At 63.1% G+C, this 56,816-nt stretch carries 52 protein-coding genes; 29 read left to right on the top strand and 23 right to left on the bottom strand.

What is annotated here, in order from left to right:
* Positions 1–187 precede the first annotated feature (187 nt).
* From AC0L3I_RS31340 to AC0L3I_RS31350, 3 genes are read right to left on the bottom strand one after another with little or no spacing between them, the layout of a single operon-like run.
* Positions 188–1,693, bottom strand: coding sequence for an ABC transporter substrate-binding protein (locus tag AC0L3I_RS31340; RefSeq protein WP_473529492.1), 1,506 nt, complete (start codon positions 1,691–1,693; stop codon positions 188–190).
* Positions 1,694–1,752: 59 nt separating this feature from the next.
* Positions 1,753–2,625: a carbohydrate ABC transporter permease gene (locus AC0L3I_RS31345; RefSeq protein ID WP_473529493.1), complete on the bottom strand. Its 873-nt coding sequence runs from the start codon at positions 2,623–2,625 to the stop codon at positions 1,753–1,755.
* A 1-nt stretch (position 2,626) separates the two neighbouring features.
* Entirely contained in the window at positions 2,627–3,514 is an 888-nt protein-coding gene (locus AC0L3I_RS31350) for a carbohydrate ABC transporter permease (RefSeq protein ID WP_473529494.1), read from the bottom strand.
* A gap of 155 nt (positions 3,515–3,669) precedes the next feature.
* Here AC0L3I_RS31350 and AC0L3I_RS31355 point away from each other — a divergent pair, with 155 nt between their 5' ends.
* The gene (locus AC0L3I_RS31355; RefSeq protein ID WP_473529495.1) at positions 3,670–4,590 is read left to right on the top strand and encodes a sugar-binding transcriptional regulator; all 921 of its coding nucleotides are present in this window, start codon (positions 3,670–3,672) and stop codon (positions 4,588–4,590) included.
* A gap of 173 nt (positions 4,591–4,763) precedes the next feature.
* On the opposite strand, the gene AC0L3I_RS31360 is transcribed toward AC0L3I_RS31355, so the two are convergent.
* Both AC0L3I_RS31360 and AC0L3I_RS31365 read right to left on the bottom strand, forming a co-directional pair.
* Positions 4,764–5,573 carry an HAD-IIB family hydrolase gene (locus tag AC0L3I_RS31360; RefSeq protein WP_473529496.1) on the bottom strand — a complete coding sequence of 270 codons (810 nt, stop codon included), beginning with the start codon at positions 5,571–5,573 and terminating at the stop codon, positions 4,764–4,766.
* Positions 5,574–5,577: 4 nt separating this feature from the next.
* Positions 5,578–6,906: a sn-glycerol-1-phosphate dehydrogenase gene (locus AC0L3I_RS31365; protein ID WP_473529497.1), complete on the bottom strand. Its 1,329-nt coding sequence runs from the start codon at positions 6,904–6,906 to the stop codon at positions 5,578–5,580.
* 138 nt (positions 6,907–7,044) lie between these two features.
* Between AC0L3I_RS31365 and AC0L3I_RS31370 the strand changes: the two genes are divergently transcribed.
* Complete coding sequence (locus AC0L3I_RS31370) at positions 7,045–8,028, top strand: sugar-binding transcriptional regulator (RefSeq protein WP_473529498.1); 984 nt, start codon at positions 7,045–7,047, stop codon at positions 8,026–8,028.
* 40 nt (positions 8,029–8,068) lie between these two features.
* On the top strand, positions 8,069–9,571 hold the full coding sequence (locus AC0L3I_RS31375) for a xylulokinase (protein ID WP_473529499.1): 1,503 nt from the start codon (positions 8,069–8,071) through the stop codon (positions 9,569–9,571).
* Between the two features lie 15 nt (positions 9,572–9,586).
* Here AC0L3I_RS31375 and AC0L3I_RS31380 read toward each other — a convergent pair whose 3' ends face one another.
* Positions 9,587–9,943, bottom strand: coding sequence for an ArsC family reductase (locus AC0L3I_RS31380; RefSeq protein ID WP_473529500.1), 357 nt, complete (start codon positions 9,941–9,943; stop codon positions 9,587–9,589).
* A gap of 159 nt (positions 9,944–10,102) precedes the next feature.
* Here AC0L3I_RS31380 and AC0L3I_RS31385 point away from each other — a divergent pair, with 159 nt between their 5' ends.
* The 4 genes from AC0L3I_RS31385 to AC0L3I_RS31400 all read left to right on the top strand — a co-directional run bounded on the left by AC0L3I_RS31385 (position 10,103) and on the right by AC0L3I_RS31400 (position 11,816).
* Positions 10,103–10,462 (top strand): ArsR/SmtB family transcription factor, encoded by a 360-nt coding sequence (locus tag AC0L3I_RS31385; protein ID WP_473529501.1) that lies wholly within the window; start codon positions 10,103–10,105, stop codon positions 10,460–10,462.
* A 2-nt stretch (positions 10,463–10,464) separates the two neighbouring features.
* Positions 10,465–10,944 carry an SRPBCC family protein gene (locus tag AC0L3I_RS31390; protein WP_473529544.1) on the top strand — a complete coding sequence of 160 codons (480 nt, stop codon included), beginning with the start codon at positions 10,465–10,467 and terminating at the stop codon, positions 10,942–10,944.
* A gap of 201 nt (positions 10,945–11,145) precedes the next feature.
* Entirely contained in the window at positions 11,146–11,412 is a 267-nt protein-coding gene (locus AC0L3I_RS31395) for an AbrB/MazE/SpoVT family DNA-binding domain-containing protein (protein WP_473529502.1), read from the top strand.
* Positions 11,409–11,816, top strand: a complete 408-nt coding sequence (locus AC0L3I_RS31400) for a type II toxin-antitoxin system VapC family toxin (RefSeq protein WP_473529503.1) — start codon at positions 11,409–11,411, stop codon at positions 11,814–11,816. Before AC0L3I_RS31395 ends, AC0L3I_RS31400 begins: the two co-directional genes overlap by 4 nt.
* 11 nt (positions 11,817–11,827) lie before the next feature.
* Here AC0L3I_RS31400 and AC0L3I_RS31405 read toward each other — a convergent pair whose 3' ends face one another.
* The 7 genes from AC0L3I_RS31405 to AC0L3I_RS31435 are packed head-to-tail and all read right to left on the bottom strand — an operon-like array spanning position 11,828 to position 18,445.
* Positions 11,828–12,811 carry a 2-dehydropantoate 2-reductase gene (locus tag AC0L3I_RS31405; protein WP_473529504.1) on the bottom strand — a complete coding sequence of 328 codons (984 nt, stop codon included), beginning with the start codon at positions 12,809–12,811 and terminating at the stop codon, positions 11,828–11,830.
* Positions 12,811–14,376: an acyl--CoA ligase gene (locus tag AC0L3I_RS31410; protein ID WP_473529505.1), complete on the bottom strand. Its 1,566-nt coding sequence runs from the start codon at positions 14,374–14,376 to the stop codon at positions 12,811–12,813. The genes AC0L3I_RS31405 and AC0L3I_RS31410 overlap by 1 nt, the downstream gene beginning before the upstream one ends.
* A complete protein-coding gene (locus tag AC0L3I_RS31415) occupies positions 14,342–15,040 on the bottom strand; it encodes a fumarylacetoacetate hydrolase family protein (RefSeq protein ID WP_473488307.1) in 699 nt (232 codons plus the stop codon). The genes AC0L3I_RS31410 and AC0L3I_RS31415 overlap by 35 nt, the downstream gene beginning before the upstream one ends.
* 2 nt (positions 15,041–15,042) lie before the next feature.
* Complete coding sequence (locus AC0L3I_RS31420; RefSeq protein WP_473488259.1) at positions 15,043–15,798, bottom strand: ABC transporter permease; 756 nt, start codon at positions 15,796–15,798, stop codon at positions 15,043–15,045.
* A gap of 6 nt (positions 15,799–15,804) precedes the next feature.
* Positions 15,805–16,608, bottom strand: a complete 804-nt coding sequence (locus AC0L3I_RS31425) for an ABC transporter ATP-binding protein (protein WP_473529506.1) — start codon at positions 16,606–16,608, stop codon at positions 15,805–15,807.
* A 1-nt stretch (position 16,609) separates the two neighbouring features.
* Positions 16,610–17,437 carry an ABC transporter permease gene (locus tag AC0L3I_RS31430; protein ID WP_473529507.1) on the bottom strand — a complete coding sequence of 276 codons (828 nt, stop codon included), beginning with the start codon at positions 17,435–17,437 and terminating at the stop codon, positions 16,610–16,612.
* A 12-nt stretch (positions 17,438–17,449) separates the two neighbouring features.
* Entirely contained in the window at positions 17,450–18,445 is a 996-nt protein-coding gene (locus AC0L3I_RS31435; RefSeq protein WP_473529508.1) for an ABC transporter substrate-binding protein, read from the bottom strand.
* Between the two features lie 178 nt (positions 18,446–18,623).
* Here AC0L3I_RS31435 and AC0L3I_RS31440 point away from each other — a divergent pair, with 178 nt between their 5' ends.
* Positions 18,624–19,316, top strand: a complete 693-nt coding sequence (locus AC0L3I_RS31440; RefSeq protein ID WP_352952949.1) for a FadR/GntR family transcriptional regulator — start codon at positions 18,624–18,626, stop codon at positions 19,314–19,316.
* Between the two features lie 65 nt (positions 19,317–19,381).
* Here the strand turns inward: AC0L3I_RS31440 and AC0L3I_RS31445 are convergent, their stop codons facing one another.
* The 7 genes from AC0L3I_RS31445 to AC0L3I_RS31475 all read right to left on the bottom strand — a co-directional run bounded on the left by AC0L3I_RS31445 (position 19,382) and on the right by AC0L3I_RS31475 (position 26,806).
* Complete coding sequence (locus AC0L3I_RS31445; RefSeq protein WP_473529509.1) at positions 19,382–20,809, bottom strand: aldehyde dehydrogenase family protein; 1,428 nt, start codon at positions 20,807–20,809, stop codon at positions 19,382–19,384.
* A 39-nt stretch (positions 20,810–20,848) separates the two neighbouring features.
* Entirely contained in the window at positions 20,849–21,934 is a 1,086-nt protein-coding gene (locus AC0L3I_RS31450) for an ABC transporter ATP-binding protein (RefSeq protein WP_473529510.1), read from the bottom strand.
* Positions 21,924–22,532: a cupin domain-containing protein gene (locus AC0L3I_RS31455; RefSeq protein ID WP_473529511.1), complete on the bottom strand. Its 609-nt coding sequence runs from the start codon at positions 22,530–22,532 to the stop codon at positions 21,924–21,926. The genes AC0L3I_RS31450 and AC0L3I_RS31455 overlap by 11 nt, the downstream gene beginning before the upstream one ends.
* Before the next feature lie 87 nt (positions 22,533–22,619).
* The gene (locus tag AC0L3I_RS31460; RefSeq protein WP_473529512.1) at positions 22,620–23,690 is read right to left on the bottom strand and encodes an ABC transporter substrate-binding protein; all 1,071 of its coding nucleotides are present in this window, start codon (positions 23,688–23,690) and stop codon (positions 22,620–22,622) included.
* Positions 23,675–24,553, bottom strand: coding sequence for an ABC transporter permease (locus AC0L3I_RS31465; RefSeq protein ID WP_473529513.1), 879 nt, complete (start codon positions 24,551–24,553; stop codon positions 23,675–23,677). The genes AC0L3I_RS31460 and AC0L3I_RS31465 overlap by 16 nt, the downstream gene beginning before the upstream one ends.
* Positions 24,550–25,437 (bottom strand): ABC transporter permease, encoded by an 888-nt coding sequence (locus tag AC0L3I_RS31470; RefSeq protein WP_123146976.1) that lies wholly within the window; start codon positions 25,435–25,437, stop codon positions 24,550–24,552. Before AC0L3I_RS31470 ends, AC0L3I_RS31465 begins: the two co-directional genes overlap by 4 nt.
* An 85-nt stretch (positions 25,438–25,522) precedes the next feature.
* Complete coding sequence (locus tag AC0L3I_RS31475; protein ID WP_473529514.1) at positions 25,523–26,806, bottom strand: NAD(P)/FAD-dependent oxidoreductase; 1,284 nt, start codon at positions 26,804–26,806, stop codon at positions 25,523–25,525.
* 265 nt (positions 26,807–27,071) lie between these two features.
* Between AC0L3I_RS31475 and AC0L3I_RS31480 the strand changes: the two genes are divergently transcribed.
* The 5 genes from AC0L3I_RS31480 to AC0L3I_RS31500 all read left to right on the top strand — a co-directional run bounded on the left by AC0L3I_RS31480 (position 27,072) and on the right by AC0L3I_RS31500 (position 32,434).
* A complete protein-coding gene (locus tag AC0L3I_RS31480; protein ID WP_473529515.1) occupies positions 27,072–28,229 on the top strand; it encodes a fumarylacetoacetate hydrolase family protein in 1,158 nt (385 codons plus the stop codon).
* A 275-nt stretch (positions 28,230–28,504) separates the two neighbouring features.
* Positions 28,505–29,437, top strand: a complete 933-nt coding sequence (locus AC0L3I_RS31485; protein WP_473529516.1) for a substrate-binding domain-containing protein — start codon at positions 28,505–28,507, stop codon at positions 29,435–29,437.
* Between the two features lie 119 nt (positions 29,438–29,556).
* A complete protein-coding gene (locus tag AC0L3I_RS31490; protein WP_473529517.1) occupies positions 29,557–30,543 on the top strand; it encodes an ABC transporter permease in 987 nt (328 codons plus the stop codon).
* 3 nt (positions 30,544–30,546) lie between these two features.
* Positions 30,547–31,341: an ATP-binding cassette domain-containing protein gene (locus AC0L3I_RS31495; protein ID WP_123146973.1), complete on the top strand. Its 795-nt coding sequence runs from the start codon at positions 30,547–30,549 to the stop codon at positions 31,339–31,341.
* Between the two features lie 70 nt (positions 31,342–31,411).
* Positions 31,412–32,434, top strand: coding sequence for a LacI family DNA-binding transcriptional regulator (locus AC0L3I_RS31500; protein ID WP_473529518.1), 1,023 nt, complete (start codon positions 31,412–31,414; stop codon positions 32,432–32,434).
* Between the two features lie 539 nt (positions 32,435–32,973).
* Here the strand turns inward: AC0L3I_RS31500 and AC0L3I_RS31505 are convergent.
* The gene (locus AC0L3I_RS31505; protein WP_473529519.1) at positions 32,974–33,555 is read right to left on the bottom strand and encodes a TetR/AcrR family transcriptional regulator; all 582 of its coding nucleotides are present in this window, start codon (positions 33,553–33,555) and stop codon (positions 32,974–32,976) included.
* A gap of 259 nt (positions 33,556–33,814) precedes the next feature.
* Here AC0L3I_RS31505 and AC0L3I_RS31510 point away from each other — a divergent pair, with 259 nt between their 5' ends.
* From AC0L3I_RS31510 to AC0L3I_RS31520, 3 genes are read left to right on the top strand one after another with little or no spacing between them, the layout of a single operon-like run.
* Entirely contained in the window at positions 33,815–34,072 is a 258-nt protein-coding gene (locus AC0L3I_RS31510) for a hypothetical protein (protein WP_473529520.1), read from the top strand.
* Positions 34,066–37,242 (top strand): efflux RND transporter permease subunit, encoded by a 3,177-nt coding sequence (locus AC0L3I_RS31515; RefSeq protein ID WP_473529521.1) that lies wholly within the window; start codon positions 34,066–34,068, stop codon positions 37,240–37,242. Before AC0L3I_RS31510 ends, AC0L3I_RS31515 begins: the two co-directional genes overlap by 7 nt.
* A 16-nt stretch (positions 37,243–37,258) precedes the next feature.
* Positions 37,259–38,428 carry an efflux RND transporter periplasmic adaptor subunit gene (locus tag AC0L3I_RS31520; protein ID WP_473529522.1) on the top strand — a complete coding sequence of 390 codons (1,170 nt, stop codon included), beginning with the start codon at positions 37,259–37,261 and terminating at the stop codon, positions 38,426–38,428.
* 36 nt (positions 38,429–38,464) lie between these two features.
* On the opposite strand, the gene AC0L3I_RS31525 is transcribed toward AC0L3I_RS31520, so the two are convergent.
* Complete coding sequence (locus AC0L3I_RS31525) at positions 38,465–39,373, bottom strand: LysR substrate-binding domain-containing protein (RefSeq protein ID WP_473529523.1); 909 nt, start codon at positions 39,371–39,373, stop codon at positions 38,465–38,467.
* A gap of 102 nt (positions 39,374–39,475) precedes the next feature.
* On the opposite strand from AC0L3I_RS31525, the gene AC0L3I_RS31530 reads away from it, so the two are divergent.
* The 5 genes from AC0L3I_RS31530 (at position 39,476) to AC0L3I_RS31550 (ending at position 45,471) form a co-directional block, all read left to right on the top strand.
* A complete protein-coding gene (locus AC0L3I_RS31530) occupies positions 39,476–40,264 on the top strand; it encodes a HalD/BesD family halogenase (RefSeq protein ID WP_473529524.1) in 789 nt (262 codons plus the stop codon).
* Between the two features lie 105 nt (positions 40,265–40,369).
* Positions 40,370–41,107 (top strand): GntR family transcriptional regulator, encoded by a 738-nt coding sequence (locus AC0L3I_RS31535; protein WP_473529525.1) that lies wholly within the window; start codon positions 40,370–40,372, stop codon positions 41,105–41,107.
* Between the two features lie 60 nt (positions 41,108–41,167).
* Positions 41,168–42,274, top strand: a complete 1,107-nt coding sequence (locus AC0L3I_RS31540; protein WP_473529526.1) for a mandelate racemase/muconate lactonizing enzyme family protein — start codon at positions 41,168–41,170, stop codon at positions 42,272–42,274.
* Positions 42,275–42,631: 357 nt separating this feature from the next.
* Positions 42,632–43,954: an NAD(P)H-dependent oxidoreductase gene (locus AC0L3I_RS31545; protein ID WP_473529527.1), complete on the top strand. Its 1,323-nt coding sequence runs from the start codon at positions 42,632–42,634 to the stop codon at positions 43,952–43,954.
* A gap of 20 nt (positions 43,955–43,974) precedes the next feature.
* Positions 43,975–45,471: a xylulokinase gene (locus tag AC0L3I_RS31550; protein ID WP_473529528.1), complete on the top strand. Its 1,497-nt coding sequence runs from the start codon at positions 43,975–43,977 to the stop codon at positions 45,469–45,471.
* On the opposite strand, the gene AC0L3I_RS31555 is transcribed toward AC0L3I_RS31550, so the two are convergent.
* Positions 45,468–46,424, bottom strand: a complete 957-nt coding sequence (locus AC0L3I_RS31555) for a sugar-binding transcriptional regulator (protein ID WP_473529529.1) — start codon at positions 46,422–46,424, stop codon at positions 45,468–45,470. The two genes, AC0L3I_RS31550 and AC0L3I_RS31555, sit on opposite strands and share 4 nt — an antisense overlap.
* Positions 46,425–46,864: 440 nt before the next feature.
* On the opposite strand from AC0L3I_RS31555, the gene AC0L3I_RS31560 reads away from it, so the two are divergent.
* From AC0L3I_RS31560 to AC0L3I_RS31595, 8 genes are all read left to right on the top strand, one after another.
* Positions 46,865–47,875, top strand: a complete 1,011-nt coding sequence (locus tag AC0L3I_RS31560; RefSeq protein WP_473529530.1) for an ABC transporter permease — start codon at positions 46,865–46,867, stop codon at positions 47,873–47,875.
* A 148-nt stretch (positions 47,876–48,023) separates the two neighbouring features.
* The gene (locus tag AC0L3I_RS31565; RefSeq protein WP_292191281.1) at positions 48,024–48,962 is read left to right on the top strand and encodes a sugar ABC transporter substrate-binding protein; all 939 of its coding nucleotides are present in this window, start codon (positions 48,024–48,026) and stop codon (positions 48,960–48,962) included.
* Positions 48,963–48,995: 33 nt separating this feature from the next.
* Complete coding sequence (locus AC0L3I_RS31570; protein ID WP_473529531.1) at positions 48,996–50,504, top strand: sugar ABC transporter ATP-binding protein; 1,509 nt, start codon at positions 48,996–48,998, stop codon at positions 50,502–50,504.
* Positions 50,505–50,635: 131 nt separating this feature from the next.
* Positions 50,636–51,400 (top strand): SDR family oxidoreductase, encoded by a 765-nt coding sequence (locus AC0L3I_RS31575; RefSeq protein WP_473529532.1) that lies wholly within the window; start codon positions 50,636–50,638, stop codon positions 51,398–51,400.
* Positions 51,401–51,408: 8 nt separating this feature from the next.
* Positions 51,409–52,194, top strand: a complete 786-nt coding sequence (locus tag AC0L3I_RS31580) for an SDR family oxidoreductase (protein ID WP_473529533.1) — start codon at positions 51,409–51,411, stop codon at positions 52,192–52,194.
* 439 nt (positions 52,195–52,633) lie between these two features.
* Complete coding sequence (locus tag AC0L3I_RS31585; RefSeq protein ID WP_473529534.1) at positions 52,634–53,608, top strand: ABC transporter substrate-binding protein; 975 nt, start codon at positions 52,634–52,636, stop codon at positions 53,606–53,608.
* A 75-nt stretch (positions 53,609–53,683) separates the two neighbouring features.
* Positions 53,684–54,769: a quaternary amine ABC transporter ATP-binding protein gene (locus tag AC0L3I_RS31590; protein WP_473529535.1), complete on the top strand. Its 1,086-nt coding sequence runs from the start codon at positions 53,684–53,686 to the stop codon at positions 54,767–54,769.
* Positions 54,766–56,748, top strand: a complete 1,983-nt coding sequence (locus AC0L3I_RS31595) for an ABC transporter permease (RefSeq protein WP_473529536.1) — start codon at positions 54,766–54,768, stop codon at positions 56,746–56,748. The genes AC0L3I_RS31590 and AC0L3I_RS31595 overlap by 4 nt, the downstream gene beginning before the upstream one ends.
* Positions 56,749–56,816 lie beyond the last annotated feature (68 nt).

A 56,816-nucleotide genomic window follows, 5' to 3' on the forward strand; every position in this document is an offset into this window, starting at 1 on the left:
CCCCCCCCCCCCCCCCCCCCCCCCCCCCCCCCCCCCCCCCCCCCCCCCCCCCCCCCCCCCCCCCCCCCCCCCCACACCCCCCCCCCCCCCCCCCCCCCCCCCCCCCCCCCACCCCCCTCCTTTTCTTCCGCCTGGGCCCCCCCCCCCCCCGCGCCCCCCCCCCCCCCCCCCCCCACCCCGGGAACATTCAGCCCTTGGCGACGAGATCGTCGACCTGGGTTTTCAGGGCGTCGAGCGACTCCTTGGCCGAGCCAGACTGGCCGGCGAAGTATTTGCCCAGTGCAACCGGGATCATGTCGCTCGAGAGTTCTGCCCACGCCGGCAAGTCGGGCTCGGATCCCATGTAGTTGGCGATGGTGTCGCGCACGACCGGCAAATGGCGGGTCGTGCCGGCGCCGACACGCGCATTGGCCAGCACGCGCGGATCGTCATAGACGCTGGTGCGCGTTGGCCCCGTACCGCCGCCCAGAACGGTTATCAGCGCCTGGGTATCGGCTGAGGTCGCCCACTGCATGAAAATCCAGGCGGCGTCCGGGCTCTTCGAGTATTTCGACACCGCGAGCGAAGAACCGCCCTGGTGACCAACGCCCGGAATTTCGCCGAATCCGGTCTGCTCGACGGTGCGCAGCGTGGCGGCAGGTTTCGGCGGAACCATCGCTTCCATCAGACCGGAGACCTTGGAGGCCTTGGGATCGTCGAAGAACGGGAAGAATTCGCCCCAGGACAGCATCGAGGCGGCGACGCCCTGGCCGACCGACTGGCCCTCGCCATCCCATGTCCAGCCGTCGACCCCGGGCGGCATCGTCGCCTTGAGCTTGTCCCAGTAGGCCATGGCGGCCAAGCCGGCTTCGTCATTGCCGGTGAACTTGCCGTCGGGGCCGAAAATCGAACCGCCATGGCCCCAAAGCCACGCCGTCCAATCGCATTCGAGGCTGTAATGGCCCGATTTCATCTGGCCGCTGGTGCCGTACATGTTCGGGCCCTTGGCGTCGGTGATCGCCGCAGACGCCTTCAGCAAATCGTCCAGCGTGGCCGGAGGCGGCAGCTTGAGCTCGTCCCAGACGTCCTTGCGGTATTGCATGATGAAGATCGGGATGTCGTAGGGCACGCCGACCATGCGGTCCTCGTACATGGCGATACCGTCGACGAGCGGCTTCAGGAAATCGTCGATGTTGTAGTTCGGCATTGCCAGGTCGGCGTTCTTGAGCTGCTCGCGCGGATCGAAGACGTCCTGGCTGAAGCTCGCCGCCCAGCTCTGGTCGATATAGTAGAGGTCGTAAGTGCCGAGGCTCGATGCAACGTCGAGCGTCAGCTTCTGCAGCACCTGCTCGAGCGGCAGCACTTCGATCTCGACCTTGATGCCGGTCGCCTCCTCGAAATACTGCTTGAGCTGCGTGGCGATGGCATTCGACGGCGGCGTCGATTCGGTGGCGAGACGAAGGGTCGTTCCGGCAAAGGGCTTGCCGACGTCCGAGAGCCACTTGGTGACTTCGGCGCTGGGCTTTAGTTCCTGTTCCTGAGCCGATGCCTGGCTGATGCCGTAGAACGGACGTCGTCCAAAGCCCATGCCGAGCGCGCCGGCGCCGAGGCCGAGGATGCTTGCTGCGCGAAGAAACGAGCGCCGGTCCATCTGTCCGCGAACGAAGCGGTCGGTGACAGAGGCAAGATGCGCCTTTCTGATGCTGTCTTTCATTGTCTACTCCTCCGGTTTAATTCGCGATTTTCACAAGGCTGCGAATTCGAGCCTCCCATCTATTGTTTCAACGACCCCATCGTGAGACCGCGCACGAGGTGCTTTTGAACCAACAGAATGAAGATGAAAGCGGGAATGATGGATGCGGCGCCAAGCGCGGCCATGTTGCCCCAGGCGGTGCCGATCGAGGTGACGAAGGTCGACGAGACGACAGGCACGGTCTTGAGCGACGTCGTGGTCAGGGTCAGCGCAAAGAGGAATTCGGTCCAGCTGAAGATGAAGCAGAGCACCGCCGTGGCGGCGATGCCGCCCTTGGCCATCGGCAGCACGATCCGCCGGAAGATCATGAAGCGGCTGGCGCCATCGACGATCGCGCTCTCGTCGATCTCGGAGGGAATGTCGTCGAAGAAGCTCTTCATCAGGAGGACGGCGAGCGGCAGGTTCATCAGCGCGTGGATCAGCACCATGCCGGTATAGGTGTCGATGAGCCCGAAATTCTTGTAGATGAAGAACATCGGAACCGCGACCGCGACGGGCGGCATCATGCGCGTCGACAACACCCATCCGACGAAAGTGTGCCGGCCGCGGAAGTTCATGCGCGACAGGGCATAGGCAGCAAGCGTGGCGATGACGACGGCGAGCACGGTCGACAGCGTCGCGATCACGATCGAATCCCAGACGCGGGGCGCCATGTAGAAATTGCCGCCGCCCGGCGTCACGGTGATGCCGCCGCTGCCGAGCGAGATCCCGAACACCTTCTGGAAATTGTCGAAGGTCGGGGTGAAGGCGAACAGTTTTGGCGGGCGGTTGAAGATGTCATTGCCGTGTTTGAACGCCACCGACGTCCAGTAGTAGATCGGAAAGAAGAAGATTGCGACCACGACCCAGGCGGCGATGGTTCGAAGCATGCGCGTCGAGAAGGAGCCGTTCATTCTACCATCTCACCTTCGCGATACGGATGAAGAGGTTGGCAATGACGAGGATGATCACCAGGGTGACGAGGCTGAGCGTGGCTCCATAGCCCCATTTTACGAAGCTGAACGTCTGCTGCCATGCATAGAGGGAAAGCGAATAGGTCGACGCTCCCGGTCCGCCGGAGGTCATGACGAAGACGTAGTCGAAGACCCGGAAGAGATCGATGCCGCGGACCAGGACGGCGATCGCGATCACCTTCGACATCATCGGCAAGGTGATGCGCCGGAAAATCTGGAAAGACGACGCGCCGTCGATCATCGCGGCCTCGTAAGGCTCCGGCGGCAGCGCCCTGAGACCGGCAAGGAAGATGAGGACCATGAACGGCGTCCACTGCCAGATTTCCGCGACGAGAACGCCGGCAAGCGCGGTCGACGCCGTGGCGAGGATGGGGTTGTTTGGATTGAGCAGCCCGATCGACTGCAGGAGATAGCTGATCACCCCGAACTGCGGATCCTCCATCAGCAGATACATCATGCCGACGATGGCCGGCGGGATGACGAGCGTCATCGTCAGGACGCCGCGCAGGAATCCGAAACCGAAGCCGTCGCTGTCGAGGAGCAGCGCGATCGCCATGCCGAGCACCAGTTCGAAGACCAGGGCGATGGCGAAATAGGTGAAGGTGATGACGAGCGACTGCCAGAACCGCGCGTCGTTCCAGAGCTGCACCCAGTTTTCCGTTCCGACGAATTCGAGCGCCCGCCTGCGCGGGACGAACTCGTGGAAGCTCAGCCAGATGTTGTAGATCAGGGGGTAGACGGTGAAGACAAGCAGGATCGCCACCAGCGGCAGCAGCCAGGGCAGTGGGTGGTCCGAAATGACGAAACGTCTGGCTTGGGCAACCCGCACGCGTTCCTCCCGAACCGCTTCGTTTTGCGATGCACAAATGTTCATATCTTGTGCATTTGTTCAAATGCTATATCTTCACCATGTCCGTGGCAAGCACTTGTTGGCCAGCGACAGCGGCATTCAGACGGGTGCGCCACCAGCATCGGAGAACCCTCATGACGTCGATCGGTCTGCTGGCTCGGGTTGCCCATCAATATTTCGTGCTGGGCGAAACGCAGCAGGCCATCGCCGAGCGGCTGCAGATCAACCGCACCAAGATCCATAGGCTGCTGGCCGAGGCGAAGGAGCGCGGCATCGTCTCGATCCGCATCAACGCCGGGACGTCCCAGGCGCTCGAAATGGAAGAACAGCTCAGGCGGAAGTACCGGCTCGACATATGCAGCGTCACGCCTGATGACACCGGGTCGGAGCTCGGGCTCTCCGAAGTGATCGGCATCTATGCCGCGCAGACCGTCGAGACGCTGCTCAGGGACGACATGACGGTCGCCATGGCATGGGGCCGAACCATGAGATGGCTCGCCTCCAACATCGAACCGGTGGCGCTCAGGAACGTGACCGTCGTGCCGCTTCTCGGCTCTCTGTCGCGCCGGTCGTCGATCGACAAATACGACGCCGCCGCCGTCTTTGCCCAGCGCACGCAGGCCGAATCCTATTATCTCCCCGGACCCATCATCTGCGACAGCCGCGAAAGCCGCGAGACGATCCTGCAGCAACCGAGCGCGCGCGAGGTTATCCAGAAGGCGCTGAACGCCGACCTTGCGCTGATGAGCGTCGGCGGCACAACCAGCTCGACGCTTCGGAGCGTCGGTTACATGACGGACGAGGAATTCGACGACATCCTGAGAATGAAGCCGATAGGGAACTTTCTCGGCTATTTCTTCGACCGCAACGCCGAACTCGTCGACCATCCCGTCAACGAACGCATTGTCGGGGTTTATCCTCTCGACACGCTGAACATTCCCAAACGCATCCTTGTTTCCGGCGGAAAGAACAAGGTCGGCATCATGGCCAAGCTCCTGGAAAAAGGGTTCTTCACCGGCCTCATCACCGACCAGGAGACGGGCAGCTCGCTGTGACATCCCCCGGCCGGCATCGCGCTGGCAGCCGAAGGTGCTGTGCGGTTTTGCCTGGAGCGTTGCGCTCGCTTTCATCTGAAAGCAGACTGGCATCGAATCTTCCGTCCCTGGTTCTGTTGCGCCTGCAGAACATCCTTTGCGTCTTTGCGGGCGGCATATTTCGCGCCGGCCGATCAGACCACCCCCGACCTCCGGTTTGCCAGGATCACATCGGCAATCTCGACGAAGCCGCGGCCACCTCGCGACCTGGCGACGTAAGCGGGTTCGGCGTCGATCTGTCCCTGGAAATCCACCACATTCGCGACCCCGAACGAGTTCGGAAAGAACCCGAACATCGGGGCGTCGTTCGGGCTGTCTCCGACGAATGCATAGGCCTGCCTTTCAGCATCGAGATCGGTTCCCAGCCTCTCGCTCGCAAAGCGGCGCGTCATCGACAGCTTGTCGTATTGGCCAAACCAGCCGTTCACATGGATCGACGAAATCTTGGCGACAGCGCCGGCCTGCTCGAAAAGCTGCTTGATGCGCCTGGCATCGGACAGCGGCAGCGCCGGAACATCCTCGCAAAAGTCGATGGCCAGATCGGCTTCGCGATATCGCTGGTCCGCGGATACCGCCGAACCCGGCACTTCCTCGACAATGCGCTTTTCCAGTTCGGCGAGCCTGCGCCTGTTTTCCCGGCGTTCCTCGGCGCTCGCCGCGAAAACCCGGATCATCTTTCGCGTTGCCTGATCATAAGCGAAGTAAAAGGCGCCATTTTCGCCGACCACGCCGGTCACCGGCCAGAACCGGGCAATCATGTCGCACCAGCCTGCCGGTCTCCCGGTAATGGGAGCAACGACAAGGCCCGCCTGGTGCAGGCGTTCGAGCGCACGGTAGGCGTCGGCCGGAAGACGACCCTCGGTCGTCAGCGTGTCGTCGATATCGCAGAAGACGCCGCGCATGCGCGACGCAGTTTCGGGTGCGAATTCGGCGAGGTCGCGCATCCGGTCAGGCTTCCCCGCGCGCAAAATCCTCCAGCATTCCTGCATCCGCAGCAATGTCGAGGAACGAGAAGCGATTGCGCATCTCCCGGCAATGAACGACAGCTTCGCGATAAAGGTCAGCCGGCGTGCCCAGTTCGGCGGCTGAAATCGGGCCGCCGGTAGATTTCAGCAGGCGCTGCATCTCGTCGACAGGCACCATGAATTGCTTGAGCTCCTGCCTGAGTGTCGGCCAGACCTCCTGCAGCCGCTCGTTGAACGCGGCGGCGGCATTCTCGTCGAAGGCCTTCTTCTTCAGTTCGTCGAGACATTGTGCGGCGACAGCCGGCCCCATGCGGCGGACCATGTCGTCAGGATCGATCCTCGTCGCCATCACCACCGGCGGCTTGTCGCTTGCAAGCAATGCTTGCTGCAATCGCGCCATGGTGAGTGAAGCGACACCTACCTGGGTGCCGTGGAGCGTACCGGGGTGACGCTCGCCGGCGAAGCAGTCGATGTAGTGCGATATCTGATGCTCGCCCATCGAACCGTGATTGGAGACGCCGGTGAAGGAAATGCCGAGGCCGCAGAGCGTCAGCACGCGGTAGAGATAGCCATTGGCCTCGATGTCGCGTTCGGCAAGCTTTGCCGCACGCTCGTTAAGCGCCGCCTCATCCTTTTCCTGGATCAGAAACGGAACCTGATGGTAGGCAGTGCCAAGCAGACGGTGCGACATCCACCAGTCGATCTGGGCGACCGAGCGGCAAAGGCAGTCACCGAACCCCGCCGCCGACAGATAGGTCGGGGCGGCAGCGGAGACGCCAAGATCGACGAAAAAGCCTGATGGCGCGTGGGAAGGGAGCGATACCTTCAGGCCGCTTTCAAGTGTGATGGATGCGGTCGTCGATGTGTAGCCGTTCATCGAACCGGCCGTCCCGAACACGCAGTAGCGCCGTCCATTCCTTCCGGTGACGAACTTGCAGAGATCGTTGATCGTGCCGGAACCGACCGCGATCACGGCATCCGCATCCGCGAGTTTGACGGCCAGGCTTTCGACGTTGGCCATGTCGGCATGCGGGTGATCCAATATCACGACATCGACGGGGCCAAGCGTCTTCAGTTCGCGCGCAACGCGTTCGCCAAGCGCATCATAGGTCGCGGCATCCGCAACGACCGTGAACCGCTCACCCAGGTCGAGCTCAGAAACGAGATCGGCCGCCCGCCCTTCGAGGCTTCCTTCGATGACGATCCGCTCATATGGCACGACGGCCTTTATCCCGGTCTCCGGGTTGGTCCAGCGCCCGTCCAAAATGTCGTCGATTAAAGTCGTCCAGGATCCGGCTGCCGGATTGGTCATGGCGTCCTCTTGTGGGGCAACTCTCTAATCGAGACGCAGGCGCGCTGCGCATCGAACAATAGTCACCTATCGCTGTCTTTTGTCAAGCATTTCCCCGCGACGCTTGACTTCGTTCCGCAAACCTGCGGAAAAAGGGACATGAATGCCAACGCCGACATCGACGTGGTCCGACCATCTGGGCTCTCGGCACTGCCGCCCGAATTCGACAGCGCGGTGGCGTGGGCTGCCTGGCTCTACTATGTCGACCAGCTCAACCAGAGCGATGTGGCCAAGGTCATGAACGTCTCCAGGGCGAGCGTGGTACACTATCTGCAGGAGGCGCGAGAAAGCGGACTTGTCGCCGTGCAGGTCGACCACGACGCTTTTGCCCGCACCTTGACCTCGCGGCGTCTCATGGAAAAATACGGGCTTCGCGGCGCGGCGGTTATCCCCGACCTCGATCCCAACGATGCCGACCGCCGCATCGGCGAAGCGGCAGGACGGTTGCTGGCGTCGATGGTCGATCCGGGGGACACGATCGGCGTTGCCTGGGGGAAAACGGTGCTCGCTGCCGCCCGCTCGATCCCACGACTACGGCATGATCGGAACCTCACCGTCGTCCAGCTCTCGGGAAGCTCGATCGGCACCAGCGATTTCTCGCCGGAATTCTGCACCTCGCTGATGGCCAACCGGCTCGGCGCCCGCTGCATAAACCTGCTTGCCCCGGCGATCGTCTCCACCGACGACCTGCACGACCAACTCATGCAGGAGCCGATGCTCGTCAACCAGTTCCGCATGATCCGTGCCGCCGGCAAAGTCATCTTCGGGATCGGCGATATCGGGCCGGAGAGCACCTATGCCCGAGCCGGGATATCGGATGCCGCCGCACTTGCCGGCATGATCGAGCAGGGAGCTCTCGGCGTTATCATCGGGCGGTTCATCGACGCTCAAGGAGCCCCTTTCGCAACGCCGCTCGACGGACGCACCGTCGGCATCACGCTCGACGAACTGAAAGCGGTGCCCGTCCGCATCTGCGCCGCCGGCGGCGCCCGCAAGATGGGGGCGATCAGGGCTGGGCTCGGCGGCGGATATGCGACACATTTTGTCACCGACATGGCCACCGCAAACATTCTCTTGGAATAACCAGCACTCGGTGGAACCCATCGTCTCGGGAGGACAAATCATGGGCAGCAGCGACGGACCTCTTGTCGTCGGCCTCGACAGTTCCACGCAATCCTGCAAGGCGATTGCCTGGAGCCGGGACGGACAAGCCGTGGCGGAAGGCCGCGCGCCGCTCGATCTGATGAGGCCGAGGCCGGATTATGTCGAGCAGGAGGTCACTGACTGGTGGCGGGCCGCAACAGCAGCGCTGCGACAGCTTGTCGGCACGGTCGACCCGAAACGCATCGCCGGGATCGCGATCTCCAACCAGCGCGAGACCGTTGCCCTCATCGACGGCGCCGGCGAGCCGATCGGACCCGCGAGCCTCTGGCTCGACGAACGTGCCGCCGGGCTGGTCGACCGTTTCGCGGCGGAGATCGGCCGTGAGCGGCTGCACGCGATCACCGGTAAACCGATCGATGTGACGCCGGTCGTCTACCGCCTGAAATGGCTGCGCGAGAACGAGCCGGAACGGTTGGACAATGCGAAGAAAATCCTCGACGTGCACGGCTATCTGACGCTGAAACTGACGGGAACACCAAGTGCGAGCTGGACGAGCGCCGATCCGTTCGGTCTCTTCGACATCTCGCGTAAGGCATGGTCGCAGCCGGTCCTCGATCATCTCGGCATCAAGCCGTCGCAACTTCCCAATGCGGTGCGGTCCGGCACGTGGGTCGGGACGGTTGATGCCGCGGCCGCCGCAGCAACGGGCCTCTCCGAAGGAACGCCAGTGATTGCCGCCGGCGGCGATGGGCAATGCGCCGGGCTCGGCGTTAATGCCATGCGCGACGGCGTCGTCTATCTCAATCTCGGAACTGCGATCATAGCGGGAATCTGGTCGCGGGAACCGGTGGTCGGCGATTTCTGGCGTACCATGACCTCGCCGACAGGCGATGGCTATTTCCTCGAAGCAGTGCAGCGGGCGGGTGTCTATTTCGTCAACTGGTTCGTCGACAATTTTGCCGGCGGGCGCTCCGATCCGGCGATCTTCGACCGCCTGGAAAGGGAAGCGGCGGCCGTCCCGATCGGCTCCGACGGACTTCTCGCCGGCACCACCCTGGTCGGTTGCATGGACCCGCATTGGGATCCGAGCGCACGCGCGAGCTTCATCGGCATGCACCCCTCGCACACGCTCGGTCACTTCTATCGTGCAGGGCTCGAGGCGATGACGCTGCAAACCGCCCGGGCTCTCGAAGAGATGCGCAGCCATGGTCTTTCGCCGGCGCAAATGGTGGCGATCGGCGGCGGCGCCAACAGCAAGCTTTGGACAAAGATGATCGCGGACGCAACCGGGATCTCGATCCATAAGGGGCACAATGCCGAAGCCTCCTCCCTCGGCGCAGCGATCAGCGCGGCGGTCGGCGTCGGATGGTTCGAAAGTTTTTCTGAGGCGGCGGATGCCATGACCAGCATCGCCGAGACGATCGAACCGGACCCCAGCTGCCGCGCAGCATGGGACGCGCTCTCGGCCAGGCAGGCCAAGGTCTTCCCCGCGACCCAATTCGCCTGGCGAACTGGAGCGTGAAAGCATCCCGTCCGGCTACTTCAACCCGCCCACCGCCTGCTGATAGACATCAGGCTTGAAGCCGACGAGGATACGATCACCAAGATCGAGGACCGGCCGCTTGATCATCGTCGGCTTGGCCAGCATCAGCGCCTTGGCCTTGTTCTCGTCGAGGCTCAGCCTGTCCGTGTCCGACAGTTCGCGAAATGTCGTGCTCGCCTTGTTGAGCAGGATTTCCCAGCCGACCTTGCCGAACCAGCCGTCGAGCCGATCCGCCTCCAGTCCTTCGACCCTGTAATCGTGGAACCGATAGGCGACATCATGGCTCTCCAGCCAGACACGCGCCTTCTTGATCGTGTCGCAATTGGTGACGCCGTACATCGTGATCGTCAAATTTTTGGCCCTCGGACTAATCGCTCATCGAATCTGGCGCACCGTAAACCACCCTTCAGACATTGCCAGCGGCGACCCCGCAGGCATCCTCAGAATTTTTGCGCTTGCCAATACTGAGGTTTTTACCTAAGTAACAATGTGCAGTGACGCGAGGACGACATGACCGTGGCAACAAGCCTGCACTCCGCCAGCCAGCCGCCGATCGACGGCATCTTCCGGGCGCTTGCCGATCCAACGCGCCGCCGAGTTGTCGAGCGGCTGAACAGAAGCCCGGCCTCGGTCAGCGAGCTAGCCCAGCCATTCGACATGGCCCTGCCCTCCTTCGTCGAGCATCTCAGGGTTTTGGAAGGCTGCGGGCTGGTGCGGTCCGAAAAAGCCGGCCGTGTCAGGACCTACCGGCTTGCGCCTGAGCCACTGAAGCTTGCGGAAAACTGGCTGGTCGAGCAGCGCGCGCTGTGGGAACGCCGCCTCGACCAGTTCGACGACTACATCATGGCACTCAAGGAGAAAGACAAATGAGCATGGCTCCGCTGTTCAAACCCGACCCGAAACTCGACCTCGTCCTCGAGCGCGTCGTCGACGCGCCGCGCGAGCTTTTGTGGATAGCCTGGACGACGCCCGAGCATGTTCGGCAATGGTTCACACCGAAGCCGTGGATCGTCACTGATTGCGAGATCGACCTCAGACCTGGCGGGCTGTTCAGGACCCGCATGCAGTCGCCTGATGGCAAGGAGGTCAATGACCGCCACTGCTGCTACCTCGACATCGTGCCGAACGAGCGGCTGGTGTGGACCGATGCGTTGCTGCCCGGCTATCGGCCGTCAGGGGACCCATTCATCACAGCGGTCATAGCATTGCAGCCGGAAGGCAAGGCGACGCGCTACACCGCGACAGCCATACACCGGGATGAAGCGACACGAAAGAACCACGAGGAGATGGGCTTTTTCGACGGCTGGGGAACCGTGGCCGACCAGCTTGCGGCGTATGTCAGGACGATTTGAGGCTGCGGCCTCGCTTTGCGCTTACATAGCCGGCAAAAAATCGTCGTGGCCGTTTAGATGCCAGCGTCCGAGCTCTTTATAGGGGCTTAGATGTAGGCGTTCCGCCCGAATCGGCTGCCGCCTGATGGCCGGGGAAGGCCGGCGCTTGAACGTAATGCACTTTTGCATTATATTTCAGGTTACCAATTAGGAGATTCTGCCATGACGACACTGACCGTAACGGCACGGGGGCAGGTCACTTTTCGGAAAGATGTGCTCCAACACCTCGGCATTAAGCCGGGAGAAAAAATCGAACTGGATTTGCTACCGGGTGGCCGGGCAGAGCTAAAGGCATCGCAGCCGAAGGGATCGTTTCGGGACCTTCATGGCTTCCTGAAAGGGAAGACGAATGGCCAAGTTCTCACTATTGAGGAAATCAATGAGGCAATTGCCGAGGCTGGTGCGGCCGCCGGGGCCGGCAAAGAATGAAGATCACGGCTGATACGAATGTTCTGCTGCGCGCCTATGTGGCTGACGATGCCAAGCAGGCGAGTGCCGCTGTCGAGTTGCTGGCAACCGCGGATATCGTGGCTGTAAGCTTACAATCCCTCTGTGAATTCACTTGGGTCTTGGCCCGCCAATATAAGACTGCCTGTGAGGACATTTCCGCCGCGATCCGTGCCCTGCTGAATACGGAGAATGTCGTGGTCAATCGGCCCGCAGTTGAAGCTGGTCTATCGGTCCTTGATGCTGGTGGTGATTTTGCTGATGGTGTGATTGCCTATGATGGTAGCTGGCTGGGCGGGGAAGTCTTCGTTTCCTTTGACAAAGAGGCTGTGAAGCTTCTTTCTTCACAAGGGCGTTCCACCCACCTCCTTAAGGCGAGCGCCTGATAGCTCGTGTCTCATATCAGATAGCAGCCGCGCTCGATGGCGAGGCGGCGCACCAGCGCCAGAACGCTGTCGATGGTGGGCGTCGGCTGGCCGGTCAGCCGGCCAAGCTCCTGGACCGCCGTTACCAGTGCGTCGATCTCCATTGGCCGGCCGCGTTCCAGATCCTGCAGCATCGACGTCTTGTGCTCGCCGACGTCGCCGGCCCCCTTGATGCGACGGTCGACCGATATCGGGAAACGGACGCCGAGGCTTTCGCCGATCGCCTGCGCCTCCAGCATCATGGCGCGGGCAAGCGTGCGGGTTGCCTCGTCGGCAGCGATTGCCGCAAGCGTGCTGCCGGTCAGCGCGGATATCGGGTTGAAGGAGAGATTGCCCCACAGCTTCACCCAGATTTCGCTTCGGATGTCGTCGCGAACCGGCACCTGCAGCCCCGCCGCAACCATCTCCTCGGCAAGCCGCGTGACACGTTCACTCTTCTCGCCCGAGGGCTCACCAAGCGAGAAGCGTTTTCCCTCGATATGGCGGACCAGGCCGGGCGCATCCACCTCGGCCGCGGGATAAACGACCGAGCCGATGACGCGATCCGGCCCAAGCCGGTCCCAGATCACTCCACTGTTATCCACCGCTTGCAACCGCGTGCCTTCGAGCGAACCGCCGATCTTGTGGAAGTACCACCACGGCACGCCATTCTGCATGGTGACGACAGCCGTCCCCTCGCCCAGCAGCGGCGCGATCTGGTCGAGCGCTGGTGCGACGGAATGGGCCTTGAGGGCCAGCACGACGTAGTCCTGGACACCTAGCTCTTGCGCCTGCGCGGCGGCCCTGACAGAGGCGACGGATTCATGACCGTCTTCGATCAGGCAAAGCCCGGCCGTCCTGATCGCTTCGAGATGAGCGCCCCGCGCCACGATCGACAGATCGACGCGGCCGGCCATGGCAAGTTTGGCCGCGAGATAGCCGCCGATCGCGCCGGCGCCAAAAATGGTGATCCGCATCATCCCAGCCCGGGTTTCGCAAGTCCGAGTTTGGTCGCGAGACCGATGCGCTGCAGCTTGCCCGTCGCGCCCTTCGGGATTTCGTTCAGGATCAGGACAATGCGCGGCACCTTGAAGTCGGCAAGCCGGAGCGCGGCAAAGCTGCGGATGTCGCCTTCGGTGGCGGCCATGCCCTCGCGCAGCACGATCGCAGCCGCGACCTCCTCGCCGAGCTTGTCGTGTGGCGTGGCGAAGGTGACGACCTGGGCCACCGCCGGATGATCCATCAGCACGTCGTCGACCTCGAGCGGCGAGATCTTCTCGCCGCCACGGTTGATGATCTCCTTGAGCCGGCCGGTGACGCGCAGATAACCGTCATCGTCGAGCATGCCCTGGTCGCCGGTATGAAACCAGCCATGCGCGAAGGCGGTGGCATTGGCGTCCAGATTGTTCTCGTAGCCGGCGGTGACATTGGGCCCGCGAATGACGATCTCGCCGGTCTCACCGGGCTGCAGCAATTGCCCGTCCAGCGCCATCACCGCCACTTCCGGTCCGGCGGCGGCGCCGACGCTGCCCGGCTTGCGCAGGCCCGGCGGCAACCGGTTCGAGGCCATCTGGTGCGCGGCCTCGGTCATGCCGTAGGATTCGATCACCGGACAGCCGAAGGTCGCCTCAAGCTCCGCCATCACTTGCGGCGGGAGCGATGCCGAGGACGAGCGGATGAAGCGAAGAGGCGCGGCGGCCAATGCATCGGCATTGCGCGCCGCCCGCGGCAGGATGGCCTGATGCATGGTCGGCACGGCCGTGTACCAGCTCGGCCGCGCCTCGCTAAGCCAATGGAAGAAGCGCAGCGCGTTGAAGCCCGGCGTGCAGAAGACGCTGCCGCCGGCCGCGAGCGAGGACAACACCGCCGCGATCAGCCCATGAATGTGGAACAGCGGCATGACGTTGAGGCAGCGATCACCGGCCGTCAGGCCGAGCGTCGCGCCGATATGGGCGGCCGAGGCGGCGAGATTGGCATGGCTGAGCGGCACCAGCTTGGGTCGTGACGTGGTGCCGGACGTGTGCAGCAACAGCGCGATGTCGCCGTCCTCAGCCAATTCGGGCGCAGCCGGCGGGCCGATCGGTTCACCCTCGATCCCAAAGCTTCCGGCTGGCGCGTCACGGAGTGCTATGAGCCTGAGCACAGCTATGCCCAGGCGCTCGGCAACCGCGACCGCCGGGCCGCTTTCGTCCTCGGCGACGAGGATTGCCTTGGCGCCGATGTCCGTCAGGTAAAAATCGAGCTCGTCGGCCCGGTAGGCCGGATTGAGTGGCGCCGTCGACGCCGCCGCCGCCGCCGCCGCGACAAAGGCCGTCGCCATCTCCGGCCCGTTCGGCAGCACGATGGCCACCCGGTCGCCACGGCCGAGGCCCAGCGCATGCAGTTGCGCCGCCGTCTCGGAGATCAGGCGGCGCAGTCCGCCATGGCTGAGCGTGATCCTGTCGGGCGCCGAAATCGCCGGCGCATCGTCGGCGCCGGCGGCAAGCCGCTCAATGATCGACGCCGCCTCAGACAACGCGAACCTCGAGGTCGCCGACGCCATCGATATGACCGCGAAGAACATCACCGCGAACAACCGCGCCGACGCCCGCCGGCGTGCCGGAAAGAATGATGTCTCCCGGCATCAGCGTGAAAAGACCTGAGAGATAGCTGATCATTTCCGGAACTTTCCAAATCATCTGGTTGAGGTCGCCGGTCTGTTTTCGCTGGCCATTGACGTCCAGCCAGATCGCTCCCTGGGTTGGATGGCCGATCGAGCTTGCCGGAACCAATGGCGTGCATGGCGCCGATGCCTCGAAGGCCTTGCCGACCTCCCATGGACGGCCCATGTCCTTCGCCTTACCTTGCAGGTCGCGCCGCGTCATGTCGAGACCTACGCCATAACCGAACACGCAGTCCAGAGCCTTTTCGACCGGGATATCCGTACCGCCGCTTTTCAGCGCCACGACCATTTCGATCTCGTGATGGACATCGTTGGAGGCCGGAGGATACGGAAATTCCCCTGTCGTATCGAGGTTATCCGGGTTCTTCTGGAAGAAGAACGGCGGCTCCTTGTTGGGGTCGTGTCCCATCTCGACTGCATGCGCGGCATAGTTCCGCCCGACGCAATAGACCCGGTGCACCGGAAACATTTTGTCGGTTGCCGCCACCTGAATGCTGGGGACTGCGGTCGGTTCGATGACATAGCTTGAGGTCGTGCCGTGCATGTTCACTGTCTTGCTCCTGCGTAGTATTCGACTTTGGCTTCGGCCCTTTCGATCAGTTCGGCGATCAGCAGGGCGAAGGCAAAAAGGATGATGGTCAAGGCCCAGAATTCGGCCATGCGGAAATTTCGCGAGAAGGTTTCGAACAGCGCACCGTAGCCGACGATGGCGACGAGCAACTGGCCGATGACGACGCCCTTGACGCCGCGGATGAGGCCGAGGCGGATGCCGGCAAGGATTTCCGGAAGCGCCCCCCAGAGGATGATCTTGGTGTAGAGTGCCGGGCGCGAGGCGCCATAGGAACGCGCCATCTCGATCAGCGACGGCGAGATGTGGCGGACCCCGGCGCGGGTGTCGAGAACGATGATCCAGATCGCAAACAGGAACACCGCCGCAACGATCGTCTTCTCGCCGAAGCCGAACAGGATCATCAGCACGGGGACGATCGCCGAGAGCGGTGCGCTTGAAAAGATGTTGACCCACATGCCGAGCAGGTCGTCGGCGATCTTGACGCGTCCCATCAGGACGCCCAACGGCACGCCGATAACGATCGACAGGGCCATGCCCATGGCGAAGGCGCGAAGGGTTGTAACCGTCGCGCTCTGCCAGGACGGGGTTTGCACGAGATCGACGGCTGCAACCAGCACGTCGCTAAACGGCGGCAGCAGAAAGACGAGGTCCAGCCGTCCGACGATTTCCCATACGACGCACCAGACAAGCAGGGACGCCATCATTGGTACACGGTAGCCAAACAAGGTCATGGCCGGTCATTCCACATATTGCTTCAGCCCCTGCCAGATCTCCTCGACGGTATCGAGGTAGTGCCTGTCGCGATGAATGCGCTCCGGGTCACCGGAGCGATCGATTTCCGGTTCGATGATCTGCGAAACCCGGCCGGGTCTCGGTGACAGCAACACGATACGATCGGAGATGTAGACCGCCTCCTCGATCGAGTGCGTGACGAAGATGAAGGTCTTGTTCTGGTTGGTGCGCAGCCGGATCAGGTCTTCCTGGAACTTCCGTCGGTTCTGCTCGTCGACCGCCGAAAACGGTTCATCGAGCAGCAGGACGTCGGCATCGACCGACAAAGCCCGCGCCAGGCCGACCCGCTGGCGCATGCCGCCCGACAACTCGTGGGGATATTTGTCCTCGAAGCCGGCGAGACCCACCTCGGCGATATAGCGGCGGGCGATCTCCTCGCGTTCGGCCTTGTTGGTGCCGCGCAATTCCAGTCCGAAGGCAACGTTGCGCATCACGGTCGCCCAAGGCATCAGCGCAAAATCCTGGAACACGAAAGCGCGTTCGGTGCCGGGTGCCGTGACGTGCTTGCCGTTGATCGCGACGGTTCCGCCATCGGCCCGTGTCAGCCCCGCTATAATCTTCAACAGCGTCGTCTTTCCGCAACCGCTGGGTCCGAGAAGGCTGGTCAGCTTGCCCCTGGGAAAGTCGAGGTCGATGCCACGCAGCGCCTCGACATTGCCGTAGGTCTTGGAAATTCCCCTCACTTCCACGATTGAATCGATCGGTGCGGGAACCGGCGACGGTCCATTTCGCAATGCGGTCGCACCCATCTTAAGCACCTCTACTCTCGGGCCTGAAAACACGGACCTCCACCCACTGCAGAAAGACGAGCGTGAGAGTGGAAAGCGCAATGATCGAGGCAATTGTTGCGTACATCTCGGCGTAGTCTGCGCGCGAGCGGTGGAAGGTGATAAGGTCGCCGATGCCGGTCGGGGTGATCAGCAGCTCGGCGAGCACCACGCCGACAAACCCGGCAGCGACGCCGAGGCGCAAGCCGGCAAAAATCACCGGGCTGGCGTCCGGAAGAATGATCTTGACGACGGTCTGCCAGCGTGTGCCCAGGAACGATCGGCACATGACCAGCAGCGACTCGTTGACGTTGCGCACGGCCTTGTAGGTGTTGAGCACGATGACCGGCAGCGCCAGGATCATGACGGCGAGCGTCTTGGCGGTCATGCCTATTCCGTAGACGAAGGTGACCATCGGAATGAAGGCGGCGACGGGCGCTGCCTGAAGCACGATGAACACAGGGATCACCAGCCATTCGCCGGTGCGCCACAGGCCACAGATCGTGCCGAGGCCGACACCCAGGAACGCCGACAGGACAACACCGAGCACCAGCGGCTGCAGTGTCGAGAGGTATGCGGTTGCCAAGCTGCCGTCGGCGAGCAGCCCGAAAAACGCGACGATGGTGTCGGAAAAAGTCGGAAAGGCGAAGCTGACGGGAATGCGCCCGGCCACCTCCCAGATTCCCGCGAACAGGGCGATCGACACAAGCCTGAGCAGGACCGGTTGGTCCCACGATGCGCCCGTCGCACTGCGATTGGCAAGAGGAGCGAGGCCGGCAGGCTCGCCGTCGGTTCTGATGCTTACGGCCATCCGGCAGGCCGCCTATTTCTTGCCGAGCTTGGCGACGGCGCGGTCGATCGCAGAGACATCCCAGAAGTCCTCGACCTTGAGGCTCGCTGGGTCGCCTTCGATCTGGCCGGCAAGGCTGAAGAAGGCAAAGTCGTCTTTGGCCGCATCCGCCCCGCCGCCATTCAGCGCAAGGCTGCCGGCTTCCGCGGTTTCCTTGTAGTATTCGGTGATTTCGCTATCCGCCTCCGCGCCGAGATCCGGCAGCAGTTTGTACTTGTTGCGGAGCTCGACCGCGACAGCCGGGTTCGCGGTTATTTCCCGCGCAGTCTTCATCAGTTCCTCGACCAGGATGTCGACGTCGGCGGCGTTGTTCTTCAGATAGTCCGCGGTCGCGAAAAGCGCTTCGTCCGAGGCGCCGAGATCATCGACCGGCAGAACGATGAACTTGCCGGGGGCTTCGGCCTCGAGCGCGCGCCGGTTGGCGGCATCGACGATCGACGCCTTGATGGTCCCCTGGAGCAGTGCATTGCGGCGAACCTCGGAACCCGGGACATAGCTGATGTTGCCGAGCTTGATGCCGTGGTTTTTCGCCATCAGGAGCATGACAGCCTCTGTGCCGGAGCCGCGCGCCTGAACGGCGACTTCCTGCCCGTCGAGATCCTTCCATTCCTTGTAGAATTCGCTGTTGACGACAGGAAAGAAGCGCAGCGTCGATATCTGCGCGAAAATCCGGATCGGCACGCCAACTTTCTGGATCAAAGTATAGGGCGCGCCGATGCCGACATCGGCCTGGCCGCCGACAATGGCCTGGGCTGCCAGATCCTCGTCATTGAGAACAATGAGCTCGACATTCACGCCGCGTTCCTTGGCGCGCTCTATCGCGGCGAGCGTCTGGATGGATTCGATCCCGGGAAGGTCGCCGAATGCGATGCGCATATCGCCCGCATTTGCGGCCGACAGGGGCAGTGCCCATGCCAGGGCCGCGGCAAAAGCGGTGGCAAGGATGGTACGTCTGGTCATGCTGGCCATTGTCATTCCTCCCGTTTTTTGTAACCATTTCCTTAATTGGTTAAGACTACGGAGGGAATTGGTCAAGGAGAAACTGCACCGTGTCGGACTGGCGGGCCTAGAAAACTCGGCAGTTGACGGTTTGAGCTAATCGCTTTAACACCGACAAAGAGAAATCATACGCGGATTGGTTAAATTGATGGACGATCCCGGTAATGGCGGCCACGCCGCCCTGGTTCAGCTTCAGGCTTATCTTGCCCAGATGGACCATGCCGGCGAGACACGGCTGCCTGCCGAGCGGGAACTGTCCGAGAGCCTCGGCGTATCGCGCGGCGATCTGCGCAAGGCGCTGGCAGTGCTCGAGAAGGACGGCCGCATCTGGCGTCACGTCGGCAGGGGCACCTTCGTCGGCAGTGGACCGGTCGAGGAGACGATCGGCATTTCGGAAATCGCCGGACGCACAAATCCGGCCGACGTGATGCGCGCGCGCCTCATCATCGAACCCGAGATTGCGCGCGAAGCGGCGCTGCACGCCACGCTTTCCGATATCGCAGGCATGCGTCAATCGCTGGTGCAGACGCGGGAAGCCGTCACATGGCGGCAATATGAGAACATCGACAATCTGCTCCACCGGCAGATTGCGCAGGCGAGCCGCAACAATGTGCTGCTCGGCCTGTTCGATGTCCTGAACGCCGTGCGCCGAACCGTGGTGTGGGGACGTCTCCGTTCAGAGGGCGCCCGCCCTCCGGCAGACCATCACAGCTTCGCCGACCATGAACGGATCGTCGAAGCGATCGCCGAGCGCGACCTCGGCGGCGCGGCGGCGGCGATGCGGCTGCATCTCCAACAGGTCGAGCGGCGCCTGATCCCTGTCCGCGAAGCCGCCGAATAGCTCGGATTGACCCGCTACAGCGCCGCGCGTCCTTCTTGGATGCGCGGCGCTGTTCGGGTTAAGCCCTACGCGCCGTAGCCGACGATGCCCTTGATCTCGAGGAAGTCGTGGATTGCCCAATCGGCATATTCGCGGCCGTTGCCCGATTGCTTGTAGCCGCCGAACGGCGCGAAGGTGTCCCATTCCGGATAGTTGATCGAGACCTGCCCGGCGCGCAGGCGGCCGGCGATTTTTCGCGCGTGATCGATATCGCCGGACTGCACATAGGCGGCGAGGCCATAGACCGTGTCGTTGGCGATCTTCACCGCGTCGTCATCGTCATCATAGGAGATGACCGAAAGCACCGGCCCAAAAATCTCCTCTTTCTCGATGGTCATGCCCGGCTTGACGTGGCCGAAGACGGTCGGTCGCACGTAATAACCGCGATTAAGATGCTCCGGCCGGCCGGGACCGCCGGTGACCAGCGTAGCACCCTCGGCGATGCCGGCCTCGATCAGCCGCTGGATCTTGTCGAACTGGATGTTGCTGACCACCGGCCCGAGCTTGGTCTCTTCCGAGCGCGGATCGCCGACCTTGTGCGCCTCTGCCGCCTTCTTGGCGATCACCAGCGCCTCATCGTGGCGGGCGGCCGGCACCAGCATGCGCGTCGGCGCATCGCAGGACTGGCCGCTATTGCCGAAACAGGCGTTGACGCCCTTGCGCACGGCCTTCTCGAAGTCGGCATCGGCAAGCACGATGTTGGGCGATTTGCCGCCGAGTTCCTGCGCCACGCGCTTGACCGTCTCGGCCGCCGTCTTGGCGACGATGATGCCGGCCCGGGTCGAGCCGGTGAAGGAAACCATGTCGACATCCGGATGGCCGGCCATGACCTGGCCGACATCGGGACCGGTGCCGTTGACCATGTTATAGACCCCCTTCGGCGTGCCGGCCGCTTCCATCACTTCCGAAAAGACGATGCCGCTGATCGGCGCGATCTCGGAAGGCTTCAGCACGACGGTGCAGCCGGCGGCGATCGCCGGCGCCACCTTGCAGACAATCTGGTTGAGCGGCCAGTTCCACGGCGTGATCAGCGCGCAGACGCCGATCGGCTCCTTGACCACCATGGTGGTGCCGCGCTTCTCGCTGAATTCGTAATCCTCCAGCGCATGAATAGTGGCTTCCATATGCGCCCTGCCCGCCCAGGCCTGCGCCTCGCGCGCCCAGGTGATCGGCGCGCCCATTTCCTGGCTGACGGCCTGCGCGATGTCCTCGTAGCGCTCGTTGTAGACTTCGAGGATGCGCTTCAGCAGCTGCAGGCGCTCGGCCTTGCTGGTCTGCGAGAAGGCCGGAAAGGCTGCCTTCGCCGCTGCCACGGCGCGATCCACATCGGCCTTCGAGCCGACCGAGATTTTCGTATAGGCCTCTTCGGTTGACGGGTCGATCACATCCAGCGTTGCCGGCACCACGGGCGCGACCCATTTGCCGTCGATGAAGAAGTTCAGGTGATTGCTCATGGGTGATGCTCCGGTTTTCTGGAAAGGACGGGGATCAGATTAGCCGGGTAGCATAGGGCAGTTAGCGCCGCGACGCAGGCTGATATGCGCCACATCGCCGACGCTGAATTGAAAACCTTCCGCCCGGCGTGGCGCATCGATCACCACCCGTATCCCCTGCCCCAATTCGGCGTGCAGGCGCAAGGTGCGGCCGTGAAAGACGATGCTGCTCACCCGCACCGGCGCGGTGCCGGTCGCAGCTTCGGTCGCTGCCAGAAGATCCTCCGGACGCACACCGATGGTTCGCACCGCGCCTTCTCCCGGCGCTTCGCCGGTTTCCAATGTGGCTTCGAGCGGCAAGGCGCCGGCGGCGAAACGCAACCGATCGCCGTCACGGCCGACAAAGCGCGACTGCAGCAGGTTCATCGTGCCGATGAAACTGGCGACGAATTTGGTGGCGGGCCGGTCGTAGAGCGTGGCCGGCGGCGCGATCTGCTCGATGCGTCCCTTGTTCATGACGACGATGCGGTCGGAGATCGACAGCGCCTCGGTCTGGTCGTGCGTGACCATGACGAAGGTCGTGCCGAGCCGCGACTGCAGCCGCTTCAATTCGACCTGCATCTGTTCGCGCAGATGCGCATCGAGCGCCGACAGCGGCTCGTCGAGCAACAGCACACGCGGTTCGCAGACAATCGCGCGGGCAAGCGCGACGCGCTGGCGCTGGCCGCCCGACAATTCGGACAGGCGGGCGCCGAGCTTTTCGGCAAGGCCAACCATGTCGAGCGCTTCGCCGACGCGCTTTGCCTGTTCTGCCCCGGAAAGCTTGCGCAGCGACAGGCCGAAGCCGACGTTTTCGGCGACGTCCATGTGCGGAAACAGCGCATAGTCCTGGAACACGGTGTTGACGGGACGGTCGAACGGCCGCAGCGAAGTAACGTCACGGCCGTCGAGCAGCACCCGTCCGCTCGACGGGCTTTCGAACCCTGCGATCACCCGCAGGCTGGTGGTTTTGCCGCAGCCGGATGGGCCGAGCAAGGTCAGGAACTCGCCGCGGGCAATGTCGAGATCGACGGCGTCCAGCCCGACGCCGCCGCCAGGAAAGATCTTCGACACTGCATCCAGCCGGACGAGAGGTTCAGGCGCCATCGCGAACCTCGGACGGCTTGGTCGTGTTGACCCAGAGGATTTGGCAGCGCTCGGCGCCCGGATTGCGGAAAGCATGCAGCAAGGTGCTCTTGAAGGCGAAGCTGTCGCCGGTCTTCAGCCCATAGGTGGTTGAATCGATCACGAGTTCGACTTCGCCCGACAGGACGAAACCGAATTCGTGGCCGGGATGGGCGTAGGCTTCGAGGGTGCCACCACCGGCTTCCACCGTCACCAGCATGCCGGTGAGCGTGGCGGCCGGCGGCGACAGCAGCGCTTTGGCGATGCCTTCCGACTTCACCGGGATCTGGCGCCGACTGTTGGCGCGTACACAATAGAGATCGTTGACGCCGTCGTTGCCGTCAGCAATCAGCGCCGAGGGCTCAATGTCGAGAGCGGCGGCGAGCGGCCAGATCACCTTGACGCGAAGCGAGGACAGGCCGCGCTCGATCTGGCTGAGCGCCCCGATCGAAACGCCGGCCTTGGCGGAAAGCTCGGCCAGCGAAAGATTGCGTTCCAGCCTGAGCGCACGCACACGCCGGCCGACCCGCACATCGGCGTCGTCCTTCGGCTTTTCAGCCGTTTCGTCCAGTATGTCCATCTGTTTCCCGACCTCGTTTTCGGTATCCTGGAGCGGCGCTTCGCGGTTCTCCCTTCTCCCCTCATTGTGGGAGAAGGGAAGGCAGGTTCAGCCGCCTGCCTTGACCTTCTCGAACATCTTGGCGAGTTCGTCATTCTGTTTCATCGGCCCGGTGAAGACGGTGGTCTTCAGCATCACTTCCGGATCGGACGGCAGTTGCAGCTTTTCCAGTTCCTCCTTCGGCACCGCGGCGAAGGCCGAGCTGTTTGAGCTGCCGTAACCATAGGCCTGAATCAGGTATTTTCCCGAATCCGTCTCCAGCCGGCTGTTGATGAAATCATAGGCGAGGTCGACATTCTTGGCGTCCTTGAGCATGACGAAGCCGCACGCCCAGGTCAGCATGCCTTCCTTAGGCTTCATGAACTCGACGGGTACACCCTGCTTCTTCAGCGAGGTGGCCGACGCGTTCCAGGTCATGGCGGCGACCAACTGGCCACTCGCCAGCGCCTGTTCGACCGAGGTCATGTCGGTGGTGTAGTTGGAGAGCAGCGGGCGCTGCTCGCGCAGTTTTTCAGCCACCTTTTCCATCTGTTCCGGCGTCATGTCGAACGGATTGACGCCGGCGAGAAGCGCCGCCACCACCGGCGTATCGTGGACGGCGTCGATCGTCGCCATGCGCCCGGCATATTGTTTGTCCCACAGCAGGTTCCAACTCGGTTCCGGGTTCTTCACCAGATCGGTGCGGTAAAGGATCGAGGTGTTGCCCCAGTCCCACGGCACCATCCAGACCTTGCCGTCGCCGGCCTGCAGGTCGGGCAGGTTCTTGAAGACCGGAAAGATCGAATCCCAGTTCTTGATGCGCTTGGTATCGATCGGCTGCAGCAGGCCTTCCTTGTTCCAGCGCGCCACCTTGTCGTAGCAGGGATGCGCGACATCCGGGCGGAAACCGGCCTTGACCTTGGTGAAGGCGTCATCGTCGTCGCCGAACATCGAGGCCTCGACGCCATCGGGGTGTGCGGCGAGGAAGCTCTTGTTGAAGTCGGGCAGTTCGTAGCCCGACCAGGTGAAATATTGCAGCTTGTCGGCCGCAAGCGCGACGGTCGACGAAAGCGCCAGCGCGAAGGCTGCCAATCCGGCTTGGACTGTCTTGCGATTAATCGATTTCAGGTCGAATGCCATTGCAGTTCTCCTCTTTCGGTTTCTTCTGGTTTGGACAGGTTGGCGGGCAGCGGCCGCTGGGCGGCGGTAAGCCCGCGATGGCGCAGGATTTCGGCAATTGCCGCGATGACGAAGGACACGGCCAGGATGGCCGTGCCCAGCGCCATGACGGTCGGCAGCGATTTCGGGAATCGCAGTTGGCTCCAGATGTAAAGCGGCAGCGTCGGCTCGGTGCCGGCGAGGAAGAAGGCGACGATGAACTCGTCGAAGGAGGTCAGGAAGGCCAGCATGAACGCTGATACAATGGCGGGCAGGCTGAGCGGCAGCATGACCCGCCTGAATGTCGTCCAGTCGGACGCGCCGAGATCGAGCGCCGCCTCACGGATGGTCTTGGGGATAGCGGCGAAGCGGCTTTTCATGATCACCACCGTCGTCGGCAGCGCCACCAATATGTGGCCGAGCACGATGGCGGTGCGCGATGGACCGAAGCCAATGAGGTTGACCAGGATCAACAGCGAGATGCCGACGATGACGCCGGGAATCAGGATCGGCAGCCGCGCGATGGCGCTGATCGTGGCGGCAAGCGGCGAGCGGCCGAAGAGATCCATGTAGGACACGGTGATGCCGCAGAGCGTGGCACCGGTGGCGGCAATTGCACCGATGACGAGGCTGTTGGCAAGGGCGCCGGACAGCGCCGAATTGCCGGACAGCGTCTTGTACCATTCAAACGTGAAGCCTTGCAGCGGAAACGCCGCCTGGATCGAATCGTTGAAGGAAAACAGCGGGATCAGCAATACCGGCAAATACAGGAATACCAGGTAGACAAGGACGTAGGCGCCGAGCCAACTCCCACCTTTCGTAGCGTCTTTCCGCGCCGCGCTCATGTCCGGCTGCCAAATCTGCGGTCGGCGGAACGCACGACCAGCACCACGGCAAGGATGACCAGCATGACGGCAACGGCGAGTGCTGCGCCGAACGGCCAGTCATTTGCCTTGCCGAACTGGGCCTGGATCAGCGAGCCGATCATGGTGCTGGCAGGACCGCCGACCAGCGCGGGGGTGACATAGTCGCCGACCGTCGGCACGAAGACGACGAGAGCCGCCGCCAGCACGCCCGGCATCGAGTTCGGCAGCACGACGCGGCGGAAGCTGGTGAACGGTCTGGCGCCGAGATCGGAAGCAGCTTCGAGCAGCGATTTCGGGATCGTGTCCAGCGCCACATAGATGGGCAGGATGGCGAACGGCGCATAGGCGTGAGCCAGCGTGACGATGACAGCGGCCGGCGTGTTGAGAAACGCCAGTGTCGGTTCGGACCAGATGCCGCTTTCGATGAGCGCCGAGTTCAGCACGCCATTGTAGGCAAGCACGATCTTCCAAGCGAAGACGCGCAAGAGATAGCTGGTCCAGAACGGCAGCGTCACCAGAAACAGCAGCAGCCCGCGCCGCCTTCCGGCATGGAAGGCCAGGTAGTAGGCGACGGGATAGGCGGTGACGACCGTGGCCAGCGTCACCAGGCCGGCAATGGCCAGCGAGCGCAGCGTTACCGTCCAGTACAGCGGGTCGGATGCCACGGTGATGAAATTCGCAAAAGTGAAACCGGCGCCCAGCAGCGAACCGTCATTGCCGCGAAGGGCGAGGAAAACCACGAGGCCGAGGGCAAACAGGATCAGGAAGAAGGTGACCAGCCCGCCCGGCAGCAGCATGGCCAACCGGAAACCCGTCGAGGACCTGGACTCCGGCAGCGGCTGCCTTGCAACGATGGTCGACATCAGGGTTGCCCATCGAAATTTGAAATCACTCAAGAATTTTTCAGAATCATGAAACTGTCAAGCTGATTCCTGCATCGGCATAAAATCAGCGCTCGAATGCATCCAGCATACGATACCAGGCGATCGTCGCGGCGACGCCGACCTGCCGAAAGGCATGCAACGGGATCGGCCGGATCGGCGAGACCGGGAACGGCAATTGCCTGGCGTCGCCGCTCGCCAGATAGCCGGCAATGCGCTCGCCAAGCGCGGTCATCAGGCCGACGCCACGGCCCTGGCAGCCGACCACGGCCATCAGGCCCTGCTCGGGCTCGTGGATATGCGGGAGGTGATCCGGCGTCATCGCCACCCGGCCAAACCAGCGCTTTTGGATGGCGACGCCGGATAGCGCGGGATAGAGCCGGAGCAGCGCGCGTTCGAGATGCGCCCAATCACTTTCGCTGGTCGGCAGCGCCATCGGGCCGCGCCCGCCGAGCACCAGCCGCCCGTCGGCACTCTTGCGGTAATAAACGAGGATGCGGCGCGAATCCGATACTGCTTGCCCTTCCGGTAGAATCCCGGCCGCCAGATCGGGCGGCAGCGGTGCTGTCGCGATCTGGAAGGAGTGCAGCGGAACGATCGTCTCGGCGAGACCGGGGAGCAGGTCGCCGGTATAGGCGTTCGTCGCCAGAATGACCGCCTTCGCCTGCAATTCGGCGCCGTCCTCCGTCGAGATGCGCCAAAGGCCGGCGTTATTATCGAGGCGCACCACCTTCTGGTGTTCGGCGATCTTCACGCCCGCGGCCGAGGCAATCCGTGCCAGTTCCGACGTATAGGCAAGCGGATCAATCACGCCGGCGCGGCGGTCGAGCCAGCCGCCGAGATAGCCCTGCGCGCCAGTCAACGCGGTGATCTCGGTCTGGCTCAGAAGCCGGACATCGGCGCCACGGTCCCGCCACTGCCGGGCCCTGTTCGCCGCCGCCTTCAGCGCCGTCTCGGTGTGCGCTGCCTGGATCCAGCCGTTGCGGACGAACGGCACCGCCAGTTTCTCGTCGCGGATCAATTCGAAGACGGCGTCCGCCGTCGAGGCGGCAAAATTGACGAGGATCTCGCCGCGTTCGGGGCCAAAAAGCTCCAGCAACCATTCCGGATCATATTTCAGGCCGGGGATGACCTGACCGCCATTCAGGCCCGATGCGCCTTGGCCGATTTCGCCGGCTTCCAGCACCTGCACGGCAAGACCGAACCGGGCTGCATGCAAGGCTGTCGACAGACCGAGAATCCCGCCACCAACAATGACGACATCGGCACGCTGGCCGCCGGGAAAAAGCGACCGGAACGCAGGGGCCGCCGGCGGCTTCTGCCAGATCGGATCGGAAAACGGTAGGGGCAAGGGTCACCTGAATGTACTTCGTCAAATGAAAATCCTAGTGACGATTTCATGATTTTGAAAGGGCGTTTGATCTCGGCATCAGCGGATTGAAGAGGATGGCGTCCGCCGATGCGAAATGCAGCGCAGGGCTCGACCGCGAGGAACGGGATAGACCTTTGGCGGGAATTTGTTGAAAGTGCCGCCGCCGCTAGCCAGGCTCTTTATGAACCGTTGGTTCGGCAGCGATGACCGTCGCAGCAGAGCAAGACAGCAGAGGACCGCAGCCATGACGAACACCACTCTCCTACCCAACGAGGGCCTCTTCATCGGCCGCGCCCGGACAAGCGATACGCCCCATCCGCTGGTGGTCACGGTGCGCGACGGCACGGTGTTCGACATCACGTCGAGCATGGCACCAACCGTGCGCGACGTCTGCGAGATGCCAGACCCAGCAGGCTACGTCCACGCGGCCGGGGGCGAACCGATCGGATCACTTGATGCGATCGCCGCCAACAGTTTCCAGGCCGCGCGCGATTCGCAAAAACCGTACCTGCTTTCTCCGGTCGATCTGCAGGCGGTCAAGGCGTCGGGCGTCACCTTCGTCGTCAGCCTGCTCGAACGGGTCATCGAGGAGCAGGCGCGTGGCTCCGCCGAGAAGGCGGACGCCATTCGCACCGACATTGCCGGGCTGATCGGCCACGATCTGTCGAAGCTCAAGCCCGGCTCGCCGGAGGCGATGGAGATCAAGGCCAAGCTCATCCAGCGCGGCGCTTGGTCGCAATATCTGGAAGTGGGCATCGGCCCCGATGCCGAGATCTTCACCAAATGCCAGCCGATGGCATCGGTCGGCTTCGGCGCCGATGTCGGCCTGCATCCGGTTTCCACCTGGAACAATCCGGAGCCGGAAATCGCCATGATCGCTGCCGGCAGCGGCAAGATCGTCGGCGCGACGCTTGGCAACGACGTCAATCTGCGCGACGTCGAAGGGCGCTCGGCGCTGTTGCTCGGCAAGGCCAAGGACAACAATGCCTCGGCCGCGCTCGGCCCGTTCATCCGGCTGTTCGACGATAACTTTTCCATCGATGACGTGAAGCAGGCCGTCGTGCGCCTGAAGGTCGAGGGCGAGGACGGTTTCTCGCTGGAGGGCGCCAGCTCGATGGCCGAGATCAGCCGCTCGCCGGAAGAGCTGGTCGCGGCCGCCATGGGTCCGCATCACCAATATCCGGACGGGCTGGCGCTCTATCTCGGCACCATGTTCGTGCCGTCGAAGGATCGCGGCGAAAAGGGCAAGGGCTTCACGCACAAGGTCGGCGACATCGTCACCATCTCATCGGAGAAATTCGGCGCGCTGATCAACCGGGTGCGGCTGTCACCCGACTGTCCCCACTGGACCTACGGCGCCAGCCATCTGATGCGCGACCTCGCCAGGGCAGATCTTATCTAGGTTCCCGCCCCGACGGCGGCGGAGAGATGTCCCGGCCTGGTGCTCGAATTGAGGATCCGCCTGCCTGGAAAATATCAGCAAAACTGATGCAATCTGATGGGACTGCTGATGGCGCCTTGTCGCGCGCCAACTACCACTGGCAAATGGAGGCTTGCCATATGTCGAAAAAGCGGATGCTCTGATGCATCCAGATCGGCGCTGGCAAGAAATACGATCAGGGTTTGCCGTGATCGTCGTCGGAGGTGGAGGAAATTTTCAAAATGGGAGGAAATCAAATGCTGACAAGGCTACGACTATTTGTATTCGGCTTGATCGTGGCGCTGGCCATCCCAGCGGCGGCACAGGCCAAGACCTTCTACTGGATTTCGCATGGCGGCCCGGCCGATCCGGTCTGGACCTACTTCCTCGCCGGCGCCAAGCAATGGGCGACGGACACCGGCAACACCGTCAACACCTCGTTCCACAATAACGACGTGTCGTCCCAGCAGGAGGCTGTTCGCGCCGCCATCGCCGCCAAGGCGGACGGCATCACCACCACCAGCCCCGACCCGGGCAGCCTTATCGAGCTCGCTAAGGAAGCACGGGCGGCAAACATCCCGATCATCAACTTCAACACGCCCGATCCGAAGGCGGACTTCAACGCCTATGTTGGCGGCGACAACGTCACCTTCGGCAAGAACTGGGCGCAGTATCTGGTCGACAAGGGCCTGGTGAAGAAGGGCGATTTCGTCTGGATGCCGGTCGAAATCCCGGGCGCCACCTATGGCGTCCAGGAAGAAGAAGGTATCAAGAGCGTCTTCGAGCCACTCGGTATCACTTATGAAATCACCGAAGCCACGCTCGATCAGGCCGAAGCGATCAACCGCATGGTCGACTATCTCACCGCCAACAGGGCCAAGGTCAAGGCGATCATCGGTCTCGGCGACCTGGTGACCGGCTCGATCAAGCGGGTGTTCGACCAGGCCGGCATAAAGCCGGGCGAAATCCCGGTCGTCGGCTGGGGCAACTCGCTCGACACCACCCAGGAGGTGCTGACCGGCTACGTCAATGCCGCACAATGGCAGGATCCGCAGGCGACCAGCTATGTGGCGCTTTCGATCGCCAACATGGCTGCCAGCGGCATTCCGCCCGGCTTCGACGTGATCACCGGCGCACTCTACGAAAAGGACACCGCACAGGTCTACGACGACATCCTGTCCGGAAAATAAAACCGCGATCGGGATGGTCGCGGCACGCCTGCCACGATCATCCCCATCATCCCGCTGAGCCTCGAACCGCCTCATGCGGCGCCGGGTTTGGCCAGTTCCAACCATGTCGCGGGTCCAACGTGGAAAACAGTTCCATCATCCAACGCTCGATCGCCAGGCCGGAATTCGGGCCCTTCGTGCTGCTTGTCGTCGAGCTCGCGGTGTTCTGGGGGTTCAACCACGACTTCCTGTCGCCGCAGAACATCAGCAACATACTCGCCTTCACGGTCGAGCTCGGCCTGATCGCGCTGGCGATGACGCTGTTGATGACTTCAGGCGAATTCGACCTCTCGGTCGGATCGCTGTTCGGTTTCTCGCCCGTCTTGATGTGGACCCTCTTCAACAGCGGGCTCACCTCGCTGGAAGCCGGCTTTATCGTGGCCTTCCTGGTTGCCGCCTTCATCGGGCTGGTCAATGGCTGGTTCGTGACGCAACTCAAGATTCCATCCTTCCTGGTGACGCTCGGCATGCTGCTGGTGGTGCGCGGCACCGCTCTGTTCGTCACCAGCGGATTTCCGCAACGCACCTGGAGCGCCGAAGGCAGCTGGCTCGCCGAGGCGCTGGTCGGTGATTTCTTCATCGGGCCGTTCCGCATCTACATGTCGCTGTTCTGGTTCATCGCAGCCGCGATCGCACTCGGTTACGTGCTGACACAGAGCCGGACCGGCAACTGGATCCAGGCGGCCGGCGGCAACCCCAATGCGGCAAGGGCGCGCGGCGTCAATGTCAGCGGCGTCAAGATCGGCCTGTTCATCCTGTCGTCGATCATGGCTTCGCTTGCCGGCGTCATCAGTTCGCTGCGCACCTCGGCGGCCAACCCGAACAGCGGCACCGGCTACGAGCTCGAAGTCATCGCCATGGTGGTGATCGGCGGCACGGCGCTGACCGGCGGACGCGGCACCATCATCGGAACCGTGCTCGGCATCCTGATCCTGCGCGTGATGCGCAATGGAATCGTGCTGATCGGCGTGCCGGGCCTTGCCTACAACATCTTCATCGGCGCGATCATCCTCGGCATGATGGCGCTCCACTCATGGCTGGAACGCCGGCATCAGGCGGGGACTTGAACCATGGCCGAACCGCTTGTCCGCATGGAAAACATCCGCAAGTCCTACGGGCGTGTGCAAGCGCTGGTAGACGCCAATTTCCATGTCAATGAAAGGGAGATCGTCGGTCTGCTCGGCGACAATGGCGCCGGCAAGTCGACGCTGATCAAGGTGCTGTCGGGTGCGGTCCCGCTGACCAGCGGCGACATCTTCATCCGCGGCAAGAAGGTGGACTTCCGCAGCACCAGCGACGCCATCGCCCACGGCATCGAGACGATCTACCAGGACTCCGCACTGGTCACGCAATTGTCGATCGCGCGCAACCTGTTCCTCGGGCGCGAGCCGATCAAGCCGCCGCGTTTCCTCAACCGTATGGACCAGGAGGCGATGAACGTGGTCGCCCGCGATCTGCTCAAGCAGGTCGGCATCTCGAAGAACATCCCGCCGACCACACCGATCGGCTCGCTCTCCGGCGGCGAGCGGCAGGCCGTGGCGATCGCACGCGCCATGCATTTCGACAGCGACCTCATCATCCTCGACGAGCCGACCAACAATCTCGGCGTCGCCGAGACGCAAGGTGTGCTGAGCTTCGTGCGCAGCGCCCGCGATTCGGGCCATTCCTGCATCTTCATCGCCCACAATATCCATCACGTCTTCCAGGTGGTCGACCGCATCGTCGTCATGCGCCGCGGCAAGGTGGTCGCCGATGACATCGATCCGAAGAACACCAGCGTCACTGAGGTCGAACGGATTATCACCGGCATGTCCGACGAGGAGATCCGCGACGCCATCGTCCAGGGGAAGCAATCGCAGGGCTGAGTGGCCAGTTGGAAGCCGGGTTGGCCGTAATCTCTGGTACAGGATCACATCGGCTCCTATGACTGCGACAATGAAAGCCACCGTTGCGGACATCGCCAGAAGCTGCGGGCTGTCGACCGCGACGGTCGACCGGGTGCTGAACAACCGGCCGGGCGCCAGCGCGGCCAACCGGCAGCGCGTGATGGAGGCGGCCAAGCAGCTTGGCTATTTGCCGGTCGTGGATCAGGTCGTGTTGCCCTCGCGGCCGGCGCATCTCGAGTTCTTCCTGCCGATCGGCTCCAATGCCTTCATGATGGATCTGGCAAATCATATCGAGGATTATGCGGCACGCCTGCCGCTTGTCGCCTCCTGCCGGATCCACAAGCTCGCCGGCATCTCGCCGAAGGCGTTGCAGGCGGCGGTCGAAAACCTCTCGCTCAAGGCAAACGGCGTCGGCGTCATTGCGATCGATCACCCGAGAACGCGCAACATCCTGCGCGAGATCGTCGAGGCCGGCATCCGCCTGGTCACGCTGGTGTCAGACGTTCCGGGTGCACCGCGATCGGCCTATGTCGGCATCGACAACCGTGTCGCCGGGCGCACCGCAGCCCTTTTGATGGGACGTTTCCTGGGCGGGCGCACGGGCCATCTGGCAATGATCGTCGGCTCACGCTCTTATCGGGGGCATGAAGAACGCGAAATGGGCTTTCGCTCCGTGCTCAGCGAGGAGTTCCGCAATTTGACCGTGACCAGCGCCGTCGAGATCAACGACGAGCCTGATATCAGCTACACGGCGACGATGAAGGCGCTGCACAACGAGCCGGAACTGCTCGGCATCTATTGCGTCGGCGCCGGACGTTCTGGCGTGGCGAAAGCGCTGCTGGAAGCCAAGCCGCAAAGGAAGCCGGTGTTCATTTGTCACGACTTGACAAGGGCGACACGCGGCTATCTCGTCGACGATCTGCTCGACGTCGTGATCGACCAGAATGCACGGCTGATCGCCGAGCAATCGGTCATTCGCCTGCTCGGCTCGATTGCTTCCTCGGCGCCCTATCTGACGCGGAAATTCATCGAACCGCGCCTGATCTTCAAGGAAAACGTCCCGGTGCAGTGACGCCGCGCTCCAGACCGACATCGCGAATTTTGAGACGACGCCGCAAATCTGCACACCAGCTATGCAACTTTTGTGGTTGCCGAATCATTAAGCAACCCATATATGTTGCGTGTCGGCCATCTACTCCTCCCAGATGCGATGCCGACGCTGAGTGCGGCGCACCCTCCTCCCGTGCCGTATTCGACATCAAGCCCGCTGCCACCTCCTCCCGGCAGCGGGCTTTTTTTGTTCCGGCTCCGGATGAGCGCCGGGGGCCGTCACCAGGGTTGATGCCGACAGCACATTCGCCCGCAAAGGTGCGAGCGGTAGGGCATGTTGCAGCCGCGATCAGCTGATCCGTCGGAATCCCGTCACACTTGTCACTCTCACCAGTTCGTTGTCGGTCCTATCCTGCCTCACCAACAAGCAACAGGTAGCAGAATGGTGCGGCGACGGACCGCAAAGGAGAAGCGCGATGACGGCACGTCCGAACGGACAAAAGAGCATTCGGCGGCGCGGCTCGCAATGAACACGCCACCGATCTTTCGCCGCTTGCGAGACTATCTGGCCCTGAACGAGGTGATCAAGCCTTCCGCCATGCGGACGAACTGCGCGCTCGGGCCTTCGGCGCCGACGCTTTGCATGCTGACGCGGGCGCCCTCGAGCAGCAGCGACAGCGTATCGGCGAGAAGCTCTGCCTGGCCGATGCCGGCATCCCGACACAGGCCGACCAGACGGTCGCGCTGGGCCTGCTTGAGTTCTTTGATCACCCGACGGGCCGGATGGTCGGTCTCGCTCAACTCGATGGCGGCGTTCGCCATGTCGCAACCGCGGCCGTCCATCATCAGGCAGTCGGCTGCCATCCGAACCCAGGCGTGCAGTTGCGCAAGCTTGTCGCCCGGGTGCTCGGCCTCGAACTTTTGCCACATCGCGTTGGCGCTGCATGCGGTCGCCCGCAGGCACTCGATGACCAGATCGTCCTTGGACTCGAAATGACGGTAGAGCGTCATCTTGTTGGTACCGGCGGCCTCAGTGATCGCGTCGACGCCGACGCCCTTGATGCCATGCTTGTGGAACATATCCCGTGCCGTCTCCAGGATGCGATCCCGGGGGCGGATGCGTTCCGCAGTACCGTCTTCCATCAAAACCTCCTTGGTTTCCGGGGTTTCCGAAAAATCCCTCGGTACACCTCTTGACTAGGGTGTTACCGGTCTGTAACTTCTAGATGTTACTTACTGGTAACACCCCCATTGCCTCGTGTCAATCTCGCAGGCGCCTGTGAATAGCCTCCGCCGAATCGGCCCAGGCATGAAACTGCGCCCCAGGCGACTTTGGCCGCGAACAGGAAGACCACCCGATCTGCGGCGTACGCCGCAGATCGCCAAGCCAGGAGCCGCTACGATGTCGCAGCGCAAGGATTTGACGATCGACGAAGTTGTGAAGGATCCGATGATCCGGATGCTGATGAAGGCCGACCGTGTCGACCCGCGCTCTTTCGAGACAATGCTGCGTACCCTTGCGGATACGCAAGGCCGCAGCCGCAAGGCGACGCCTCGTTTCCTGGAAGACCCGGGGCAAAGCCGCAGCCGACGGCTGTCCAGAGTGGCCAAGGCCTTTGGCCAGGCGAGAGCATCGGGCGAGGCGTACGTGTCATGGTAAACTTCTTCATCCACCGACCGATCTTCGCATCGTCGATCGCCATCATCATGGTGCTCGCCGGGGCGATCTGCTATTTCCTGCTGCCTGTCTCGCAGTTTCCCGACATCACGCCGCCTCAGGTCGTGGTCAGCGCCAACTACCCGGGCGCCAGTGCGCAAGTCGTGGCCGACACCGTCACGACGCCGCTTGAACAGCAGATCAACGGCGTTCAAGGCATGACCTATATGTCGTCGTCGAGCTCCAATGACGGCTCGTCGACGATCACCGTTACCTTCGAGGTCGGCTATCCCCTGAGCACCGCCGCCGTCGATGTCCAGAACCGCGTCTCACAGGCGGCGTCCTCGCTGCCGGCCATCGTCAACCAAGGCGGCGTGACGATCAAGAAGCAGAACCCGAACTTCGTCCTGATCGTCAATCTCACCTCGCCCGACGGCTCCGTCGATCCGGTCGCGCTCAGCAACCTTGCCTACCTGCAAGTGGTCGACCCGCTGAAGCGCCTGCCCGGCGTCGGCGACGTGCAGATATTCGGCGAGCGGCGCTATTCGATGCGCGTATGGCTCGATCCCGACAAGCTCGCCAATCTCGGCATCACCGCCGTCGATGTCCAAAACGCCATCGCCGAGCAGAATGTCCAAGTCGCGGCCGGCAAGATCGGACAATCACCGGCGCCGGCCGGCACCGCTTTCGAAATGCAGGTCAACGCCGTCGGCCGACTGAGCGATCCCAAGGAATTCGGCGACATCATCGTGCGCGCCGATGCCGCGAACGGTTCGCTGGTGCGGTTGCGCGACGTTGCGCGCATCGAACTCGGCGCCCTGCAATATTCGTCGTCGGCTTTCTTCGGCGAGGACCCGACCGTGGTGCTCGCGGTCTACCAGATGCCGGGCTCGAACGCGCTCGATCTGCAGCAGCGCGTCAAGGACAAGATGCAGGAACTGTCGGCCCGTTTCCCCAAGGGCGTCAGCTACGCCATGCACTACGATACGACACGTTTCGTTTCGGCATCGATGCACGACGTGCTGGTCACGCTCGGCGAGGCGCTGGTCCTGGTTGTCGCGGTGGTGTTCATCTTCCTGCAGAGCTGGCGCACCACGATCATCCCGACGATTGCGATTCCCGTGTCGCTGGTGGCCACGCTCGTCGTCATGTACATGTTCGGCTTCTCGCTGAACATGCTCAGCCTGCTCGGCATGGTGCTGGCGATCGGCCTCGTCGTCGATGACGCGATCGTCGTCGTCGAGAACGTCGAGCGCCAGTTGGAGGCCGGCCTCAAACCGCTGGCTGCCACGCGCGCGGCGATGGCCGAGGTTACCGGCCCGATCATCGCCACGACCGCCGTGCTGATGGCCGTGTTCGTGCCGGTCGCCTTCATACCCGGCGTTTCCGGCCGGCTCTACAACCAGTTTGCGCTGACGGTGGCCATCTCCTTCGGCATCTCCGCCTTCGTCTCGCTGACGCTCACCCCGGCGCTCAGCGCCGCCTTTCTACGCCACCGCCCGGCAACGCAGTTCGTGCTGTTCCGCTGGTTCAACACGGGCTTCGACCTGATATCGCATGCCTATGCCCATGGTGTGCGCTTCCTCATCCGCCTACGCTGGATCATGCTCGGCATATTCGCGGCCGGGCTTGTCGCCACCTATTTCGTCTGGCAGCGCCTGCCCTCGACCTTCCTTCCGGTCGAGGACCAGGGCTATTTCTTCGTGGTCATCCAGTTGCCGGATGGGGCATCGCTGGAACGCACCGACGCGGTGGCGCGGAAGGCACGCGATATCCTGCAGAACACGCCCGGTGTCGACATCGTCGGCTCGATCAGCGGCTTGAACTTCCTCACAAGTGCCGCCCAGTCGAACTCGGCGGTGGAATTCGCCATCCTGAAACCATGGGACGAACGCGGCCCTGACCAGAGCGCCTCGAAGCTCGTTGCCGACGTGCGCTCGAAGCTCATGGAACTTCCGGAAGCGTTCGCGCTGAGCTTCGATCCGCCTTCGATTCCGGGCATCGGCACGACCGGCGGTTTTGAGTTCCAGGTGGAGGACCTGACCGGTCGCGGCAGCGCTGCGCTCAACGACGCGACGCAAGCCGTGCTGGCCGAAGCGCGTAAACAGCCCGAGCTTAACCCGCAGCAATTGTTCTCGTCGTTCTCGACCTCGACGCCGCAGTTCAACTACGACCTCGACCGCAATAAGGCGAAGCTGCTCGGCCTCAGCCTGCCTGACGTGTTCAACACGCTGCAGATCTATCTCGGCTCGCTCTATGTGAACGACTTCAACCTGTTCGGCCGCACCTTCCGGGTGACGATCCAGGCCGACAAGGATGCGCGTGCGGGTGCCGCCGACATTTCGCGGCTCTATGTGCGCAATGCCTCCGGCGGCATGGTGCCGTTGAGCACGCTCGGCAAGCTGGTGCCTATCGTCGGCCCGGAAACCGTCCCGCATTACAACAACAATGCGTCGGCCCTGATCAACGGCGGTGCCGCACCCGGCTTCTCCTCAGGCCAGGCGGTCGCCGCGATGGAACGTGCCGCCGCCACGGCACTGCCGAAGGATTTCGGCTACGAATGGACCGGGATCACCTATCAGGAGCTCAAGGCCGGATCGATCGCCTCGATTGTCTTCGGTCTCGCCATGGTCTTCGTCTTCCTGATCCTCGCCGCGCAATATGAGAGCTGGGCCATGCCTTTCATGGTCCTGCTCGCGGTGCCGCTTGCCCTGTTCGGTGCGTTTGTCGCCCTGTTGATGCGCGGCATGCAGATCGACGTCTATTCGCAGATCGGCTTCGTCATGCTGATCGGGCTGGCGGCGAAGAACGCCATTCTGATCGTCGAGTTTGCCCGGCGCCGGCGCGAGGAAGGCCTCAGCATCGTCGACGCCGCAATGGAAGCGGCGCGCCTGCGGCTGCGGCCCATCCTGATGACCGCTTTCGCGTTCATCCTCGGTGTGCTGCCGCTGATGTTCTCCACAGGTGCTGGTGCAGCGAGCCGCCAGTCGATCGGCACCACCGTCTTTGGCGGCATGGTCGCAGCGACGATCCTGTCGCTGGTGTTCGTGCCGGTCTTCTATGCGGTTATCGAGCAGCTGCGCGAGCGCGGCAGCAAGAGCGAACCCGTTGCCGAACCGACTGAACCGACTGCCGAACCCGCTTTCGAGCGATTGGCCGAAGCGGCCGAATAGGATTGGAGAATTGATCATGCGTAAATGGAAAATTGCATTGGGAGTGGCCGTTGCCGTTGGAGCGATCTCGGTGGCGAGCGTTCACTTGCTCGACATGGGCAATTTCGGCCTCAACGCCGGTACGGCAGGAGCAGCGACGCCCGAACCCGCGGCGCCCGAGCCCACAGCGTTTGTCATGCCGGTGCCGGTGGTTAGCGTAGTCAAGAAGACGATCCCGATCTATCTCGACTATGCGGCCCGCACAGAGCCGATCCGCAGCATCACGCTGCAGGCGCGCGTGCCCGGTTATCTGCAGGAGCAGGTCGCGCCCGACGGCAGCGATGTCAAGAAGGGCGATCTTCTCTACAAGATCGCTCCAGAGGATTTCCAGGCTGCCCTCGACCAGGCGAAGGCTCAGGTCCAGCGCGACGAAGCAACGCTCGACTATGCGCGTTCCAACCTTGGTCGCGGCACCGAGCTGGCCAAGAGCGGATACATCGCCAAGGATGCGTTCGACCAGCGCACCAGCAGCTTGCGCGAGGCCCAGGCCTCGCTCGCCGTGAACCAGGCGGCTGTGCGGACCGCCGAGCTCAATCTGAGCTATTCGGAAATCAAGGCGCCGTTCGCCGGGCGCGTCGGCCGCAACCAGGCCTCGGTCGGAACGCTGGTCAGCGTCGCCGGCACAGTGCTCAACACGCTGGTGCAGCTCGATCCGATCTATGTCACCTTCAATCCGAGTGAAACGGATCTGGTGCAGATCGAGGAAGCCCGCGCGGCGGGGCCCATCGATGTCGACGTCCTGCTTCCCGGCGATACGGAACCGCGCCACAAAGGTCAGCTCACCTTCATCGACAACACGGTCGATCGTTCGACCGGCACCATCACCGCACGGGCGACGATCGGCAACGCCAAGTTCACGCTGCTGCCGGGCCAATATGTTCGTGTGAGATTGCACATCAAGCAACAGCCCGATGCACTAATGGTTCCGCAGACGGCGTTGGGATCGAGCCAACTCGGCAAGTACCTCTACGTCGTCGGCAAGGACAACACTGTCGACCAGCGCATCGTTTCGCTCGGGCCGACCAATGGCGATCTGGTGGCGATCTCGAGCGGCGTATCGGAAGGCGACCAGGTAATAACAGGCAATCTGCAGAAGATCGGCCCGGGAATGCCTGTCTCGCCGCTGCCACAGAAACCGGCGGCCTGATACCCCCCATCAGGCCCGGTCCAGCGGCGCCCCCGGCTATGCCGAGGGCGCCGTTTTGCTGAGCAGTTCGACAAGGCCGGCGACATCGGCGCGATCGGCCTTGGCCGGCGGTATGAAGGCGCAATAGGGATGGCCGAGCCGGACCGAGACCGACGACAGCGCGATCAGCCGGCCCGCTTCCAGATCGGCGCGGGCCATGATCCTCTGGCCAAGGGCTATTCCGAGACCCAGCCGGGCCGAGGTGATCGCCAGGCTGGACAGTCCGACGCGCCGCCCATGCGACGGGTCAGGCGAGCGGCTGCCGCCTGACGCCGAAAACCAGTCCGCCCATGTCGGATGCGAGGCATAGTTCGGACCCCAGTTGGTATGGATGAACATGCTCTCGTGCACATCCGCCAGGCTGGAGGCACCGTCGCCGTATCTCTGCCAAAAGTCCGGCGCGCAGACCGGCAGGACATCGTCATGGACGAGACGGACGAGCCGCAGGCCGGGATAGTGATAGTCGCCATAGCTGATGCGAAGATCGATGCTCTGGCGCACCAGGTCGACGGGATCGTCTTCGACCCTAACGTCGATCGCCATTTGCGGGAAAGCGTCGAGAAGCACGGCCAGCCTCGGCGCCAGCCACAATTCGGCCAGCGAGAACGGCACGCTGACGGCGAGACGGGTTTTTAGGCTGCCATCCAGCATGCGCCGCCCGATCGCCGCGATGTCGCCCAGGGCGCGCGCCGTCTGCGGATAGATCGCATGACCGGCGTCGGTCAGCGCGATGCGGTTGCCGCTGCGCACGAACAACTGCTTGCCGAACCAGGTCTCGAGATTGCGGATCTGCTGGCTGACCGCCGCCGAGGAGACGCCGAGTTCGGTGGCGGCCAAGGTGAAGCTGCCGGTGCGCGCCGCGACCCCGAAGGCCTTGATCGCGTTCAGCGGGGGGAGCCGTTCCATCGAGTCTTCCCTAAGTTTTTCCTGCGGAAGACTAATAATTTTCGCCATTGAGAGAAAGATTTTTTTGCCGTCTTCTGTGTCCAAACCTTGGAGCATGAGACGATGAAAGATATTCTCGATCTGGACCGGTACCCGCTCGACCGTGAAGGCAGCGCCGAGTGGAAGCGCCTCGTGAAGACCTCGATTGCGGCGCTGGAGGCCGACGGCATGTTCAATCTCGAAGGTTTTTTGCGGCCCGGCGTAGCCGAACGGGCGGTGCAGGAAATCCAGCCTGTCATGGCGACGCGCTCGCACATGCACAAGCGGATGCACAACATCTACTTCAAGCCTGATATCCCGGAGCTCGCCCCCGACCATCTCGCGCTGCGCAAGGTCGAGACCATCAGCCATACGGTCTGCGCCGACCAAATTCCTGATAGCCTCGTCCTCGCCATCTACGAATACGAGCCGCTGCTGCGCTTCCTGGCGGCGGCGATGGGAAAGACGCGGTTGCATGTAATGCAGGACCCGCTGGCGCGCACCAATGTGATGGCCCATCGCGCCGGCGAGGCGCTGAACTGGCATTTCGATCGCTCGGAATTCACCACGACCCTGTTGTTGCAGGCAGCGCAACGCGGCGGCGATTTCGAATACCGCACCGATCTCCGCTCGGACGACAATCCCAACTACGACGGCGTCGCCAGGCTGCTCGAAGGACGCGACCCCGAGGCAAGGATACTGCGCATGATGCCGGGCACGCTGAACGTCTTCCGCGGCAAGAACACCGCGCATCGCGTGACCACTGTCGAAGGCGAATACGAGCGCATGATCGCGGTGTTCTCCTACTACGAGAAGTCAGGCGTGATGTTCAGCGACGAGGAGCGCATCGGCTTCTACGGCCGGGCCGCCTGAGGCCGAAGGCGCCGACATTCTGCCTGGAATCGCGAGTTCACAAATAGCCCTTGTTAGATTGTCGACAATCTGCTTGTCTGCGCCTGTTCCTTCTGGAGTGGCCGAATGGGGAAGCTGGATTTCCCTCCGATCGCGGATACGACAAGGCGCGCTGAGATCGTGGCGCTGCTCAGGCGCGCGATCCTGACCGGCCAGCTGGAACCCGGGCAGAAGCTCAACGAACTGAGGATTGCCGACCAGATGCGGGTGAGCCGCGCGCCGCTGCGCGAGGCGATGCGCGAACTGGTGCAGGAAGGCATCCTGACCAGCATTCCCTACGCCGGAACTTTCGTCATCGACGTAACCGCCAAGGATATCGACGACGCCTATTCGCTTAACAAGGTGCTGGATGAGTTCGCCATCGAATTGACCTGGCCGTTGCGCGACCAGCGCTTCTTCGACGAGCTCGACCGGCGCCACGAGGCGGTAAAGCAGGCGACGCGCGACCGCGACACCACAAGGCAGATCGAAACGGCCCTGCAACTGCATGGGCTGATCCATGAGTGGGCCGACAATTCGGTTCTGCTCGAGACCTGGCAGCGGCTGACCAGCCGGCTGCAGATGTATTTTGCCCTCCACCAGCGGGCGCGCAAAGAGCCGGTGCCTGCCGAAGACATCCACGAGACCTATGTGCAACTGCTGAAGGGCGCCGACATTCGCGCCGCCCAGCGCCACGCCCGCGAGCATATCGACCTCGATTTCGAAGAACTGCTCGCCTATGCGCACAGCCTCGAACAGCGCGACTCCAAGGGCGCCAAGGCCGATCGCGCTGGCCCGACGCGCAACCGACCAGACGGCAGCTGAGTCGACAGAAGCCGCCAATTGGCGGCTTCGTCGCGACATCACAGACAACGGACAGAGAAATTGCAGATCAAAACCATCAAGGCCTACCGTGTCGTGCAGCCCTTCGTGGACGGGCCCTATCGTATGTCGAAAGGGCGTGTCGCCGACGCGTTCGACGCGGTGATCGTCGCCATCACCTCCGACAGCGGGCTGACCGGCTGGGGCGAGATGGCGCCGCTCGGCAATTTCTACTCGCAGGCATTTGCGGCCGGCGTTCGCGCCGGCGTCATCGAAATTGCACCGCATCTGCTCGGCCACGATCCTCGCGCGTTGGCCAGTATCGGCAGGCAGATGGACACGGTGTTCAAGGGCCACCCCTACATCAAGTCGGCGCTGGACATGGGATGCTCGGATCTCGCGGCACGCGCCGCCGACATACCGTTGGTGACGCTGCTCGGCGGGCGCGAGAGCGAGACGGCGGAGCTCTACAAGGTCGTCACCCATGGCACGGTCGACGCCATGGCGGCACTGGCCAGGCGCATCGTCAAGGACGGGTTCCACCGGCTGCAGGTCAAGGTCGGCGGCAAAGTCCATGACGATATCGAGCGCGTCACCGCAGTCGCCGCTTCGGTGCCGAAGGGCACGGTGATCTTCTGCGACGCCAATGCCGGCTGGACGCCCTATCAGGCGCGCCAGTTCACTGACGCGACGCGCGCCATCGACTACACGTTCGAGCAGCCCTGCACCACGATCGACGAATGCATGTCGGTGCGCCGCTCGCTCGACAAGCCGATGGTGCTCGACGAATCCGTCGCCTCGCTGGACGACATGCTCGACATCCACCGCAAGGGCGCGGCCGACGGGCTGACGCTGAAAATCTCGCGGCTCGGCGGCGTGACCAAGACGCGGCAGATCCGTGACCTTGCCGTCGATCTTGGTTTCATGATCACCGTCGAGGACACCGGTGGCGCCGAGATCGACACATCAGCCATGGCGCATCTGTCGCTGTCGACGCCGGAGGAGCGCCGGCTGCACGCCATTGCCTTCCACGAATGGGTGACGGTGCGCACCGCATCGAACAAGCCGCCGGTTTCAGGAAACCGAATGGGCATTCCGGACGGGCCGGGCCTCGGCATCGACGTTGTTCCCGACCTGCTTGGCGCGCCCTTCTTCGAGGTCGGCAGCTGATATACTGGCATGCGCCGAGCATGCCGGCTGGCGCTATCTGTTGCGCGGCTCCGTCGTTAGCGATTGGCGCAGCGGCAGCTGAGCGGCCATGAAACAGTTTTTCGCCGCACTCGCTCGCTTGCGAGAAGCGATGTCTCGATCATCGCCGTCTGCATTCTAGACTAAGATCACGCATTCCTCTCCGCTCCTTAGCTTGCTGCGCAGCCAAGCCGCATGCCAAGGGCGCACAAGTTGAAATCACAGAATCTTGGGGAGACGGCTGCCGAATTGCAGGTTGAAATATTTTTCATTTGGAAATAGGAATGTTCAAAATGATGACTTCGACGCTGCGGCGCGTCAGGAACTGGAGGAAGCGACATGGCCCATCCGCAATTTGCAGCGGAACTTTTGCAGCGCGCTGAAAAGCAGGGACCGATCACCATCGGGCTTGCCGGCGCCGGGCAGATGGGCACCGACATCGTCGTCCAGGTGGCGTTGATGCCGGGCATGCGGATCGGCGCCATTTCCGAGGTCAGGCCGCAGGCGGCGATCGACGCAGCACTGCTCGCCGGCCACGACCGCTCGGACATCGTGCAAGCCGGCAATGCAGCGGCTATCGATCGCGCCATCGAGGCCGGCAAGATCGCGGTGACCGAAGATTTGCATGCGCTGGCGGCGGCAGGCCGCATCGACGTCATCATCGACGCGACAGGCAATCCCAACATCGGCACGCTGTTTGCGCTCGAAGTGATGAAGAACGGCAAGCACATCGTCATGCTCAACGTCGAGGCCGACATCACCATCGGCCGCTTTCTTAAGGAAGAGGCGCGCAAGGCCGGCGTCGTCTATACGGGTGCCGCCGGCGACGAGCCCGCCTGCACGCTGGAGATCATCGGCTTTGCCAAGAGCCTCGGCTTCAACATCATCGCCGCCGGCAAGGGCAAGAACAATCCGCTGAAGATCGACGCCATGCCGGCCGACTACGAGAAGGAGGCGGCCGAGCGCAACATGAATGCGCGCATGCTGGTCGAATTCGTCGACGGTTCGAAGACGGCGATCGAGATGGTGGCGATCGCCAATGCTACCGGCCTGGTGCCCGATGTGCCGGGCATGCACGGCCCGACCGCGACGCTGGAGGAACTCGCCAGCGTGCTCTGCCCGCGCGAGGATGGCGGCGTGCTGCATCGCAAGGGCGTGGTCGATTATTCGATCGGCAAGGGCGTGGCGCCCGGCGTGTTCTGCATCATCGAGACCCGGCATCCGCGCGTGCTGGAGCGTATGATCGACCTCAAGGTCGGCAAGGGCCCCTATTTCACGATCTTCCGCCCCTATCACCTGACCAGCCTGGAAGTGCCGCTGTCGGCGGCGCGCGCCGTGGTCTACAAGCGCGCCGACATGGAGCCGCTCGACCATCCGGTCGCCGAGGCGGTGGCGGTTGCCAAGAGCGATCTTGGTCTTGGCCAGTCACTCGGCATGATCGGCGAGAACGACTATCGCGGCTTCGCCATGACCTGGGAAGACGCACGCGCCCGCGGCGCCCTGCCGCTCGGCCTCGCCGAGCGCGCCAAGGTGGTCAAGCCGATCAAGACCGGCGACTTCCTCACCTATGAAAATTGTGTACCCGACGATTCGATGGTGATAACCCAGATCCGCCGTCGTCTCGACCAGTCGGACGGACGGTTCGTTACGAACGCCGCCTAGATCCGCTGGATTTCCGCCTGATGGACGATGTCGTAATCGGGATCGACGCCTCGACGACGGCCGTGAAGGCGATCGCTTTCACGCGCGACGGCGAGGAACTGTTCCAGGCGCGCGAAGCCTATCCGCTTTCAAATCCCAAGCCCGGCCATTTCGAGCAGGATGCCGAACATTGGTGGACCGCGCTGCTCGGTGCATTGAAGCAGGTCGCCGAGGCGGTGGGCGCTTCGCGAGTGGCGGCGATCTCCATCGCCCACCAGCGCGAGACCTTTACGCTGATCGATCATGCCGGCAAGCCGCTTATTCCCGCGATCCTGTGGCTGGACGAGCGCGCCCGTCCGCAAGTCATCAGGCTTTCAGCTGAACTTGGCCGCGAGGCGATCCGCGACTGGAGCGGCAAGCCGCCGGACCCGACGCCCGCGCTCTATGCGATCGCCTGGCTTGCCGAACACCAGCCGCAAGCGCTCGACGACGCAGCCGCACTCGTCGACGTGCACGGCTTCTTCGTCCACCGGCTGACCGGAAGTCTGGTCACCAGCACGGCAAGTGCGGATCCGCTCGGGCTGCTCGACATCAAGAATGGCACTTGGCACCCGGAGCTCGTCGAGGCCGCAGAACTGCGGCCGGACCAGTTGCCGCAACTGGTCGCGCCCGGCGCGATCTGCGGTAGGCTTAGTGAAAGCGTGGCCAGGCTGACCGGCCTGAAGCCCGGCACGCCTGTTGTCGCCGGCGCCGGCGACGGCCAGGCGATGGGACTCGGCATGGGCGTCTATGGCGAAGGCAAAAGCTATCTTTCGCTCGGTTCGGGCGTCGTCAGCGGCTGTTATTCCCATGGGATGGCGACGTCGGACGCGTTTCGAACGCTGGTCTCGCCCACCGGCTCGGGGTTCATGCTGGAGACCGTGCTGCGCTCCGGCATGCAGTTGGTCGACTGGATCGTTCGCACCACCGGCTCGCCGTCGGCCGCAGCGCTGGAGAAGGCGGCGGTGGATGTCGCCGCCGGCAGCGAGGGCCTGCTCGTCATGCCGTATTGGGCGGGCGTCATGAGCCCCTATTGGGACGGCGCGGCGCGCGGCGCCATTGTCGGCCTGTCGTTGGACCATGAGCCGAAGCACCTTTTTCGAGCGGTTCTGGAAGGCATCGCATTCGAGCAGGCGATCGCCAGCGAGGCAATGGAAACTCAAGCCGGCGGCAAACCGGCGGCGATGATAGCTGCCGGCGGCGGCACCAACTGCGCCCTGCTGATGCGGATCATGGCAAGCGTGCTCGAGCGACCGCTCTCCGTCTCGCCGGTCAACGAAGCCGCAGCCCTTGGCGCCGCCATGCTGGCGGCTTCGGCCGTCGGATGGTTCGCCTCGCCCGAAACGGCGGCCGAGGCGATGGCCGTGCCGCCGACCAGGCATGTCGACCCCGTCGGCGAGCTGGTCTCCGGTTACCGCGCGCGCAAGGCGATCTACCGCGACCTCTATCAGGCGACGCGCGACATCCATGCCCGCCTTGAGGCGCTAAGCAAGGTTTAGCGGTTGAGCAGGCCCTTGGCGGCATCCTCGTCGGTGATCAGAACCGATACTTTGGTGTTGGCGAGCGCCGCCCGCATGATCGCGATTTTTTCCTGCCCTCCCGAAACCAGGATGATGGCCGGGATATCCGACAGGTCCTGCAGCGGATAGGCGCAGACCCGGCGGTTGACCTCATGATCGACGAGCCGGCCCTCGGCGTCGATGAAATGGCATAAAATATCGCCAACTGCACCAGCCGTCTGCAGCTCCTCGAGTTCGCTGGGCTTGATGAAGCCGTAATTGGCGATCGGACTGTCATTGGAAAACGATCCGACGCTGAGCACGGCGATGTTTGCCCGGCGCGCGCGGAAGACGACATCCTGAACGCTGCGCTGGCTCATGAAAGCTTCGCGCTGCTCCGGCCTGTCGGCATAGACCGGCACCGGCAGCAGAAAGCACTCCGCACCGATCTTTTCGGCGAACTCCCAGGCGCTCTCGGTCGGGTTGAGCGGCTGGGCGTGGGTGAGGCCGCCCAGCATGGAGACCACCGTGGTCCTGGCGATCGGCCGCCGCGGCAATTCATTGATGGCGAATTTCAGCGTCCGCCCCCAGCCCAGTGCGATGACATCGCCGGCATTCACATTGTCGGCCAGATAGGCGCCCGCGGCATGGCCGATCATCAGCGGCGCGTTGCTTCGGTCGGCGGCCGACGGCACCACAATAGCCTGGCTGAGCCCGAAGCGCTGCTTCAGGGCCTCTTCCAGCACCATGCATTCGACGACGCTGTCGCGGATGCGGAACTGGACGACGCCCTCCTCACGCGCGGCGGAGAGAATGCGATGCACCTTGATGCGGCCGATGCCGAGGATCTCCGAAATCCTCTCCTGCGTCAGACCCTCGACATAATAGTGCCACGCGGCACGGGCCTTCAACTCGGCATCCGGGAAGCGCGGGGCCTTATCATTCTCCATCATCGCCATCTTTTTGCCCTTCCGCGGTCGTCCAGATTCTTCAAAGCCATTCAGATGGCGTATCCGACCGAGCGGCACGAAATCGTTCCGTGTGCCCAGGGTTCAGGATTTAAGACATTCGACAGGATATCGTCCACAACGCCAGATGAAACCCAAAATGGTCAACAACTACTTCGTCTTGGCCGTCCTGCCCTGGTCCAGCAGCCGAGATGAATTCGCAGGATGAGACCGGAACCGAAACGCGGCATTTCGTGCCCTTCCGTATGACAAACCGCCCGGCGGCGCAAACCGGCGTGGAATGATGCGGCGGGCCTTGACAATTTTCCGACGAACAGTTTAGCTGAACAAAATTGCATACTAAAGATAAATTGTTCACAGGGAGGTGCCTGGTGAACAAGGCTGAGCCGGCGACGCATCGCCGGATCGCTGATGGAGGAGACAAGATGGCTCTGAGCAACGGTGCAAGCGAGTTGAAGGCCGGCCCAAGTGCGCAGGCCGCGGCGGGCGCGAAGCTTTCGGCCCTGTTCGCCGGAACCTTGGGACCGCTGATCGGGCTGGTACTGCTGTGCCTTGCGCTGTCGATGACCACCGACACGTTCCTGACCGTCCGCAACATCCTCAACGTGCTCGACCAGGTCACCGTGCTCGGCATCATGGCGATTGGTATGACGTTGGTCATCCTGATCGGCGGCATCGATCTTTCCGTCGGCTCCGTGCTGGCGCTCGCCGCCATGGTGATGGGGTTCGTCGCCCATCCTGACCATCTCAATCTCGGCATGCCCGCCGGCATCGTCACAGCGCTTGTCGTTGCTGGACTTTGCGGGCTGGTTTCAGGCCTGCTCGTGACCGTCACCAAGCTGCCGCCCTTCATCGCCACGCTGGCCATGATGTCGGTGGCGCGCGGTCTCGCCAACATGATCACCGACGGCTCGCAGATCATCGGCTTTCCCGACTGGTTTACCAGCCTGTCGATCATCCGCCATTTCGGCTTCCTGTCGGTCACCGTCGGCTTGATGATCGTGCTGGCCATCATCTTTGCGATCTTCCTGAACTATCGCGCGACCGGCCGCAGCCTCTACGCGATCGGCGGCAGCGCCGAAGTCGCCCGGCTGTCCGGCATACCGGTCAAGTCGCTGACCAACTGGGTCTACGCGATCTGCGGCGTGCTGGCCGGGCTTGCCGGCATCGTGCTTGCGGCACGGCTCGATTCCGTCCAGCCGAGCTCCGGCTTCGGCTACGAGCTGGACACGATCGCGGCGGTGGTGATCGGCGGCGCCAGCCTGTCGGGCGGCATCGGCTCGATCGGCGGCACCGCGATCGGCGTGCTGATCATCGGCGTGCTGCGCAACGGGCTGAACCTGCTCGGCGTGTCGCCCTTCATCCAGCAGGTGGTGATCGGCGTGGTGATCGCGCTGGCGGTGGCCACGGATACATGGCGGCGCAGAGCACAATGAAGAATGGGCGCAATGAAGAGCGGGGCGCAATGAGATTCACCCGGATGTCCGGGCGAAAACGGATCGGTGATCCGAAACTGGGAGTTGTTCGGCCAAGGGGCGCCGTGATGCGCCGGCGGGACAGATTGAACATCAACGGAGGAAACACATGCTGACCAAACGTTCATTGCTGCTTGCTGCCGCGGCCGTCATTCCGCTGCTCGGACTGTCCGAGATGGCGTCGGCCAAGGAGGCCAAGAAGCTTGGCCTTGCCGTCGCCAACCTGCAGGCCGACTTCTTCAACCAGATCAAGCAGTCCGTCGAAGCCTACGGCAAGGAAAAGGGCATCGAAATCGTCACCGTCGACGCCAAAGGCGATTCGGCGACCCAGGTCAGCCAGGTGCAGGACCTGATCACGCAGAACATCGATGCGCTGATCTACATCCCGGCCGGCGCCACCGCCGCCACCGTGCCGACCAAGACGGCCAAGGCGGCCGGCATCCCGGTCATCAATGTCGACCGCAACGCTGAAGGCGCACCCGGCGACACCTTCATCGCCACCAACAGCGTGGCGTCGGCCAAGGCGGTATGCGACTACATCGCCAAGCAGGCCGGCGGCAAGGGCGAGCTGATCATCATCCATGGCCAGAAAGGCACGACGCCCGAGGTCGACCGGTCGAAGGGCTGCGGCGAAGCGCTGAGCGCCTATCCCGACATCAAGGTGGTCGGCGAGCTATGGAGCGAAGGCTGGCATCAGGACGAAGGTTTCAAGCTGACGCAGGACCTGCTGCAGTCCCATCCCGACGTATCGATCGTCATCGGCCAGGCCGACGCGCTGGCGCTCGGTGCTGCGCAGGCGGTCAAGGTCGCCAATCCCGGCCACAAGGTCTGGGTTGCCGGCTTCGACGGCGACGTGGCGGCGCTCAAGGCTCTGAAGGGCGGCGTTTTTGACGTAACCGCGACGCAGCAGACACAAGGCATGGGCCGGCTTTCCGTCGATGCGGCGATCAAGCTGGTGGCCGGCGAAACCGTTCCCGCAGAACAGCTGCAGGACGCGACGCTGACCACCAAGGACAATGTCGATCAGTTCATCGCCAAGCATCCCTGATCCCAAAGAGTCCGGCAGTTGATGAGCGGAACGATGTCCTTGGATCCCAGCCACACGCAGACCCCGCATCTGGGGCTGTTCGTCAGCGGCCTCTGCAAGAGCTACGGACCGGTCCAGGTCCTGGCCGATGCGAGCTTCGAGGTGCGGCCGGGCGAGGTCGTGGCGCTGCTTGGCGAAAATGGCGCAGGCAAGTCCACCGTTTCGAACATCATCGCCGGGTCGACCAAATCCGATGCCGGCACCATCACATGGCGGGGGAAGCCCTATTCCCCCGCCTCTCCCGCCGCCGCCATCGACGCCGGTGTCGGCATGATCCACCAGGAACTGAAGCTGCTGCCGGATCTGTCGGTCGCCGAGAACGTCTATGTCGGACGCCTGCCGATGCGCGGCGGCCGCATCGACCGTGCGGCCATGAATGCGCGGGCATCGGCCCAACTGAAGCGGCTCGGCCTCGACGTTTCGCCGGAACGCAAGGTGCGCACGCTGCGCATCGCCGCCCAGCAGCAGGTCGAGATTGCCAAGGCGCTGACGCTCAATGCCGAGCTTCTGATCTTCGACGAACCGACAGCAGCGCTTGGCAGCGAGGAAACGGAACTGTTGTTCCAGCAGATCCGCAAGCTCAAGGCGGAAGGCATGTCCTTCATCTATATCAGCCACCGGCTGGACGAGATCGCTGAGATCGCCGACCGCGTGGTGGTGATGCGCGACGGGCGCATCGTCGCCCGGCACGAGCGCGCCGACATTCCGGTGCGCACCGTGGTCGAGCAGATGGTCGGCCGCAGCGTCGAGCGGATGTTCCCGCCGCTGTCGGTGCCAGGCGATGAGGCGCTGCTCGAAGTCGAGAACCTGTCCTCGCCGGAACGCAGCTTCCAGAATGTCAGCTTTTCGGTGCGGGCCGGCGAAATCCTCGGCATCGCCGGACTGATCGGCGCCGGCCGCACGGAGCTGGTGCGGGCGATTGCCGGCGCCGATCCGATTTCGTCCGGCTCGGTGCGTGTCGGCGGGAAACCGGTTCACCTCAATGACCCAGCGGCGGCGATCAAGGCCGGGGTCGTGCTGGTGCCGGAAGACCGCAAGGCGCAAGGCGTGGTGCTCGACCAGACCATCGGCGAGAATCTGGCGATCGGCAATTTCGACCATGTCGCGCCGAATGGATGGGTGTTTCCGAAGGCGGTACAGAAATTCGCCGAGGCCGGCATTGGCCGGCTTGGCGTCAAGGGCCGGCCTAACCAGGCGATCAGCAAGCTTTCCGGCGGCAATCAGCAGAAGGTGATCATCGCCAAATGGATTTCACGGCCGCCCAAGGTATTCATCCTGGACGAGCCGACACGCGGCATCGATGTCGGCGCCCGCGCCGCGATCTACGATGTCATCGCCGACCTCGCCCGCTCCGGCATGGCGGTGGTGGTGGTGAGTTCCGACCTCGAGGAAGTGCTCGGCCTGTCGCATCGCGTGCTGGTGCTGAGCCGTGGCCGCCAGCGCGGAATTCTCGACCGCAGCGAAGCGAACAACGTCGCCGTCATGGAGCTCGCCACAAGCTGACGGCGGCATAAAGGATCGGAATAAAGCGCAGCAGGTGATACGCTCCCAAGCACCGGACCGCGCGGGGCGCCAGTCGAGAATGGCGCCCTTCCTTCCTAGGCAGCACCGGCGGCTCAACAGGAAACATTTCGATGAAACTATTCGATCTTCATGGGGACGTTGCCCTCGTCACCGGCGCCGGCAGCGGCATCGGCCAAGCAATCGCCATCGGCCTGGCCGAGGCCGGCGCCGACATCGCCTGTTTCGGCCATGCCTCGAAGGGCGGGCTGGACGAGACCGCGCACAGAATTTCGGCGCTCGGGCGCAAGGCGCTGGTGCTGTCCGGCACGGTGACTTCAGAGGCCGATCTCGCGGCGGCGATCGAACGCACGGAGAAGGAACTGGGCGCGCTGACCGTCGCCGTCAACAATGCCGGCGTTGCCGCGGCAGAGCCGGCCGAGACATTGTCGCTGGAGAAATGGCAGAAGCTTTACGACGTCAATGTCAACGGCGTGTTCCTGTCCTGCCAGGCCGAAGCGCGCACGATGCTGACGCGGCGCAAGGGCTCGATCATCAACATCGCCTCGATGTCGGGCTCGATCGTCAATCGCGGCCTGACCCAGGCGCATTACAATTCATCCAAGGCCGCCGTCATCCACATGTCGAAGAGCCTTGCCATGGAATGGGCCGATCGCGGCCTGCGCGTCAACGTCGTCAGCCCCGGCTATACGCTGACGCCGATGAACAAGCGGCCGGAGGTCGCCGACCAGGTCAGGATCTTCGAGCGCGATACGCCGATGGGGCGCATGGCGGCGCCGGAAGAGATGGTCGGCCCGACCGTGTTCCTGGCCAGTCGCGCTTCGAGTTTCGTCACCGGCATCGACCTGATCGTCGATGGTGGCTTCGTCTGCTGGTAGGAGAAAAAATGCAGAAGCGATTCCAAGGGAAGACGGCGGTCATTACTGGCGCCAGCGGCGGCATCGGTGCGGCGATGGCCAGGCGCTTTGCGGCGGAAGGTGCTGCGGTCGTTGTCAGCGCCATCGACGCGCGCATCGACGAGATCGCCGCCGGCCTGAAGGCGGAAGGCGCCAAGGTCGCATCGCTGCGCATGGACGTGACCAAGAAGGACGAGGTCGCCGCCCTCTACGATCTGGCCGAACAGCAGTTCGGCCGCGTCGACATCTCCGTACAGAATGCCGGCGTCATCACCATCGCCAGGATCGAGGCGATGACCGAGGCCGAATGGGACAAGGTAATGGCGGTCAACACCAAGGGCGTGTTCCTGTGCTGCCAGGAGGCGATCGCGCGCATCCGCAAACATGGCGACGGCGGCAGGCTGATCAACACCGCATCCGGCCAGGCGCGACAGGGCTTCATCTACACGCCGCATTATGCCGCCTCGAAATTCGGCGTCGTCGGCATCACTCAGAGCCTCGCCAAGGAGGTTGCTAAGGAGAAGATCACCGTCAACGCGATCTGTCCCGGCATCATCGACACCGACATGTGGGTCTATAACGACGCGGCATGGGGCAAGCTGATTGGCGATTACAAGCCCGGCGAGTTGATGGCCGAATGGGTGAAGAACATCCCGATGGGCCGCGCCGGCAGCGGCGAGGACGTTTCCGGCCTGGTCAGCTTTCTGGCCAGCAGCGACGCCGCCTACATCACCGGTCAGACCATCAATGTCGATGGCGGGCTGATCATGTCGTGAGCAACGGGGCAGGTTCACGCGTCAATCTGCTGATATAATCGGCAGGCGGCGAAACTGCAGCCGAATTGCGCGATTCGCGCCGCGTTAGTCGTTGCGCGACATGAACGTTGGTATATATAATTTCATCCCATGAAAATGGCTTCGGCGACTGCCGGCAGCCGACATCATGGGAACTTGATGGCTCGCAAGATTGAGGGCGCCGCAAGACCGGCGATCGATCCGCAGATCACTGCTTCGGCTGCACGGCAGCCATGACGCGGTCCCGTCCCGCACGACATCTTCATCGAATTGGGCATCATTGCGTCTGCGCCTACTTCAGCGCCGACAGCAATTTGGTGCCAATGGACTTGCGCAACGATCAGCTTTTCCAACACAATCAAAAAAGACGCAAGAAGGGAACGAACGATAACTTCCACCAGAGCTTGACAGGAGAACAGGCATGTCACTTCGGAGTATGATATCCAGATTATCAATGGGAGCTTTTGCGCTTGCCGCGGCAAGTGTGCTGACGCCTTCGGCTCAGGCTGCGGCGCCAGAATCCAACGACCCGATCAAGATCGCGCTGTTCGACTGGACCAGCGTCAATCTGAACGCAAAGATCCTCGGCGGCATTCTGGAAAAGCTCGGATACACGGTCGAGTACCCGACCGCCGACTATCTCTCCAGCCTGACCACCGGACTTACCAATGGCGACCTCACTGTCGCGCTGGAATTCTGGGACACGACGGCCGGCGAAGCCATGAAGGCCTCCGATGCGACCGGCCAGACCGAACGCCTCGGTGCGCTCCGGCCCAAGGCCAAGGAAGAATGGTGGTATCCCGAATACATGAAGGAGAAATGCCCGGGCCTGCCGAACTGGGAGGCGCTGAAGGACCCGAAATGCGCCGAAGCCTTCTCGACGGCGGAAACGGCGCCGAACGGCCGCTATCTCGGTGGCCCCGTGACGTGGGAAGGTTTTGACGACGAGCGTGCCGCGGCGCTGAAGCTGCCCTTCACCGTCATCCACGCCGGCACCGATGCGGCGATGTTCGCCGAACTGGATTCGGCCTATCAGCGCAAGGCGCCGATCATGCTGTGGGTCTATTCGCCGCATTGGGCGCCGGCTAAATACAAGGGCGAATGGGTCGAATTCCCCGACTATACGCCGGAATGCTACAACGATCCGAAATGGGGCGTGAACCCTGAAGCGAAATATGACTGCGGCAAGCCGCATGGCGAGATCTGGAAATATTCCTGGGCCGGCATGAAGGACAAATGGCCGGTCGCCTACAAGGTCGCGAAAAACTACACGGTCGACACCGACGAGCTCAACAAGATGAGCGGCGAGATCGATCTCGAAGGCAAGACGCCGGAAGACGTCGCCGCTGCCTGGATCGCCGCCCACGAAGCCGACTGGAAAGCCTGGGCCGAGTGATCGTTCCAACTGGAAACTGCGAGATCCGGTCATTCATGACCGGGTCTCTATCCCATATTCCAGAAGGACGACTGCATGGCCGATACGACTGAACAGGTGCCGCAAGCGGCAGGCACGCCAAAGGATGCCCGCCCAATAAAACTTGCCTGCCGCAACGTCTGGAAGCTGTTCGGCGCGAACGCAGCAGGTTTCATCCGCCAGCGCGACGGCAAGGCCAGCATGGCGGAAGTCGCGGCGGCCGGGCTGGTCGGGGCGGTGCGCGCCGTCGACCTCGAAATCCGCCAAGGCGAGATCTTCATCATCATGGGCCTGTCCGGCTCCGGCAAGTCGACGCTGGTGCGCTGCATGTCACGGCTGGTCGAGCCGACGCATGGCAAGGTCGAGTTCGAGGGCAAGGATCTCCTCAAGATCTCCGATGCCGCGCTGATCGAGCTGCGGCGCCACCGCATGGGCATGGTGTTCCAGAATTTCGCCCTGCTGCCGCATCTGAATGTGCTGGAGAACATCGCCTTTCCCTTGGGCATCCAGGGACAGGACCGGCCGACGCGCGAGAAGCGCGCGCGGGAAGTGATCGAGCTCGTCGGCCTGCGCGGCCGCGAGCATTTCTACCCGCGCGAGCTTTCCGGCGGCCAACAGCAGCGTGTCGGCATCGCCCGCAGCCTCGCCACCAAGCCGGAGATCTGGTTTCTCGACGAGCCGTTCTCGGCACTCGATCCGCTGATCCGCCGCGAGATGCAGGACGAGCTGATGCGGCTGCAGACCATGCTGCGCAAGACCATCGTTTTCATCACTCATGATTTCGACGAGGCCATCCGGCTGGCCGACCGCATCGCCATCATGAAGGACGGCGAGGTCATCCAGATCGGCACGCCGGAAGAGCTGGTGGTCAATCCGGCGACCGACTATGTCGCTGAATTCACCCGCGACGTCGACCGTGCCAAGGTGATCTCGGCGCGAAGCCTGATGCGCGCCTGCGACGGCACCGAGCATGGCGGCGTGGTCGCGCCGGATGCCAAGATATCAACTTTTTCGGCAAGCATCGTCTCAGTCGGCAAGCCGTTCGCCGTCGTCAACGGCACCGGCAAGCCGATCGGCGAGGTCACGCCGCAAGCCGTGATCGATCTTCTGGCCGGCATCGAACGTCCCGGGGCCGGCGCATGACGGTGACGGCAAGCACCAGCGAGGCGAGATCGCGGCCGGTTCAGATCTGGCTGGTGGCTTGGGCCTGCGCCCTTGCCGCCGTGCTTGCCGTGTTCCTGCTGCAGGACAGGCTGCTCTGGGCCGTCAACTATCCGGCCGGCGCAGTCGTTCCCGTCGCCGACTGGGTCAGCGCTCTGATGAACCTGATAAAGTCGAGCTTCTCCTGGCTGACGCGGTCGATCACCGCGGCGCTCGGCGTGCCGCTCGATTTCGCGCTCAATCTGCTTGCCAAGAATTTCAAGATCGGCCGTGGCGCGGATATGATCATCTTGCCGCGCCTGTCCTGGGTTGGCGTCTGCATCGTTGCATTCCTGGCCGGCCGCGCCGCCGGTGGCTGGAAGCTCGGCGCGCTGGTCGGCGGCTGTTTTCTCTACATCGCGCTGTTCGGCCAATGGACCAGCGCCATGCTGACGCTGGGGCTGATCTCCATCGCCGTGCCGTTCTGCATCGTCACCGGATTGTTCGTCGGCATCTGGGCGTGGCGCAAGCCGTGGGCGGAGAGGCTTTTGATCTCCCCTGCCCTCGACCTGATGCAGACCATCCCGACCTTCGCCTATCTGATCCCGATGCTTCTGCTGTTCGGCAACAGCCCGGTTTCGGCGATGATCGCGACGGCCATTTTCGCCACGCCGCCGATGGTGCGCGCGACGATGCTGGGACTGTCGCGGGTGCCATCCGAAATCGACGATTTCAGCGAGATGGCCGGCTGCACGGCGCGCCAGAAACTGTGGCGCGTGCTGTTGCCGTCGGCGCGTCCGACATTGATGGTCGGTGTCAACCAGGTCATCATGCTGGCGCTCAATATGGTGATCATCGCTTCGATGATCGGCGCCGGCGGCCTCGGCTACGACGTGCTGCTGGCGCTGCGCGCGCTGAAGGTCGGCGAGGCCATGGAAGCCGGCCTCGCCATCGTGGCACTGGCGATCGCGCTCGACCGGCTGAGCCAGGCAATCGCGCGCAATCACGCCCAAGGCCATGTCTATCAGGAGGTGAGCCCGAGCTTCTGGCGGCGCTACCCCAACCTGACGCTGGCCATCGCCATCCTTGCCGTCACGACACTGCTAGGTCTGTTCGTGCCGGCCTTCGCCGCAGTGCCGAAGGCGATCACCTTCACCACCGCACCGCTGTGGAAGACAGCGGTGAGCTGGATCACGATCAACTTCTTCGACACGATCGAAGCGTTCCGCGTGGCGCTGATCCTCAATGTGCTGAACCCGGTACGCGCCTTTTGCGAAGGCTTTCCGTGGTTAGGCGCGGTGTTCCTGCTTGGCCTTGCCGGCTACCAGCTCGGCGGTCTGCGCCTCGCCACCCTGGTCGCGGCGCTGACCGTCTTCTGCGCGGTAACCGGTCTCTGGGAAAAGACCATGGCGACGGTCTATCTCTGCGGCATCTCGGCCTTCATCGCCTGCCTGATCGGCATTCCGATCGGGCTGATGGCATCGCGCAGCGACCGTGTCGAGAAGATCGTCACCCCGATCATCGACACGTTGCAGGTGCTGCCGTCGTTCTGTTTCATCATCCCGGTGGTGATGCTGTTCCGCGTCGGCGACGTGACGGCGATGATCGCGACGGTCGCCTTCGCCGTGGTGCCGGCCATCCGCTACACCAATTATGGCCTCAGGCAGGTGCCGCCGGCACTGATCGAGGCGGCAAAGGTGTCGGGCTGCACCAAGCGCCAGACGTTCCTGCGCGTGCAGTTGCCGCTGGCGTTGCCCGAGATCATGCTTGGCGTCAACCAGACGATCCTGATGGCGCTCGCGATGATCATCATCTGCGCCATGGTCGGCACCCGCGATCTCGGCCAGGAGGTGTTCATCGCGCTGTCCAAGGCCGATTCAGGCCGCGGCATCGTCGCCGGCCTGGCCATCGCCTTCATCGGCATCGTCGCCGACCGGCTGTTCAACGCCTGGACGGCAAAGGCACGGGCAAGGCTGGGGTAGCCGGAGATAGAGGGGGCGCGCCCTAGAGCTGTCGCCAATGGCCGAGATGGATGAAACCTTGCCGTTTG

The sequence above is a fragment of the Mesorhizobium sp. WSM4840 genome, from assembly GCF_055811755.1.

Excerpts from the sequence above, each read along its gene's own strand:
- AC0L3I_RS31340 (WP_473529492.1), bottom strand. The coding sequence starts at position 1,693 with ATGAAAGACAGCATCAGAAAGGCGCATCTTGCCTCTGTCACCGACCGC.
- AC0L3I_RS31345 (WP_473529493.1), bottom strand. The coding sequence starts at position 2,625 with ATGAACGGCTCCTTCTCGACGCGCATGCTTCGAACCATCGCCGCCTGG.
- AC0L3I_RS31355 (WP_473529495.1), top strand. The coding sequence starts at position 3,670 with ATGACGTCGATCGGTCTGCTGGCTCGGGTTGCCCATCAATATTTCGTG.
- AC0L3I_RS31360 (WP_473529496.1), bottom strand. The coding sequence starts at position 5,573 with ATGCGCGACCTCGCCGAATTCGCACCCGAAACTGCGTCGCGCATGCGC.
- AC0L3I_RS31365 (WP_473529497.1), bottom strand. The coding sequence starts at position 6,906 with ATGACCAATCCGGCAGCCGGATCCTGGACGACTTTAATCGACGACATT.
- AC0L3I_RS31370 (WP_473529498.1), top strand. The coding sequence starts at position 7,045 with ATGAATGCCAACGCCGACATCGACGTGGTCCGACCATCTGGGCTCTCG.
- AC0L3I_RS31375 (WP_473529499.1), top strand. The coding sequence starts at position 8,069 with ATGGGCAGCAGCGACGGACCTCTTGTCGTCGGCCTCGACAGTTCCACG.
- AC0L3I_RS31385 (WP_473529501.1), top strand. The coding sequence starts at position 10,103 with ATGACCGTGGCAACAAGCCTGCACTCCGCCAGCCAGCCGCCGATCGAC.
- AC0L3I_RS31390 (WP_473529544.1), top strand. The coding sequence starts at position 10,465 with ATGGCTCCGCTGTTCAAACCCGACCCGAAACTCGACCTCGTCCTCGAG.
- AC0L3I_RS31395 (WP_473529502.1), top strand. The coding sequence starts at position 11,146 with ATGACGACACTGACCGTAACGGCACGGGGGCAGGTCACTTTTCGGAAA.
- AC0L3I_RS31400 (WP_473529503.1), top strand. The coding sequence starts at position 11,409 with ATGAAGATCACGGCTGATACGAATGTTCTGCTGCGCGCCTATGTGGCT.
- AC0L3I_RS31405 (WP_473529504.1), bottom strand. The coding sequence starts at position 12,811 with ATGCGGATCACCATTTTTGGCGCCGGCGCGATCGGCGGCTATCTCGCG.
- AC0L3I_RS31410 (WP_473529505.1), bottom strand. The coding sequence starts at position 14,376 with ATGGCGTCGGCGACCTCGAGGTTCGCGTTGTCTGAGGCGGCGTCGATC.
- AC0L3I_RS31415 (WP_473488307.1), bottom strand. The coding sequence starts at position 15,040 with ATGCACGGCACGACCTCAAGCTATGTCATCGAACCGACCGCAGTCCCC.
- AC0L3I_RS31420 (WP_473488259.1), bottom strand. The coding sequence starts at position 15,798 with ATGACCTTGTTTGGCTACCGTGTACCAATGATGGCGTCCCTGCTTGTC.
- AC0L3I_RS31425 (WP_473529506.1), bottom strand. The coding sequence starts at position 16,608 with ATGGGTGCGACCGCATTGCGAAATGGACCGTCGCCGGTTCCCGCACCG.
- AC0L3I_RS31430 (WP_473529507.1), bottom strand. The coding sequence starts at position 17,437 with ATGGCCGTAAGCATCAGAACCGACGGCGAGCCTGCCGGCCTCGCTCCT.
- AC0L3I_RS31435 (WP_473529508.1), bottom strand. The coding sequence starts at position 18,445 with ATGGCCAGCATGACCAGACGTACCATCCTTGCCACCGCTTTTGCCGCG.
- AC0L3I_RS31440 (WP_352952949.1), top strand. The coding sequence starts at position 18,624 with ATGGACGATCCCGGTAATGGCGGCCACGCCGCCCTGGTTCAGCTTCAG.
- AC0L3I_RS31445 (WP_473529509.1), bottom strand. The coding sequence starts at position 20,809 with ATGAGCAATCACCTGAACTTCTTCATCGACGGCAAATGGGTCGCGCCC.
- AC0L3I_RS31450 (WP_473529510.1), bottom strand. The coding sequence starts at position 21,934 with ATGGCGCCTGAACCTCTCGTCCGGCTGGATGCAGTGTCGAAGATCTTT.
- AC0L3I_RS31455 (WP_473529511.1), bottom strand. The coding sequence starts at position 22,532 with ATGGACATACTGGACGAAACGGCTGAAAAGCCGAAGGACGACGCCGAT.
- AC0L3I_RS31460 (WP_473529512.1), bottom strand. The coding sequence starts at position 23,690 with ATGGCATTCGACCTGAAATCGATTAATCGCAAGACAGTCCAAGCCGGA.
- AC0L3I_RS31465 (WP_473529513.1), bottom strand. The coding sequence starts at position 24,553 with ATGAGCGCGGCGCGGAAAGACGCTACGAAAGGTGGGAGTTGGCTCGGC.
- AC0L3I_RS31470 (WP_123146976.1), bottom strand. The coding sequence starts at position 25,437 with ATGTCGACCATCGTTGCAAGGCAGCCGCTGCCGGAGTCCAGGTCCTCG.
- AC0L3I_RS31480 (WP_473529515.1), top strand. The coding sequence starts at position 27,072 with ATGACGAACACCACTCTCCTACCCAACGAGGGCCTCTTCATCGGCCGC.
- AC0L3I_RS31485 (WP_473529516.1), top strand. The coding sequence starts at position 28,505 with ATGCTGACAAGGCTACGACTATTTGTATTCGGCTTGATCGTGGCGCTG.
- AC0L3I_RS31495 (WP_123146973.1), top strand. The coding sequence starts at position 30,547 with ATGGCCGAACCGCTTGTCCGCATGGAAAACATCCGCAAGTCCTACGGG.
- AC0L3I_RS31500 (WP_473529518.1), top strand. The coding sequence starts at position 31,412 with ATGAAAGCCACCGTTGCGGACATCGCCAGAAGCTGCGGGCTGTCGACC.
- AC0L3I_RS31505 (WP_473529519.1), bottom strand. The coding sequence starts at position 33,555 with ATGGAAGACGGTACTGCGGAACGCATCCGCCCCCGGGATCGCATCCTG.
- AC0L3I_RS31510 (WP_473529520.1), top strand. The coding sequence starts at position 33,815 with ATGTCGCAGCGCAAGGATTTGACGATCGACGAAGTTGTGAAGGATCCG.
- AC0L3I_RS31515 (WP_473529521.1), top strand. The coding sequence starts at position 34,066 with ATGGTAAACTTCTTCATCCACCGACCGATCTTCGCATCGTCGATCGCC.
- AC0L3I_RS31520 (WP_473529522.1), top strand. The coding sequence starts at position 37,259 with ATGCGTAAATGGAAAATTGCATTGGGAGTGGCCGTTGCCGTTGGAGCG.
- AC0L3I_RS31525 (WP_473529523.1), bottom strand. The coding sequence starts at position 39,373 with ATGGAACGGCTCCCCCCGCTGAACGCGATCAAGGCCTTCGGGGTCGCG.
- AC0L3I_RS31530 (WP_473529524.1), top strand. The coding sequence starts at position 39,476 with ATGAAAGATATTCTCGATCTGGACCGGTACCCGCTCGACCGTGAAGGC.
- AC0L3I_RS31535 (WP_473529525.1), top strand. The coding sequence starts at position 40,370 with ATGGGGAAGCTGGATTTCCCTCCGATCGCGGATACGACAAGGCGCGCT.
- AC0L3I_RS31545 (WP_473529527.1), top strand. The coding sequence starts at position 42,632 with ATGGCCCATCCGCAATTTGCAGCGGAACTTTTGCAGCGCGCTGAAAAG.
- AC0L3I_RS31550 (WP_473529528.1), top strand. The coding sequence starts at position 43,975 with ATGGACGATGTCGTAATCGGGATCGACGCCTCGACGACGGCCGTGAAG.
- AC0L3I_RS31555 (WP_473529529.1), bottom strand. The coding sequence starts at position 46,424 with ATGATGGAGAATGATAAGGCCCCGCGCTTCCCGGATGCCGAGTTGAAG.
- AC0L3I_RS31560 (WP_473529530.1), top strand. The coding sequence starts at position 46,865 with ATGGCTCTGAGCAACGGTGCAAGCGAGTTGAAGGCCGGCCCAAGTGCG.
- AC0L3I_RS31565 (WP_292191281.1), top strand. The coding sequence starts at position 48,024 with ATGCTGACCAAACGTTCATTGCTGCTTGCTGCCGCGGCCGTCATTCCG.
- AC0L3I_RS31570 (WP_473529531.1), top strand. The coding sequence starts at position 48,996 with ATGTCCTTGGATCCCAGCCACACGCAGACCCCGCATCTGGGGCTGTTC.
- AC0L3I_RS31575 (WP_473529532.1), top strand. The coding sequence starts at position 50,636 with ATGAAACTATTCGATCTTCATGGGGACGTTGCCCTCGTCACCGGCGCC.
- AC0L3I_RS31580 (WP_473529533.1), top strand. The coding sequence starts at position 51,409 with ATGCAGAAGCGATTCCAAGGGAAGACGGCGGTCATTACTGGCGCCAGC.
- AC0L3I_RS31585 (WP_473529534.1), top strand. The coding sequence starts at position 52,634 with ATGTCACTTCGGAGTATGATATCCAGATTATCAATGGGAGCTTTTGCG.
- AC0L3I_RS31590 (WP_473529535.1), top strand. The coding sequence starts at position 53,684 with ATGGCCGATACGACTGAACAGGTGCCGCAAGCGGCAGGCACGCCAAAG.
- AC0L3I_RS31595 (WP_473529536.1), top strand. The coding sequence starts at position 54,766 with ATGACGGTGACGGCAAGCACCAGCGAGGCGAGATCGCGGCCGGTTCAG.